Source organism: Polaromonas sp., assembly GCF_049790275.1.
GTDB lineage: Bacteria > Pseudomonadota > Gammaproteobacteria > Burkholderiales > Burkholderiaceae_C > Polaromonas.
This window is the reverse complement of record NZ_JBAQYR010000006.1, coordinates 1-57671: the sequence shown is the minus strand read 5'-3', so window position 1 is coordinate 57671 and position 57671 is coordinate 1. Positions and strand designations below refer to the sequence as shown.

Genomic DNA, 57671 nt, shown 5'->3' with positions numbered 1-57671 from the left:
GTGCACCTTCACCTCGTCGAGGTTGGCCTGCAGGTCGGCCATCTGCTCTTCGAGCTGCTTGCGGTGCTGCGCCAGCACCGCCAGGAATTTCTTGAGCTGAGGACCGGTGTCGCGCGGGCTGTCATAGGTGTCGATGATTTCCTTGGCTTCGGTCAGGCTCAGGCCCAGGCGCTTGGCGCGCAGCGTGAGCTTGAGCCGGGTCCGGTCACGCGCGCTGTACACGCGGTTGCGCCCGCCCGGGCCTTCACGCTGCGGCTGCAGCAGGCCCATGTCTTCGTAAAAACGGATGGCGCGTGTGGTCAGGTCGAACTCTTTGGCCAGATCGCTGATGGAGTGCGTGGTCGTGGTTGCCATGTGGTGAAACCCTGGTGACAGGGCCCTCGTGTAGCCGCTCGGTAATTCGGGTGTAATGCAGGAACCAGCTTACGTTAACGTAAACGTCAATCCAACCGGTGATCTTACAAGATGAATGCACAGGAAGCCCAGCTGCACTACCCCTTCGGCGACAGCCTGCCGCCGTCCGGCGGTGCGCTGGAGGTGGCACCCGGTGTCAAGTGGCTGCGCATGCGCCTGCCTTTTGCGCTGGACCACATCAACCTGTGGCTGTTGCGCGACGAGTTGCCGGGTCCGCAAGGCCTGGTGCAGGGCTGGACGGTGGTGGACTGCTGCATCAGCAGGGACGAATCCAAGGCGCAATGGGAGCAGATTTTTGCCGGAGAACTGGAGGGCCTGCCCATCCTGCGGGTGATCGTGACCCACATGCACCCGGACCATATCGGCCTGGCGCACTGGCTGTGCGAACGCTGGAACGCGCCGCTGTGGATCAGCTCCACCGACTACCACACGGCCCGCCTCAGCACCCAGAACAGCACCGGCTTCGGCGGTGAAAGCGCAGCCGCGTTCTTCGCCTCGCACGGGCTGACCGATCCGGAATCACTCGAAAAAATCAGGGCGCGCGCCAACTACTACCCCGGCCTGGTGCCGGCCGTGCCCGGCCGCTTCCACCGCCTGATGGACGGCCAGGTGATTGCCATTGACGGGCGTAGCTGGACCTGTATCAGCGGCTACGGCCATGCGCCCGAACACATGGCACTGCACTGCGCCGAGATCCACACCCTCATCAGCGGCGACATGATCCTGCCGCGCATCTCTACCAATGTGAGCGTCTACGACACAGAGCCGGAGTCCAACCCGTTGACGTTGTTTCTGCAGTCGATCGACAAATTCTTGCCTCTGCGCCAGGACACGCTGACCCTGCCCTCGCACGGCAAACCCTTCAAGGGCCTGCACACGCGGATAACACAGCTGCATGACCACCACCGCGACCGGCTGGCTGAAGTGATGGAAGCGTGCAGTGCCAGCCCCTGCAGCGGCGCAGACATCCTGCCGGTGATGTTCAAGCGCCCGCTGGACCTGCACCAGACCACCTTCGCCATGGGGGAGGCGGTGGCCCATCTGCATACGCTGTGGTTTGAAGGCCGGCTGCAGCGCCAGCTGGGCGCGGACGGCATTTACCGCTTCCATACAACTGCCTGAGGCCTGAGCGGGCGCATCAGGCCGGAAGGTTCTCCGGCCCAGGAAGGTCGGCGCCCTGCGGCAGGGACATGAAAAAACTGGCCCCGCCCTGGTCCGCCGAAACCGCCCAGGCCTGCCCGCCGTGGAGTTGTGCCACGCGCCTGACAATCGCCAGGCCGAGCCCGCTGCCGGAAAAGTCGGCGGAGGAATGCAGGCGCTGAAAAGCGGTAAACAGCTTGTCCGCATAGGCGGCGTCGAACCCAATGCCATTGTCCGAGACCTGCAACACGAGGTTGCCGCTCGCCGGATCGGCCTTCAAGCCCACCTGGACCCACCCCTGCTCCTTGCGGGAAGTGAACTTCCAGGCGTTGTCCAGCAGGCAAGCCAGCGCGATGACCAGCATTTTTCTGTCGCCGACCAGGGGCAGGGAAGGCTCCATCTCGAGCACCAGTTGCCGGCCCGGCTCGCGCCTGCGCAAGTCGTCCATCAGGCGCTGGCACACCGGGACCAGGTCCATCTGCTCCGGCGCCATCAGCATGTGCGGCAGATAAGTGAGGGTACGCACGTCATCCATCAGCCGGGCGAGCTGGTGGGTGCTCGCCTGGATGCGGGCCAGGTAGTGCCGGCCCTGCGCGTCGAACGTGGCGGCGTAGCGCTCCGCCAGGGTGCTGGCGAAACCATGGATGACATGCAAGGGGGATTTCAGGTCGTGCAGCATCGCGCTCGTGAAGGCATCGAGTTCGCTGCGGCTGCGCTGCAGTTCATCGGTGCATTGGCCGACACGCAACTCGAGTTCCTCGTTGATGCGCTGCAGGTGCGCATCGGCAAGATGGCGTGCACCAACGTCTGTGACACTGACCATCACCGCCGGCCGCAGCTGCCACTGCACGCTGCTGCAGGCCAGCTCCACCAGCATGGGCTGGCCCCCGGCTTTCTTCTGCGTGCAAAGCCGCATTTCCCCGTGGAAATCGCCCACCGGCAAGGAGGCCAGCACGGCAGCACCTTCGCCTTCGGGAAAAAGCTGAGCAGCAAAAAATTCTCCGAGTTCGTCCTGCGTCATGCCGTACAGGGCAGCGGCCGCCTTGTTGGCCGCCAGGACATGGCCGGAGCCCACGTCGAACAGCCACATCGCCTGCGGATGGACATCAAACAAGGCCTGGTTGCAGGACTCGCTCTCGCGCAGCTGGCGTGAAGCCCGGTGGGCCGCAGTGACGTCTTTCAGGGTCACCAGCAGGCCGTCGGCATGCTGGCGCAGGCAATATTCGACCCACTGGTCTTCAAACGGGTAGCGGGCAACAAACTGATGGCTTCCGCTTTCCCGCAGTGCCTGTTCGGCGGCGCTGCGGTGGCTTTCTGCAATGTCTTCCGGGATGGCGTCCCAGAAGTCAGCACCGCGCATGTCGGCCAGCGCGGCATGCGCCAGCGCATGGGCGCCACTGTTGAAAGCCACCACCCGGCCGCGGTCGTCGAGCAGGATGATGCCTTCGGACGTCAGTTCCAGGCCGGCTTGCAAGGCCTTTGCGGTGGCCGCCGCGTTTTCAGCCATGTCGCCCGATTCCGGGGCCTTCCCCTGCCGCTTTCCCACCAGCGACTTCAGCCAGACCTTGAATGCGGTGAGCGGAGCCAAGTCCAGGCTTGTTTCAGACGCTGGGAAGCGGCCGGTCTAGCGCCACTTGCGGTTGGCCACCAGCAATGCCGTGACGTAACCATGCAACCAGTCGAAATTGATCGGCTTTTCAAGGTAGTGCGAGTTCGGCGGCAGGCCGCCTCTTTCCGCAATGGCTTCGCTGGGCAAGCCGCTGATGACGAGGATCTGCATGGACAACAACTGCTGGTTGCGCTTGAGCGCGCGCAGCATTTCCATGCCGTCCACGCCGGGCATGTTCAGGTCGGTGATCAAGAGGTCGGGCCGCATGCTGGCAATGTCCATCAGGGCTTCCAGGGCGGACGGCATGAAGCTGCAATCCACGGCCATGTTCCATTCGTCGAACTGGGCCTTGTAGAGCTCGCAGGTGGCCTCATCGTCTTCCACCACCAGCACGCTCAGGCGATTGCGCGGATCGGCGTCCACCTGTGCCCGTTGCGGGCTGTTCTTGAGCAGGTAATTGTTGATGGCACGCAGCGACAGCCGGCGGTGTCCGCCCAGGGTTTTCCACGCGTCGATTTCCCCTTTCTCGACCAGCGACTGCACCGTGGCCACGGACAGCCCCAGCAGTTTGGCGGCATAGGTGGTGCCGCAATAGTCATCGCTGGAAAAATCGCTTGCAGTGATGGCCGCTTCAAAGGGTTGGGGTTCACGTGGCATATAAAAATTCATTCAAAGTTACACCCCGCAATTTAACCAATTTCAGGGATTTAATCAATTAAGTAAGTCATCTATCAATTCGACGATAGTCTTACAACGAGTCACCAATCTCAGGCCCATCTCCGGCATCAGCCAGCCGTGGCGACACCAGGCAGGGTGAAAAAGAAGGTAGCGCCCTTGCCGGGCTCAGCCTGGGCCCAGACCTGGCCGCCGTGGCGGCTGATCACCCGGCTCACGGTGGCCAGCCCTATGCCGGTGCCGGGAAATTCGGTCACGGCATGCAGCCGCTGGAAAGTGTTGAACAACTTGTCAGCATAAGCCATGTCAAAGCCCGCCCCGTTGTCCTGCACAAAAAGCACCGGCAGCCCGGCAGCGTCGGTGGTGCGTCCCACCCGGATATCCGCATGGGCTTGCCGGGAAGAAAATTTCCAGGCATTGCCCAGCAGGTTTTCCATCACCACCCGCACCAGCCGCCCGTCGCCCTGAACCTGCAGGCCCTCTTCAATATGAATGCTGGCCACGCGCTCGGGGTTGCGGCCCCGGCATTCGTCGGCTATTTCATGCGCAATGGCGCTGAGATCCACAGTTTCATGCCGCAACTGCATGCGCGTGACCTGTGCCAGGGACAGCAGGTCTTCAATCAGCCGCCCCATTTGCGCCACACCCGCCTGGATGCGCGCCAGGTAATGCTGGATTTTTTCATTCGGCTGGCCGGTATCAAGCTGCTTGGCCAGCAGGCGGCTGAAGCCGTCGATCGTGTTCAGCGGCGAGCGCAGGTCATGCGACACCGAGTAGGAAAAGGCTTCGAGTTCCTGGTTGGACAGGCGCAAGGCGGATTCAATGGCCTTGATCTCCGTCACATCGGCATCGATGCCGACCCAGAACAGGACCTCACCGCTTTTTTCATCCAGCACCGGGGAGCCGCGGTAAGCCATGGTATGGTACGTGCCGTCTGTGGCCAGCACGCGCCGCATGCCTTCGTACGGCTGCAGGCTCTGGCGCGACGCTTCCCAGCTGGCGGACAAGGCGGGCAGATCGTCGGGGTGGATGGCTGCCATCCATTTGGTCCCCATCCAGTCCGCCGGCGTGCCCCCCATCAGCTCGTACCACTTGCGGTTCACGTAAGTCATGTGGCCTTCGGCATCGGCATTCCAGACCACCTGCGGGGCCTGTTCGGCCAAGGCCCGGAACAGGGCCTCCTGCCGCGCCAGGGCCGCGGTCCGCTCGGCGACTTTTTCTTCCAGCCCCTGGTTGAGCTGCTGCACCTGCTCGAAAAGCTTGGCGTTTTCAATCGCAATGGACGCCAGTTGCGCAAGCTCGACAGTCACGTACTGGTCCTGCAGCGTGAAGTCGCCCTCGTACTTGTCGCTCAGTTGCAGCAGGCCGATGTTTTCCCCGTTGCGCCCCGTCAGCGGCACCGCCAGCCAGCCCCGCATGGGCGGTTCGGTGCCGGCGTCATTGCCAAAACCGGTCCAGCGTGGATGGGCCTCGAGTTCGGCCTGGGTCAGCCGCATCGGGTGGTTGGACTCGACGACTTCGCCGTAGAGGCCACAGCCATGCGAGAACCTCACGAAATCCCGGCAGTTGGCATATTTGTCGGAGTGCGAAACCGCGTTGACCGTGCGTGACTGCTCGGCGCCTGCAACGGTCAGGCTCACCACCGCCAGGTGCACGCTCACGACAGCCCGCGCCTGATCCACGGTTTCCTGCATCGTGGCTTCAACGGTGCGGTGGCGGGTGATGGCCTGCGTCGCATCGGCCGCATGCTCCAGCGTGAGCAGGTAGTCCTGCACGTCTTTTTCGGCCTTCATCTGGGCAGTCATGTCCAGCGCCACGACAAAACGCGCATCCTGGCCCTCGTACTGGATGGTGCGGGAAATCGTTTCCACGTGGAATTCGGTCCCGTCCTTGCTGCGGTGCAGCCGCCGGTTGACATCTTTCCGGACGCCTTTGCCAATTTCGGCCCTCAGGCGGCGGCCTTCCTCCTCGGAGCGGATGTCATAGATGTTCATGCCCATGAATTCGTCGTGCGTGTAGCCATAACGCCGGGTGCAGGCTTCATTGACCGCGACAAACATCTGGGTCTGCGCGTCGATGATCCACATCGGCACAGGCGCCGCCTTGAAGAGGACGGCGTAACGCCGCTCGCTGTTGACCAGGGCCTGCTCGGCGAGCTTGCGGTGCGTGACGTCGCGCTCCACCGACACCCAATGGGTGAACTGCCCCTTGCCGTCCGCAATCGGGACGATGTCGAGCTCTATCCAGAACTCCTTCCCGTCCTTGGTGTAGTTGATCAGTTCACCACGCGTGGGCTGCCAGCTCCGGAGCGCGGCGCCTATGCGCTCGAGTTCGGCACGCTGCGTGTTGGGGCCTTGCAGCAGCCGCGGGGACCGGCCCAGCACCTCTTCACGGCTGTAGCCGGTGCGGCGCTCAAACGCATCATTGACAAAAACAATACGCGGCCCCGACGCGTCGATCACGGCATCGGTGATCAGCACGATGTCGTTGAGCCGGGAAATCGCTGTTTCGAGCAGGCGCAGCTGTTCTTCCGACGCGTGTTTTTCGCTGATGTCCTGAAGCGCCCCCACAACGCGGATGATCTTGCCGTCCTCCCACAAGGCACGCCCCTGGGTCTTGACCCAGATGCGCCGGCCTTTTGCGGTCACCATGGGCAGTTCCAGGTCCCAGGGTATGCCGTGCTCCGCAGCAGCCCGCGCGGCAGCGCTTATCACGGCCTGCGCTTCGGGCGCGTAGAACATCAGCGTTGCATCGACGCTCACCGGAACACCCGGGTCCATCTCGTGGATGCGGTAAACCTGCTCGGACCAGACCACCCGCATGTCGGAAAGAATGACTTCCCAGCCGCCGATCTTTGCCATTTCGCCGGTGCGCCGCAGCAGCTCCGTGGTACGGGCGGCGGCCTGCTCCGCGAGTTTTCGCGCGGTGATGTCCTGCACCACACCGGCGCGCAGGATGGCCGCACCCGAGCTGTCGGTCTGGGTTTCGCCGTGCTGGTGTATCCACCGGAGTTTTCCATCGGGCAGCACGACACGGTATTCAGTATCCAGGGGCTTGCCCTCCCGTGTCGCTTCCTCGCGCAAACGCAGGTACCCGGAACGGTCATCCGGATGGATCATCCCGACCACGTTGTCCCCGTTGAGGTCGAAGTTTTCCTTGGCCAGCCCATACAGCTCGTACACCTCGTCCGACCACCAGCCCTGGCCGGTTCTGAGGTTCCGCTCCCAGTTGCCGATGTGTCCCAGGCGCTGCGCGTTGAGCAGTTTGCGCTGGGCCTCGCGCAGCTCCTCGTAGCCGCGCGTCTGCTCCAGCTGCAGCCGCTCGATCTCGGTGACATCGGAAAACACCATCAGCGCCCCGACAATGCCACCGGCTTCCTCCATGGGGCGATAGGTGCAGTTGATCAGCCGCCCTGCGGGCTCACGCTCGTTGCGCATCAGCACGGGCAACGGCCCGCCACTTTCACCCCGCAGCGCCTTGTAAAGGGGCAACTCGTCGAAGGCAAACAGCGTCTGCGTGCCCGGCACAAAAAGACCTTGCTGCTGCGGCCACTGCGGGGCCAGCACCAGCGACATGTCATCGATGGCAAAGAGCCGCGCCGCGGTTTCGTTGATCAGCAGCAAGCGCCCGGCGGCATCAACCGCCATCAGCCCTTCCTGCATGCTGTTGATCGTCAGTTCCAGCGTGGCGTAGGCCTGCCGGTTTCGCGTCAGTTCATTCTGCAGGACCCGTTCGCGATGTTCGAGGGAGTCTGCCATCAGGTTGAAGCCGGCCGCGATACCCGAAAATTCGCTTTGAACGTCCTTAGGGTCGACCGGTATACGCGCATCCAGATGCCCTTTCTCCAGCCGCCAGGTCGCGTGCAGCAGTTGCCGGGCCGGCGCCACAATGGCGCGGCCGGCAATCATCCATGCCACCCCGGCGCCAAGCAAGGCCACCAGTGCCAGCGCCGTCAGTTCAATCCACAGCTGGCGCTGGCCGGGCCCGACGACCAGGTCACGGTCCATGCTGACCGAAACGAACACCGCCGCTTCCGTGTGCGGGTTGCTGGGCATGAAGGCCCACAGGCGGTCCTGGCCCGCGCCATCGAGGCCTTCGCGCACGCCCGTGCTCATGTTCTTGACCGCTTCCCGCAACACCTGGCTGCGAACCTTTTCTCCCACCTTGACGGGAAGCACGGGTTTGCTGGCGAGCAAGGTGCCCTCACGGTCCTGGATTCCCAGCGCGGCGCCCGGAGGGAGCCGTATCGCGGCAATCGACTCGGCCATTTTGGCGAGTTCGAATGATGCAAAGACTACCCCCGTGACCTTGCCGTCTGTGCTTGTCACCGGCTGCGCGTAGGTCAGAACGGGCTTGCCAACCAGGCGTCCGACGGCATAGGTGCCAGCCACAAAACGGCGCTGGGCAAGGGCATCGCGGAAATAGGTGCGGTCACCCAGAAAAGCTTTTTTCTCGCTGCCCAGGGCGTGGCAGCGGGTGTGGCCGTCCAGCCCCAGAAGGCCCACGTTGGCGTATTCGGGAAGCTGCCGGGTCAGGCCTGAAAAATAGCGGTTGCAGTCGAAGTTGCCGCTGCTGTCCTGCAAGCCCGGCAGGGACGCAATCACCGACAGCACCTGCCGCGCGGAATCGGCCGCGCGCTCCTGGCTGGCAGCAGCCAGCGACGCGGCGAACTGCAGGTTGGCCTTGCTGCGCTCCAGCTCGGCGTCGGCGTTGTGCAACGCCTTGAAAATCGACATGCCGAACAGCGGAACAATGGCCACCACCACCAGCAGGACAATGCGCGCGCGCAAGCTGATCCGGAATTTCATGCGGCTTTCCACCGTTCGACCCGGAAACCGTGAATGGCTCCGATGGAACAGGCAGTCATGGGGCCGCCAGGCAAATATGGGTGTTGACGGGATCGTTGGCGGGCGGGCGCGCGCCGCAGTCCCAGGCCGGGCCTGGGGGGGGGAACCGGGCGCAGCAGGCGCTTGCCCGAATCCTCAAGGGGGTCAAGAAAGGACAGGTCTGTGTTCATGCGGGCCATGTTGCTGAAGCAGGCAGACAACTGCCGGTTTCAGTAGGACCACCCGACTGTAATTCATACGCCGCTATGAACCGCAAGCGTTTGTCCCCGAATGCGCGGGTTCCGGCCCGCTGCAGCGGCCGGCTTGCGGGCCGTCAAGCCGAGGCGATGGACTCGTTGACCCGCAACCAGTAATCCTGCAGGCGGCTGAGTTTTTCGGTGAAGTCACCGAAGTCGACGGGCTTGCGCACAAAGCCATTGGCGCCGCTCTGGTAGCAGGCAATGATGTCGGACTGCTCGCTCGAGGATGTCAGCATGACCACCGGAACCAGTGCGGTCAGCGGGTTGCTGCGCAGGCTGCGCAACACGTCCAGGCCCGACAGCTTGGGCAGCTTCATGTCGAGCAGCACAAAAGCGGGCTGCTTCTGCGTGTCGCGGCCTGCATGCACGCCCTGGCCGAACAGGTAATCCAGCGCCTCCGCACCATCGCGCGCCGTGACAATGGTTGTGTCGGCGCCGCCCTGCTCCTGGAGCGTCAACACAGTGAGTTCCAAGTGATCAGGGTTGTCTTCAACTACAAGAATGGGCTTGTCATTCATAAAAACCTTTGCTTTCAGCGTTTGAAGCTGTCACTTTCATCATATTTGTCATATTACAGAAATTTACATGATTGTCCAGCAACATGTGAAAGTTTCCCGACTTTTCTCACGAACGCCCGAATTTTCAGGCTTTTCCCCAGCTACCACCTGGGAACGGCTTCCTCTTTCAACTGGTTGCGCAATTCGGCATAGTCCGGAACCACCGTACGCACAGTGTCCCAAAAGCGCGGGCTGTGGTCCATCACGCGAAGATGGCTCAATTCGTGCACCACCACGTAGTCGATGACGGACTGCTTGAAATGAATCAGCCGCCAGTTCAGCCGGATGGCGCCATCGGCGCTGGCGCTGCCCCAGCGGGTGCCGGCACTGCTCAGACTGAGCTTGCGCCACTGCACGCCCAGATGTGGCGCGAAATGGTTGAGGCGCTCGGTAAAGAGACGTTTGGCCTGACGCATCAGCCAGGCCTGCACGGAGTCGCGTATCTGTTCGGCTGTTGCGTCATGCGCCAGGGCGATGTGCAGGGTCAGCTTCGCCACCCCCGGCAGGCTGTTGTTGGGCGCATCGGCCCCGGTGTGCAGCACGGCGCCTGGCATGCCGCTGTTTTTAAGCTCGCCACCCACACCGCCAAAGGCGTGCCGCGGGTCGATCACCACAATCACCGGCTCGCCCAGAAAAGGCAGGGTCGTGCCGTCTTTCCATTCAATGCGTGCCGACTCCAGCTTGTCGTGCCGGGCGCGGGTCTCCTGCAACTTCCTGACAATCCAGCCGGACTTTTCCTGGACGGCTTTGTCGATTTCATACAGCGGCACCCATTTGGGCGCGCTGACGACCAGCCCCTCGGCACCGACTGAAAACCCGATGGTGCGGCGTTTGCCGCGCCGGAACTGGTAGCCCACCACCGTGCCCTCCAGCAAGGCCTCGCGTGTGGCGGCGGGGTGGCGGTAAGTCGCAGGGGCCAGCAATTGATCCAGGCTCTGGGTGGGCAGCGAATTTTCCTGGATTGCTATATTTTCAATAGCTGTTGGCGCAGGTTCAGCAAGGGCTTGAGGCTGATTTTGACCAGACACCGCGCGTTTTCCAGGGCCAGGCACCGCAGGCGCGGCGGGCTCCAGGTCAAAGAGGTCGAGCGTGAACTGAAGAAGCCGTTGCATGCAAACAGTTTAGCGTTGTGCCGGCTGCGCAGGCCTCAGGCGGCCACACCGGCGGTTTCCGGGTAAGCCTCGGGGTCGAGCCGGCGCATTTCGGTTTCTATCCAGGCCTCGACTTCGCGCATCAGCTCGTCGGGCTTGCGGCCCACGCTGCTGATGGGTTTGCCGATGGAAATGTCCACGATGCCCGGCTTCTTGATGAAGGCCTTGCGCGGCCAGCACTTGGCAGAAGTGACGGCCACCGGAATCACCGGCGCACCGGTTTCGATGGCCAGCCGCGTACCGCCGCTCTTGTAGACGCCTTTTTGCCCGCGCGCTATGCGTGTGCCTTCGGGGAACATGATGACCCAGACACCCTGGCTCATCAGGCGGCGGCCTTGTTCCACCACCTTGTTGAAGGCCTGTGCGCGCTGGTTGCGGTCGATGTGGATCATGTCCATGCGCGCCATGGCCCAGCCGAAAAACGGAACGTAGAGCAGCTCACGCTTGAATACAAAAGCCAGCGGATGCGGCATCAGGGTCACCATGGAAAAAGTCTCCCAGGTGCTCTGGTGCTTGACCAGCAGCACGGCAGCACTGGTTTCGCCCGAGGGCAGGTTTTCCATGCCGGTCACACGATTCCTGATGCCGAGGATCACCGTGCCGCCAGTGACGGCCAGGCGCAGCCAGCCCGCGCACATCCAGTAGATCTGGGTGCTGCTGCCGAACAGCGAAAAAACCAGCACGGCCAAGGCCCACGGAATCACCGTGACGATCATCCACAGCAGGTGCAGGATGGAGCGGATCAGGGGCATGGCAGGTCTCTTCTGTCGTTTTTCATGATGTTTTATGGTTCCAGCCCTTTAAACACGGGCGCGAGCAGCTATTGTTTTCATAGCATCAGGCCGGAGCGCCGCGGCTCAGCAGGAATTCAACAAAGGCCGGCAGATCGGCATGAAGGCGTGTGCCGGGCGGCAGGCCTTCGGGCTGGCCACCGCCTTTGTACTGCGCGGATTTTCCGGTCAGCACGAGGTGCGGTTCACAGCCCGCGGCGGCGCCTGCCAGCAGGTCGCGCACAGAATCACCGGCGGTAGGCACGCCCTTGAGCGGTACGCCAAACCGCGCGCCTATCTGTTCGAACAGACCGGGCAACGGCTTGCGGCAGGTGCAGCTCTCCTCCGGGCTGTGCGGGCAATAAAACACCGCGTCAATGCGCCCGCCCTGCGCGGCCAGCATCTTGTGCATCTTGGCGTGCATGGCGTTGAGTGAAGCCACATCAAACAGGCCGCGACCCAACCCCGACTGATTGGAGGCAATCACCACATGCCAGCCGGCATGGTTCAGCCGCGCTATCGCCTCCAGCGAACCCGGCAGCGGCACCCACTCTTCCGGCGTCTTGACGAAGTCTTCGCTGTCGCTGTTGATGGTGCCGTCGCGGTCGAGGATGACGAGTTTCATGAGCTTCGCCTGCTTGGTCTGGCTCATGACGCGAGCCTGGAAAGATCGGCGACGCGGTTCATGGCGTCATGCAGGCTTTTGAGCAGGCCCTGCCGGTTCAGCCGCAAGTCCATCTCCTCGGCATTGACCATCACGCCATCGAAGAAGGCATCGACCGGTGCGCGCAGTGCCGCGAGCGATTGCAGCGAAGCGGTGTAGTCACCGGACTCGAACTGGGCATTCGCTTTGGGCACCACGTCCCGCAGTGCGGCGTACAGGGCCACTTCCGCGGGCTCCTTGAGCAGCATCTCGCTGACATGGGCGTCCACATCCTGCGCCTTCTTGAGGATGTTGGAGATGCGCTTGTTGGCCGCAGCCAGCGCGGGAGCTTCGGGCAGCGCGGCGAAGGCGCGCACGGCCGACAGGCGTTTGGCGACATCGCCAAGGCGCTGGGGTTGAAGCGCCAGCACGGCTTCAACTTCCTGCGCGCTGAAGCCCTGCTCGCGCAGGGAACCGGCGAGACGGTCGTAAATGAAGTCGATCAGTGCCGTGGAGGCGTCCCCGATCTTGTCGCCAAACACCGGCTGGGCGCCCTGGACCAGTTCGCGCAGACTCAGGGGCAGGTCTTTCTCGACCAGCATGCGAATCACACCCAAGGCATGGCGGCGCAGCGCGAACGGATCCTTGTCACCGGTCGGCAGGTTGCCGATGCCGAACATGCCAGCCAGGGTTTCGAGCTTGTCGGCCAGCGCCACAATCGCGCCTACATCATTGCGCGGCAACTCGTCGCCGGCAAAACGCGGTTTGTAATGGTCTTCAATTGCGTCGGCCACGTCCTGGCTCAGACCATCGTTGAGCGCGTAGTAACGGCCCATGATGCCCTGCAACTCTGGAAACTCGCCCACCATGTCAGTCACCAGATCGGTCTTGGCGAGTTCGGCGGCGCGCAGCACGTCGGCCACATGGGCATTTAGCCGGTTGGCGATCGCTTCGGCAATCGCCCGCACACGCTTGACGCGTTCCCCCTGCGAACCGAGCTTGTTGTGATAAACGACTCTATCCAGACCTTCGACGCGCGAAGCCAGCGTCTTCTTGCGGTCCTGGTCGAAGAAGAACTTGGCGTCGGCCAGGCGCGGGCGCACCACGCGCTCATTGCCCTGAATCACGGCACTGGCATCGGTCGGGCTGATGTTGCTGACCACCAGGAACTTGTTGCTCAGCTTGCCGGAAGCTTCCAGCAGCGGAAAGTATTTCTGATTGGCCTTCATGGTGAGGATCAGGCACTCTTGCGGCACGTCGAGGAACTCTTTTTCGAATTCACAGACCAGCACATTGGGGCGCTCGACCAGCGCAGTCACCTCGTCGAGCAGCGCGTCGTCTTCAATCGCCTTGACGCCACCGCCCACCTTGACAGCCGCCGCAGCGAGTTGTCTGGTGATCTCGGCTTTGCGCTCGGCAAAACTGGCGATCACCGCACCGTCTTTTTTCAGCGTGGCGGCATAACTGTCGGCGTCTTTCAACACCACCGGGTCAACCGATGCTTCAAAGCGGTGGCCATGTGTGCTGCTGCCGGCTTTCAGGCCCAGCGCCTCGATGGCCACCACATCGCCGCCATGCAATGCCACCAACCCATGCGCGGGACGCACAAACTTCACGTCGCTCCAGCCATCGGCCAACTGGTAAGTCATGACCTTGGGAATCGGCAGTTTGGCGATGGCTTCCAGCAAGGCTTTCTGCAGGCCTTCGACCAACGTGGCGCCTTTGACATTGCTGTCATAAAACAGCGCCTCGGCCTTGCCGTCGGGAGCACGCTTGAGGCCAGCCACAGCCGACGCGTCGGCGCCGAGCGCCTGAAGCTTTTTCAGCAGGGCCGGCGTGGCATTGCCCGAGGCGTCCAGGCCCACCGTCACCGGCATGAGCTTTTGCGAGACGGCTTTGTCGGCAGCCTGCGCTGCCACAGCGGTCACATGCGCAGCAAGACGCCGTGGTGAAGCAAAGGAAGTGAGCGCGGAGTTGGCAGCGGTCAGGCCTTGGGCCTTGAGTTGCTCGAACAGCACGCCGGCAAATGCTTCGCCGAGTTTTTTGAGCGCCTTGGGCGGCAGCTCTTCCACAAACAGTTCAACCAGAAGGTTCTTCGTTGTCATTTTTATGCGGCCTTCTTTGTCATCTGTTCCACCCACTCGCGCGGCGCCATGGGGAAGCCCAGCCGTTCACGGCTTTCGTAATAACTTTGCGCGACGGCACGCGCCAGGTTGCGGATGCGGCCGATGTAGGCGGCGCGTTCCGTCACGCTGATGGCACCGCGGGCGTCGAGCAGGTTGAAGCTGTGCGCTGCCTTGAGCACTTGCTCATAGGCCGGCAGCGCGAGCTGCACCTCGATCAGGTGTTTGGCCTGCTTCTCGTGCGCGGTGAAAGCCGTGAACAGAAAGTCGGCGTCGCTGTGCTCGAAGTTGTAGGTCGATTGTTCCACCTCGTTTTGCTTGTAGACGTCGCCGTAGCTGAGTTTGGAGCCGTCCGCGCCTTCGGTCCAGGTCAGGTTGTAGACGTTGTCCACGCCCTGCAGGTACATGGCCAGACGCTCCAGACCGTAGGTGATCTCACCCGTGATGGGCTTGCAGTCGATGCCGCCCACCTGCTGGAAGTAGGTGAACTGCGTGACTTCCATGCCGTTGAGCCAGACTTCCCAGCCCAGGCCCCAGGCGCCCAGCGTGGGGTTCTCCCAGTCGTCTTCCACGAAGCGGATGTCATTTTTCTTCAGGTCAAACCCCAGCGCCTCGAGCGAGCCGAGGTAGAGCTCCAGGATGTTGGCGGGTGCCGGCTTGAGCACGACCTGATACTGGTAGTAGTGCTGCAGGCGGTTCGGGTTCTCGCCGTAACGGCCGTCTTTCGGCCGGCGGCTCGGCTGCACATAGGCGGCCTTCCAGGGCTCCGGGCCCAACGCTCTCAAAAACGTAGCAGTGTGCGACGTACCGGCGCCGACTTCCATGTCATAGGGCTGCAAAAGCGCACAGCCTTGGGCGTCCCAGTAGGACTGCAACTTCAAGATGATTTGCTGAAAGGTCAACATAGATTGGGTGTGCCGCGACGCGTGGCCGCGGGTAAGCGCAGATAAACGCAGGTAAAGGACCGCACGGGCCTGAACCCGCGAAAACCCTTGATTTTACGGAGCTTTTTCCGGTTTACCCTCGGGCACAAGGAAAGTGTCATGACAACCCAACAACTGATCCTGAGCTTGGTGCTGGCCACGATGGTGTTTTCGGTCGCGCTGGAGCTGCGGCTGGACGACTTCAGGCGCGTCGCGCAAACACCCAAAGCCGTCATTTGCGGGCTGATCCCGCAGTTCATCCTGCTGCCCGTGGGCACCTGGCTGGCCACCCTGGCGCTGGACCTGCCGCCCAATGTCGAAGCCGCCATGATTCTGGTGGCCGCCTGCCCGGGCGGCAGCCTGAGCAATGTCATCACCCACCTCGGGCGGGGCAACACCGCGCTGTCGGTCAGTGTCTCGGCGGTGGCCAGCCTGATCGCGCTGGTGGCCACGCCCTTCAACTTCAGCTGGATGGTGGCCTCCAACCCGGCCACGGCAAGCTGGCTCAAAAAGCTGGACATCGACCCCTCGGGCATCTGGATCAGCCTGTTTGTGTTGCTGGCCCTGCCGATGGCGCTGGGTTTGCTGGTCTCGCACAAGCTGCCCGCATTGACGGCGCGCATCCAGAAGCCGCTGGGCAATTTCTCGCTGCTGGCCCTGCTGGCCTTCATCGTGCTGGGCCTCATCAAGGAACGCCAGCTGCTGACGCTGGGCCTGCTGCCCATGCTGGCCATCGTGATTGCGCACAACGCAAGCGGCCTGTTCTTCGGCTGGGCCACCAGCAAGGCCATGGGCGTGAGCGAACGCGACCGGCGTGCCGTGATGATTGAAGGGGGCATGCAGAACTCGGGCCTGGCGCTGGGCATCATTGCCGTACAGTTCAATTCGGACCTGGGCATGGTCATCATTGCCAGCTTGTGGGGCATCTGGCATATCGTGAGTGGCCTGTCGCTGGTCTGGTTCTGGAGGAGAAAAGATGCTCGATCTGCTCATTAAAGGCGGCACCGTCGTTGACGGCAGCGGCGGCACACCTTTCATGGCCGACGTCGGCGTGCAGGGCGGCCTCATCGTGGAAGTCGGCCACATCACAGCCTCAGCGCGCGAAACAGTGGACGCCAGAGGCGCCTGGGTCACGCCGGGCTTTGTGGACATTCACACGCATTACGACGGCCAGGCCACCTGGGACGAAACCTTCAGCCCCAGCATTCACCACGGCGTGACGACGCTGGTCATGGGCAACTGCGGCGTCGGCTTCGCGCCGTTGCGGCCGGGCAACGAAGACCGGCTGATCAAGCTGATGGAAGGCGTGGAAGACATTCCCGGCGTGGCGTTGACCGAAGGCGTGCGTTTCTCGTGGGAAAGTTTTGGTGACTACCTGAACGCGCTGGACGCCATGCCGCACAGCCTGAACTTCCTGGCCATGGTGCCGCACGACCCGCTGCGCATGCTGGTGATGGGTGAACGCGCCGAAGCCCGCGAGGCGGCAACAGCGCAAGACATTGCGGCCATGCGCGAGCACCTGCGTGCGGCGCTTGAAGCCGGTGCCGCAGGCTTTTCCACCGGCCGCTCGGACAACCACCGCACGGCCGAAGGGCACGACACACCGGCCTCGATTGCCAGCGCAGCCGAGCTGACCGGCATTGCGCAGGCCTTTGCCGGCCTGAAACACGGCGTGGTGCAGGTGGTCAGCGACTTTGACCTGATGCAGGGGCCGCAGAACTTCGATGCCGAATTTGACCTGGTGGAGCAGCTCGCAACAGCCAGCGGACGGCCGCTCTCGATGAGCTGGCTGCAGCGCGACCCGGGCGGCGAGCAGTACCTGGCCATGCAGGCCCGCGTGGAAGCGGCCGTGGCGCGCGGCCTGCCACTGTACCTGCAGGCGGCGGCACGCGGCATAGGCGTCATCAACGGGCTGGATGCGAGTTTTCACCCCTTCATGGGGTTTCCGGGCTACAAGGAAATTGCTACGTTTTCAGTAGCTGACCGCGCAGCTGCCATGCGGGAACCTGCCCGAAAAGCCCGCATCCTGGGCGAGAAGTCGGAACGCCTGGCGGGCGACGGCACGCCGATCCCGCCGCTGGTGGACATGCTGCTGGCGCGTATTGAGATGATCGCCGGTCGCATGTTCCCGCTGGATGCCACGCTGAACTACGAACCCAATGTGATGCAGAGTTTCCTGGTGCGCGCCAAACAGCGCGGCACCACGGCGCTGGAGGCGCTGTACGACCACTTCAGCGAAGGCGACGGCAGCAACCTGGTGTACTTCCCGATCTTCAACTACAACCAGGGTTCGCTGGATGCCGTGCGCCAGATGCTGGGCCACCCGCGCGCCCTGTTCGGGCTGGGCGATGCCGGCGCGCATGTGGGCACGGTGTGCGACGCCAGTTTTTCCACCTTCATGCTCACACACTGGGTGCAGCACCGCGCACAGGACCGCCTGCTGCTGGAGCAGGCTGTGGAGATGATGACATCGCGCAATGCGCGCTACCTGGGCCTGGCCGACCGCGGGCTGCTGGCGCCCGGCCTGCGTGCCGACATCAACGTCATCGACCCGGCCCGCCTGAGCGTGGGTGTGCCCAAACTCGTGCGCGACCTGCCCGGAGGCGGCAAACGCTTTCTGCAGAAGGCACAGGGCTACATCGGCACCTGGGTCGCGGGCCAGTGTGTGGCGCGCGAGGGTGAAGTCACGGCGGCGCGGCCGGGACGGCTGGTGCGCGCCGGATAAAAAAAGGCCGAAGTCACAAGCAAAATGTGATTCCAGCCCTTGTGCCACCTGCGCCAGCAGCTATTGTTTAAATAGCAAGCTCTGCGCCCGATGCGGGATCAATACTCCCAGAACACCCGCTGCAGCTGCTTGCTGTCGAGGTTTTTGGTCAGTGCCACGGCCGCCAGGATGCGCGCCTTCTGCGGGTTCAGGTCGTGCGCCACCACCCAGTCGTACTTGTCGTCGGGTTGCTCGGCGTTGCGCAGCACAAAACCTTCGGGCACGCGGGATGAGCGAATCACCTGCACGCCTTTGGCGCGCACTTCCTGCAGCGCCGGAACCACGCGGTTGGCCACCGAGCCATTGCCCGTGCCGCCGTGGATCAGGGCTTTCACGCCCGATTTGCCCACGGTGTCCACCAGGGTGCGCGGCACGTTGCCGTAGCTGTACACGATGTCCACCGGCGCCAGCGCGTCGAACTCGTCGATGTTGAATTCGGACTGCGCGGTGTGGCGCTTCACCGGTGCGCGGAACCAGTAGTTCTTGCCTTCCACCACCATGCCCAGCGGGCCCCACTGGCTCTTGAATGCCTCGGTCTTGATGTTGATGGTCTTGCTGACGTCGCGTCCGCTCTGGATCTCGTCGTTCATGGTGACCAGCACGCCCTTGCCTGCGGCGTCCTTGCTTCCGGCCACGCTGACGGCGTTGAACAGGTTCAGCGCGCCGTCGGCCGACAGTGCCGTGCCCGGGCGCATGGAACCGATCACCACGATGGGTTTGCTGGTGCGGATCACCAGGCTCAGGAAGTAAGCGGTTTCTTCCAGCGTGTCGGTGCCGTGGGTGATGACGATACCGTCCACGTCGGCTTGCTTCACGAGTGCCGAGACACGTTTGCCCAGTTTCATCAGGGTTTCGTTGTCGAAACTTTCCGAGGCAATCTGCGCCACCTGCTCGCCGCGCACATTGGCGACGTTGGCCAGCTCCGGCAGGCCTGCCAGCAGCTTGTCGACCGGCACCTTGGCGGCGGCATAGGTGGCGCTGTTCAGTGCCGACGCACCAGCGCCGGCAATGGTGCCGCCGGTGGCCAGGATCACCACATTGGGTTTGGTTTGTGCGGCGACCGGAGCGGACATCGTGCCCAGCGCCACAAATGAGGCCAGACCGAAGCCGGCGGCCAGTTGTCCAAGTTTCAGTTTGATTTGCATGTCATGTCTTCCAGGGATGAATAGTTCTAGTTCACACGCAAAGAACAGGCCATTGAGGACGCCCTGTTTCATTGCCTCACAGTTTTGGGTACCCGGGGCTGCTTGCTCAAAAAGCTGTCTGCCGCCGGCTCGTGGCCGGCACCTTGCAGCCAGAGGGCTCCCGGGTGGCTCATGGTAGGCAGGCCTGAAGCGAGTGGCGATGCATAATGCGCCGCAGGGTGTGACTAAAACTCACACCCTCGCAAACATCTGCTCCCACGCCGTTTTCCCCCGAACAGCACGCCCCGCACAACTCCGGCGACATGAATCTCAGGCAACTTGAAGTTTTCCAGGCCGTGATGCAGACCGGCAACATGAGTGCGGCGGCGCGCCTGATCTGCATCACCCCCTCGGCCGTCAGCAAAACCATCTCGCACACCGAACTGCAGCTGGGCTACAAGCTGTTCACGCGGGGCAAGGGTGCGCTGGCGCCCACGCCAGAGGCGCGCGTCCTGTTTGAAGAGTCCACGCTGATTCACCGCAAGCTGGACGAGCTCAAGCGCATCGCGGTCAACCTGCGCCAGGCCGACGGAGGCCAGGTCAGGCTGGCTGCCATTCCGTCCATCAGCCATGAATTTCTGCCGCTGGTGCTGGAAAAACACCTGGCGCGCCATCCCCGCGTCAGTGTGGAAGTGCGCACCCTGCACCAGGACCAGATGGTGCAGGCCTTGCTGACAAGAAGCGTGGACTTCGCGCTGGGGTTTTACGAACACCCACACCCGTTGCTGACCAGCACCATGCAGGTGAGCGGCCCGCTTTACCTGTGCGTCACGCGCGATATCTGGCAACGCGCCGTGCGGGCGCGGCGGCAGAACCCGATGACCTTTCTTTCCAGCATGCCGCTGGTTCGCCTGGTGGGCGAAGACCCGATGTGCCAGTCGATTGACGAGCTGGCCCGCAACCTGGGCCTGACGGCGCCCGCCAACCTGCAGGTGCACACCTCGCGGCTGGCGCTGGAGCTGGTCAAGCGCGGCATGGGCTGGACCGTGGTGGACTTCCTGACGGCCAGCAACCTGGACACCTCCATGCTCACGGCGGTGCCGCTGCATGACTTTGCGCCGATTGCCCTGTACCTTTACTTTGCAAGCAGCACACCGCCCGGCCAGGACGCGCTTCGCATGCTGGACATGCTGCCCGGGCTGTTGCACCAGGTGATGGGGGCGGGCCTGAAAGCGGACTAAGCCGCAGCAGAAGGATTTTTAACGGCGGCGCAGCGCAGCGGCCAGCAACACCAGCGCAAGGCCCAGGGCCCACAGCGGCCACAGGCCATAACGCGACACCCACCAGGCATAAGGCGTGATGCCGTTGCGCCCCTCGACCTCGCCCACCAGCGCGCCGCGCGTATGCCGCGGCAGTTCGTGGGTGACCTTGCCGCGGTGGTCGATGATGACCGTGGCGCCGGTGTTGGTGGCGCGCAGCATGGGGCGCTCGAACTCCAGCGCGCGCATGCGCGAGATGGCCAGATGCTGGTCAATGGCAACCGTGTTGCCGAACCAGGCAATGTTGCTGACGTTGACCAGCACGGTCGGCGCGGTGGAAACATCGCGGAAGCTGGCGCCCAGCTCTTCGCCGAACAGGTCTTCGTAGCAGATGTTGGGCGCCAGCCGCTGGCCCTGCCACTCGAGCGAAGGCTGGCCGAGCGCGCCGCGCGAGAAGTCGCCCAGCGGGATCTTCAGGAGATCGATGAACCAGCGGAAACCCGGCGGCACAAATTCGCCGAAAGGCACCAGGTGATGCTTGTCAAAACGGAAGGCCTGCGCCTGGCCGGGTTTCAGGCCCACCACCGAATTGGCATACCCCGCGCTGTAACTGCCCAGCGGAACGCCGATCAGCGCCGCCTGCTGGCCCGAGGCAAACCGCGCCTGCAGGGCGCTCCAGTAACCTGGGGGCAATTGCTGCGGCAGCAGCGGAAGCGAGGTCTCGGGAGCAACCACCAGAGGGGTTTTGGCACCCTGCAGTTGTTCGCCGTACCAGCGCAGTGCCGTTGCCAGGCCCGTGCCCGGCTGGAATTTCTCGTCCTGCGGAATGTTGCCCTGCAACAGGGTGACCTGCAGGCTGCCCGCCGTGGTGGAAGCCGGCTTCCCCGCCAACAGCGGCCCGGCCGCGATGGCCAATACGAAAAGAGGAAACAGCACCAGCTGGCGCCGCGAGCGACTCACGCCGGCCAGGCCGGCAGCAAGGAAGGCCGCCACAAACGTGATGCCATGAACACCCACCCACGGCGCGTAGTCGTCCAGCCAGCCACTCAGATGGGCATAGCCGGCTTCGCCCCAGGGGAAACCGGTGAAAAACTCCACCCGCGCCAGCTCAGCCAGCAGCCAGAGCGCTGCAAAAACAATGGCACGCGATGTCCCTCCAGCGGGCGCCACTGCTACATAAGCTGCACAAGCCAGGGCGTAGTAGGTGGCCAGAAGAATCGCCAGCCCGCCAACCGCCAGCACCGTCAGCGGCGCGGCCAGGCCACCGTACACATGCAGCGAAATGAACAGCCACCAGAAGATCCCGCCCAGCCAGGCGCTGGCGAACAGCCATCCCAGCAGCAAGCCCTGCTTGAAGCGGGCGCAACGGTCGAGTTGCCAGGCCAGCACAGCCAGGGCCAGCAGTTGCAGCCACCAGACCGGCTGGCCCTGCGCCAACCCGAATGAAAAAGGCCATGCAATGCTCAGGGCATGGGCGCCGCCAGCTATCAAAACAAGAGCGTAATCGAGGAAGGAGAGCCCTTTGCGCTGCTTGGGGTGCCCGATATGCTCCAGCAATGCCGGCATGGTGGGCAACGAAGACATCATGCTGTGGATCGAATGTTTGCCCATTGCTGCGTTTTCCCGGGGGTGCCTCAGGCGCTCGCCGTCACCGGCGCCACCTTGAACCAGCGCACCGCCCCGCCCTTGGTGTGCAGCACAGTGAACTGCAGCCCGGCCAGCGCATACAGTTCGCCGCGCTTGGGCACATGGCCCATCTCGTGGGCGACCAGGCCGCCTATGGTTTCGAAATCGGTCTCGGGCAGTTCGACGCCAAAGGCCTCGTTGACGCGCTCGATCGAGGTGTCGCCGCTGACGCGGTAGGTGTGGTCGGTCAGGCCAAAGATGTCGCCGTCGTCCTCGGCGATGTCGAATTCGTCCTCGATCTCGCCGACGATCTGCTCAAGCACGTCTTCAATCGTGATGAGCCCGGCAACGCGGCCGAACTCGTCGATGGCGATGGCCAGGTGGTTGCGGTTGCCGCGAAACTCGCGCAGCAGGTCGTTCAGCCCCTTGCTCTCCGGCACAAACACCGCCGGACGCAGCAGCGCGCGGATGTTGAGCTCGGGCGCGCGCTGCAGCTTGAGCAGGTCCTTGGCCATCAGGATGCCAATGATGTTTTCTTTTTCGTTTTCGTAAACCGGGAAGCGCGAGTGGGCGGTGTCTATCACCAGGTGCAGCAGCTCGTCGAAGGGTGCATCGATATTGATGGCGTCCATGCGCGGCGCGGCCACCATCACGTCCCCGGCCGTCATGTCGGCCATGCGGATCACGCCCTCGAGCATCTCGCGGCTTTGCGCGCCTATGACCTCGTTGTCCTGCGCCTCCACCAGGGTTTCAATCAGCTCGGCTTTGGAGTCGGGCCCGGGGTGAAGCATCTCGGCAAGCTTCTGGAGAAAGCCGCGTTTGTCTTCGGGCTTGGGCGGTCTACTGGGGGGGGAGTCGGACACGGAGGTGTTCGGTAGTTGGCAAGCTGACAAGGATAACGTAATTCATGGCGCTCCCTGTCATCCACCGGAGGCACAAACAAAGGCATTACATCGGCAGCCACGCGTGCCGGGCCGGCCATGTCCGGGGTACCGTGCGCCTGCCCGCTCCCCGGACCGGTTCAGCGCTGCGGCATGTCCTTGACCGAATAACCGAGGCTCACGGTGGCATCGGCCGGAATCGGCGGCATGCTGTCGTTCCACTGTTCCCATGCCTGGCGCATGGCCGCCAGGCGTTCGGGTTCGCGGCCGGCCAGGTTGGCCCGCTCACGCTCGTCGGCCGGGATGTTGAAGAGGTAGTCATTGCCGTCCACCCGCAGGTACTTCCAGTCGCCGTCGCGCAGCGCCCGCTGGCCCCGGTGGTTCATGCGCCAGTACAGCGGCCGGTGAAAGTGCTGGCCGGGCTGCTGCAGCACCGGCAGCAGCGACATGCCGTCCAGCGGGTAGCCGGGGTCGGCCGGCACGCCGGCCGCATCCAGCAGGGTGGCCGACCAGTCCATGCTCATGCAGTGCTGCGCGCTGACCTGGTCCGCCGCGATCTGCGCCGGCCAGTGCGCAATCCACGGCACGCGGATGCCGCCCTCCGTGAGGTCCATCTTGCCGCCCACCAGCGGCCAGTTGTCGGAAAAACGTTCGCCGCCGTTGTCACTGGTAAATACCACCAGCGTGTTGTCAGCCAGTCCGTGCCGGTGCAGGGCGTCCATCACTTGGCCGATGCCTTCGTCCATGTGGTGGATCATGCGGCGGTAGCTGTGAATGTTGCCGCCGTGCAGGTGAAACAGGTTGCCCTTGAGGTCCTGTGCCAGCGCCTCGTCGTCACGGGTCTCCCAGGGCCAGTGCGGTGCGGTGTAGTGCATGCTCAAAAAGAAGGGCGTGCCGGATTTGGCCCCGTCGGCCATGCGGTTGACATAGTCCACCGAGCGCTGCGAGATCAGATCGGTCAGGTAGCCGTCTTCCTTTTTTTCCTCCTCGCCGAACCACAGGTCGTGGCTGCCGCCCGAGCTGCAATGCGTGAAGTAGTCCACCCCGCCGGACATCGGGCCGAAAAACTCTTCATAACCCGAGCGCAGGGGGCCGAAAGACGGCGGGTAGCCCAAGTGCCATTTGCCGATCAGGGCCGTGCGGTAACCGCCCGCCTTGAGCAGCGAGGGCAAGGTCGGGTGTTCGGGCGGCAGGCCCAGCGTGGTGCTGCCGCGGCTTTTGCTGTTGATGGGTTCTTCGGCGGCGCCGCGCAGGCGGTACTGATAACGCGCCGTCATCAGGGCAAAGCGGGTGGGCGAGCACACCGGGGAGTTGGAGTACCCCTGGGTGAACTTCATGCCCCCGGCGGCCAGGCTGTCGAGCACGGGCGAGACGGGCGCCCGGCCGCCGTAGCAGCCCAGGTCGGCGTAGCCGAGGTCGTCTGCAACGATGAAGATGATGTTGGGGCGTGGCGAGGCGGTCAAAGCTCACCCGCTCAGGATTCGGGCTTGAAGCCCGAACGCCGGATCACCGGTGTCCACTGTGTGTTGAAGGCCTTGAACGACGCTTCCGTCTGTGCCTGGGTCATGGCCACGGGCACCATTTTGGCGGCCGTGAATTTGGCGCGTGTTTCCGGCTCCGACATGATCTGGAACACCGTCTTGCTCAGCAGTTCCACCGTAGCCCTGGGTGTGGTGGACGGCGCGAAAAAGGTGTTCCAGCCCATGGCGCTCAGCGGCAGCCCCTGCTCCTTGAAGGTGGGCACCGTGGGCGAGAACGGCGAACGCTTGACGCCCGAGGTGGCAAGAATACGCAGCTTGCCGCCTTCGTGATGCGGCAGCAAGGAATCCAGTGTGTCAAAAGCCAGCGGAATCTGCCCGCCAATCAGGTCGGTGATCAGCGGCGCCGAACCCCGGTAACCCACGACCTCGATATTCACCTGCGCCATGTAGCTGAGCATCAATGAGAAGAAATGCGGCAGGCTGCCGGTGCCGGGCACGCCGGCATTGGCCTTGTTCGGGTTGGCGCGAATCCACGCCAGCATGTGCGACACCTCCTTGACCGGCAAGGCGGCGCCCACCGCCACACCAAAGTCGTAATCAGTGACAGCTGCTACCGGCACGAAGTCTTTTTGCGCGTCATATTTGAGGTCTTTGTAGATGACAGGCGCCACGCTCATCACGGCCGGGTTGCCGAGCAGCAACACCGTCTGGTCCGGCGGTGTATTGACCAATTGCTGCGCAGCCAGCCGTCCACCCGCGCCGACACGGTTTTCCACGATCACCGTCCGCTTGAGCAATTGCTGCAGGCGGTCGGCCACCAGCCGGGCCGCGCGGTCGGTACCGCCGCCCGGCGGATACCCCACCACAATGCGCATCGGTGCGCCTTGCGCGTGTGCCCAGCGCGGCAAGGCGACGCTGGCGGCCAGTGCCCCTGCAGCGGCGGTGTGAACCAGAATTTTGCGGCGGTTGAAAGCAAGCGGTGCTGGCACGAGGGGCTGTGGCATGATCATTCTCCGGTTTTTGAGCCACGATTGTCCCGACACACCCATTGATTGCGGAAATCAATCATTCCCGGTAATAACCCTGATGCCCAGCCCCTTTCCAGCCGTGCCGCGCCTGGCGCAGCCAGAAATTCTCGACGACCTCCTGCTGTACCGGCTGAGTCGCCTGCAGGCGGCCGCCGGTGGTGTTGTGGTGCGTTACTGCGAAGGCCAGTTCGGTATCACCCGGCGCGAATGGCGCGTCCTGGCCGTGCTGGCCGCACGCGGGCCCATGGGTTCGTCCGCACTGGCGGAGCAGGCGCATCTGGATCGCCCGCGCACCTCCAGGGCCGTGATGGCGCTGGCCGGCAAAAAGCTGGTCAGCCGCAGCAGCCGCGCCGGGGATGCGCGGCACATCCAGCTGGCACTCACGCCTGCCGGCATTGCCTTGCACAGCAAGTTGTTCCCGCTGGTCAGCCAGATCAACCGTGACGTACTTTCAGCCTTGACGCTCGAGGAAACGGCTCTGCTTGGGGAGATGCTGGAGCGCCTGCAGCAGCGCGCCAACATCATGGCCGGCCAGAATGACCTGCCGCTTGCCGACCGGCGGCATGGCAGTAGCGGGCGGCGCTACAAGCCCGCTGCAGATTGACTTTTCGGCCCTGCTGGGGGCCATCTCCTCTCCATTCCAGCAGGGGCCGCGGATCTGGCTTTGCCAGTCCGCACGCGCAGCGGCCCCTCGGGGGGGGGGGCAGCGACCCACACGAAGTGGGGGAGCGTGGGGGCTTTATAGAGGCATGCGGTCGCGGCTGTCACGCACGCCTTGCCGCACTTCCTGCACCATCGCAAGAAGGTTCCAGAACTGCTTGGCCTGGACTTTGAGGCGGTAGTCGGTCTGGGCGATCTGCTCTTCGACGATTTCGCTCACGCGCGAGTCCAGATCGGCCGGCGGCAGCTTGAGGTAAGCCTCGCTTTCGGAGCCGTCGCGCTCGATCACCGCGCCGGCCTTGCGGGCGATATTGAGCATGGCGGTGTTTTCGCTGAGCGCGTGGATGAACATCATGCTCACACCCTCGTTCCGTGCATGCATCACGGCGCGCTCGAACAGGCGCGCGCCGTAGCCGCGCCCGCGTGCATGCTGGAGCACCGACACGCCAAATTCGGCGCAGCTTTTGAGTTCGGGATCGATGGACAGTGCCAGATGCGCCATGGCAATGAGTTCCAGCTTGCGGTTGTAGATGCCAAAGATCTCGTCGCGCTCGAAGTTCAGTCCTGCGGCGTAGCGGTGGATCTGCTCATCGCTGGCAGCGTAGCCAAACCGCAGGTAACGGTCATGGGCGTCGAGCGCCAGCAGGTGTTTTTCAATGCGCTCGCCGTGGCCGGGGCCGATGGAACGGATGGGCACCATCACGGGAGGCGCCCTGCGCTGCGTGCGCGCCGCAACCTCCACGGGCGGGCGAAAGAACTCCTTGCCTGCGGAGAGGGATGCCTTGAAGAAGGTGGCAGGGGTAACCATCGGCTCAATATAAGGGTTTTCCCTAGAATGTCCAGTCTTGAAGGTCATTCGGGCCCGCGAATGAAGGAGTTTGCTTCAATTACAAGGAAGAAGGCCTTTAGCCCTTTATTCACGGGCGTCAGCAGCTATTAAAAAGATAGCCGTTTATCCTGCTTGTCGCTGCGTGTGTTGGTAATAATCGACACTGAAAGGGAGGCTGGCCCCTAAATCAGCCTCCGGATCAAGGATTAAGCGCCGGCCATGCCACACAGGCAAGCGGGTCAACGCCTAAACCGGCACCGCGGTGGTGGTCTTGACCCGATCCAGCACAAAGCTGGTCTTGCAGTCCTGCACGCTGGGGTGCTTGAGCAGGGTGTCCATGATGAAACGGCTGTAATGGCCCATGTCGGCGACCACCACACGCAGCAGGTAGTCCATCTCACCGGTCAGTGCGGCGCACTCCACCACCTCGGGCCAGGTCTGCACGCTGGCCCGGAACAGGTCCATCGGGTTGCGTTTGTGGGATTCGGTATGTTTTTCGAGCCGCACATTGATATAGGCGGTTAGCCCCAGCCCCACCGACTCGGGCTTGACCAATGCCACATAACGGTCGATCACGCCGCTTTCCTCCAGCCGCTTCACCCGGCGCAACACAGCACTGGGCGACAGGTTGACCTGCTCAGCGATCTGTTCGTAAGTGGCCCGGCCATCGGCTTGAAGGCTGCGCAATATGAGCTTGTCCAGCTTGTCCAGTGCTTCCATGTCACATATTTTGCAGCTTTACTGCGCGTTTATCAATAATGACGCCTTGATTTGCACAAAAATTGATCGACCGCGCGCTTAAAGTGGATGTGCCTGTATTTTCTGAACCGCCTGGAGACACACATGAACGCAGCCATCAGCCCCGCCATCCTTTCTTCACCGTCGCCGCAAGCCGCAGCTGCCACTTGGGACAACCCCATGGGCACCGACGGCTTCGAGTTCATTGAATACGCCGCCCCCGACCCGGCCGCCATGGGCGCCTTGTTCGAGCGCATGGGCTTCAAGCCGATTGCCAAACACCGCCACAAAAACGTGACCTTGTATCGCCAGGGCGGCATCAACTTCATCATCAACGCCGAACCGGACTCCTTTGCCCAGCGTTTTGCGCGCCAGCACGGCCCCAGCGTCTGCGCCATCGCCTTTCGCGTGCAGGATGCGAAAGCTGCGTATGAGCGCGCCATTGCATTGGGCGCCTGGGGTTACGCCCACACCGCCGGCCCCGGCGAGCTGAACATCCCCGCCATCAAGGGCATTGGCGACTCCATCATCTATTTCATCGACCGGTGGCGCGGCAAGAACGGCGCGAAAGACGGTGACATCGGCAACATCGGCTTCTTCGATGTGGACTTCGAACCGCTGCCCGGTGCGGAACTCAACCCCGTGGGCCATGGCCTGACCTACATCGACCACCTGACGCACAACGTGCATCGCGGCCGCATGGCCGAGTGGTCGGGCTTTTACGAGCGCCTGTTCAATTTCCGCGAAGTGCGTTACTTCGACATCGAAGGCCAGGCCACCGGCGTCAAGAGCAAGGCCATGACCAGCCCCTGCGGCAAGATCCGCATTCCCATCAATGAGGAGGGCAACGAGAAAGCCGGCCAGATCCAGGAGTACCTGGACCGCTACCAGGGCGAAGGCATCCAGCACATTGCGATGGGCTCCGACGACCTGTACGCCACGGTGGACGCGCTGCAGCTGAGCGGCATCAAGCTGCTCAACACCAGCGACACCTACTACGAGCTGCTCGACAAACGCATTCCGGGCCACGGCGAAAACGTGGCCGAGCTGCAGTCGCGGAACATCCTGGTGGACGGCAAGCCCGGTGAATTGCTGCTGCAGATCTTCAGCGAAAACCAGCTCGGCCCGATCTTCTTCGAGTTCATCCAGCGCAAGGGCAACCAGGGCTTTGGCGAAGGCAACTTCAAGGCGCTGTTTGAAACCATGGAGCTTGATCAGATGCGCCGCGGTGTGCTTCAGACAGCATGACAACCACCACGCAACACGCAATGGAGAGCGTGGGGGCTGCTCCACCGGTTGTCTATGGCACCAGCGACCGCCCGCCACGCGGCGACTACTCGCGCGCCGGCGCAGATTACACCTGCCCACAGAACTATGCGGCTTACACGGTAGCCGATCACGACACCTACCGACGTCTGTATGAGCGCCAGGCCGCATTGCTGCCCGGCTTGGCCTGCGACGAGTTCATTGCCGCCCTGCCCTCGCTAGGCGCCAGCGACCACATACCGCGCTTTGAAGATGTCAACAAGCGTCTTCATAAAGCGACCGGCTGGGAAATCGTCACCGTGCCCGGGCTGATTCCCGAAGTGCCTTTTTTCACGTTGCTGGCCAACCGCAAGTTTCCGGTGACCGACTGGATACGCAAGCCGGAAGAATTCGACTACATCGTGGAGCCCGACGTTTTTCACGACCTGTTCGGCCACGTGCCGCTGCTGTTCAATCCCATCTTTGCCGACCACATGCAGGAGTACGGCAAGGGTGGGCTCAAGGCGCATGGGCTGGGCGCCTGCGAGCAATTAAGCCGGCTCTACTGGTACACCGTCGAGTTCGGCCTGATCCAGCAGAAAGACGGCCTGCGCGCTTACGGCGCCGGCATCCTGAGTTCATCGGGCGAGCTGCGGCATTCGGTGCGGAGCCCCGAGCCTCAGCGCCTGCCGCTGGACATCGAACGCGTCATGCGTACCCGCTACAAGATCGACAGCTACCAGCAGACCTACTTTGTCATCGAGAGTTTCCAGGAGCTGTTCGACAAAACCGCGCCGGATTTCACGCCGATTTATGAGCACCTTCGGGACCTGCCTGAAATTGCAGCGGATGCAAAGCTCGCAGAAAAAGAGGCCCTTCAATACTGAGGTCGAGTGGTGGAATAGTTCCACCGCAAGCCGCAGCCCTTCGTAAAACCTTACAAGGGTTTAGCAAGCGCCATCTGACCGCGCAGGTATACCCAGGCAAAAGGAATCAGCGCAGAAAGACAGGCGTAAGCAGCAAAAACAAGCGGCACTTGCGCCTGAATAGCAAGTCCGTGCAGCAGCGGCCCAGCCGCAGCACCGAGGAATACGGCACCGGTCAGCCATGGGCCTGCGGTTGCGGGATTGTCCTGCACCACCGCCGCCTGGAGCCTCGCGGAAAGCACATTGAGCCCCAGTTCCCATAACAGCAAGCCCAACAGGAAGCTGACGGCACCGTTGGCAGTGGCCATACCAAGCACACCCATCGCTACGACCAGCCCAGGAAAGAACAGCCCATCTCTTGTCTTGTTCGAGGGGCGCATGACACTGACCAGAAGGACAAATCCCGCTGCGGACTTGCAAAAAGCAATGGCATACGCCAGGTGCTCGAGCACCACGCCCCGCTGCTGAACGTTTTGCACAGCGTAGGCCCAAAATCCGGGCTGCCCGACGAAAAGAAGAAAAATGACGGCAAGACCCAGCAACCGGTTCGGGCGAGCTGCCTGCCTAGCTGTAGGGGCCAATGCCGGGGGCACGGCTGGGGCGCGGTAGAGCACAAGGCCAGCACCGGTGATTGTCAGAAAGACAATGCCCAACTGCACCATAAGGAACGCATAACCTCCAAAGCCACCTGTCAGTTGCACGGCCACAATGGCAAAGCCGCTGATGATCAGCGTCACGGCCAGCCGCAACGCAAAGGCCGATTGCCGGTTGGCCGCAGCAGCGGCCGTGGTGGCCCCCAGAAATTGCAATGCACCACAAGCGGCGCCCACAACAAACCAGCAGGCAAGCATGGCCTGCGAAGACAAACGCGCGGATACCAGCACGCTCGCCAACAGAATACCCACCGCGGCCATCGCATGTGAGCGTTTCAATCGCGCGAACTTCAGCGCAGGCAGCCCCAAAGTGGCCACCATTTGCCCCACCATATAGGCGCTGGCAATCAATCCAGCCTGCGCAAACGGAAGGCGCGACTCGGCAACCAGCGCCACCACCAGTAGCGGCATGAGGTGCAGGGGCAAGGAGGCCGCCGCTGACAGGAGGCTTGCGCCGAAAACAGGAAACACCACCGGCTACTCTTCGTGCTTGGTACGTTTGCGTGCTGCAGCTGTGTACTGCCCGGACTCCGGCGCTTCATTAGGAACATCCACTCGAATCGTCTTGCGGTAACCTACCCAATTTTCAGCAGTCATTGCCGGCTCGCCGTTGGGCATTAGTCCCAAGCCGTCCCGCTCGGCGAACTTGTGCGCCCGCTCACCATAGGTAACACGAACCAAGGGCTGCACCTGGAACAGCGGCGCAACCTTGGAAATATTGATCGGTACATCAGTAGCGAGCAACTGAATGTTGATGAACAAGGGAAAGGGTTGGAATCGGTCAGACTCCAGCAGCCCCTCGAAACAGGAAAACTGATGGCTAGGGCGAATATTGGCGAGAGGTCGAATCAGCACACTCCAGTCCGGCCGTGTGGCGCATAGGAGACCCGACCAGATCTGCACAAAGCCACGCATCGGCAATATCGAAAGGTAGGGTGGCGCCAACCCCTTGATGTCTTCCGGCGCGTGCTCGTCCCAGTAGTCAGAAAAACCGGGCAAATAGGCTTGGGAAAGAGGTGTCCATTCTTGCGTCTCAAGATCAAGGTAGGAAACATCGGCGCCATTCCACTTGAGCGAAATGTCTTCGGGAGGGAAAACGTACCAACCGAATGACGAGGCTGTTCGCATGGGCTCGCAATGGCGAAAGGCCATAGTGGGCATGGTGCCCAGCGCCGCTTTGTCCGCCCGCATGGGCGCAATGGCAGCCGGATAAACATTGTGAAATGTGACGGTAGGCCCGTCCTCGGAATTGTTGTTATCCGGCTGCATCTGCTTTATTTCCTCCCTCAACTATCCAGGGTTTTTATGCGTGTTGTTTAGCAAGGTGTGCTGCAAGCGCGGGCATGATGGTGCCAGCGCCCATCAGGACTACCGGCTTCCTGGCCACATGAGCCTTGACGGTAGGAGAGATCATTCCGCTACCCGACACCACCCGTTTCTGGGCGTGCGCCTTGATGCTGGGGCTGATGGCGCCAGAGCCCATTTGCACAACCTTTTTTTGCAAGTGTGCTTTCACCGCAGGGCTTATCCAACCGGTGCCCATCTGAACGGTCTTCTTCTGCAAGTGAGTTTTCACTGTAGGAGAAATAATGCCCGAGCCCGCCACCACGCGCTTCTGGACATGCGTTTTGACAGCAGAACTAATGAAGCCGGCACCCATTTGCACCAATTTCTTTTGGACATGCACCTTGACCTCAGGAGAAATAATTCCGGCACCGGAAACCACCCTCTTCTGGACATGCGCTTTGACGGCCGGGGAAATAAGGCCCGAACCAAACTGCACTTTTTTCATCTGACGCTCCTGATTAAAGAATAAAAGCCACCCGGACGAGTGGCCGAATGCAATCTAACATGTGCTCTTTTTTCCGGACACCATATTGCTCGCAGCGCGGCCAAACAGTCGTCAACCAACAACAGAGCAACTATTGTCTGTCGAGCACGTACACTTTCGCCCTCTCTCAATTAAGTCTGACTGCCACTTGGCCAACACCCCTCAAACGTGCCGGTGCGACCAGACGAACCTGCACACCTCCGCATTCCGATCGAAGTGAAGTCCACCATGAAAGTAATAATTCAGCACTAAAGCAACGGCACGCGCGCCCCTGCGTCACATCTCGGTAGTTGTTTCATCAGGACGGCCTCTCCTACAAACAGAGGAGGTAAAATTTTGTTACACCGTCTACGATGAGGCTCCCATTGATCGAACTCCCTGCTTCCATGGCAAGAAACACGAAAGTGTTATTGGTCATGGACGTCGTCGAATCGGTCAGGATCATGGAGCAGGACCAGGATGGCTTTGTACGGCGGTGGCAACAACTTGTGGAAGAAGCGGAACAAAACGTGCTGCCGCTGCATGGCGGACGCATCGTCAAAAGCCTGGGTGACGGGCTGATGCTGGAGTTTGCCAGCGCCCAGGGCTGCGTCAAAGCAGCTTTTGCCCTGCACCAGTTTGCCCGGCAAGCCAATGTCGGCGTGACACCTGAACACCAGATGCACCTGCGCATGGGCGGGCACCTTGCCAGTTTTGTGACTGACCAGCATGACATCTATGGTACCGACGTCAACTTGACTTCGCGCGTTAGTACCCTGGCCGGGCCGGGGGAAATGGTGGTCTCCTCCGAGCTACGCGACGAGCTCGCGGCAGGGTTGGATGCCGACGTCGAAGATTTGGGTGACTGTCATCTCAAGCATGTTGAAAAGCCGGTGCGCGCTTATCGAGTCGGCCCCGTTGGCCACGCCCCCGTTATTCCCGCACCCCACACGTTGCCGCCCGACTTCCGGCCGACCATCGCGGTCATCCCATTTGAAGCACGTAGCAACGAACCAGAACATTTCGTTATCGGAGAGCTTATTGCCGATGGAGTTATCGCGCAACTCTCTCGCAGCCCTGATATACGTGTCATCTCGCGTCTGTCTACCACTGCGTTCAGGGGACGAACCAGCGTCATGCCGGACGTGGAATCGCGCTTGGGCGCTTCGTTTGTTCTGTCAGGTAGCTACATCGCTAGCGGCGGCAAGATTTTGATCATTGCCGAGTTAGCAGACGCACGGACCACTCAAATCGTCTGGGCGGAACGCGTGTCGGGCGTTACAGACGACTTGCTACAAGCCCAAAGTGAATTACTCAACAGCTTGGCAGCGGCAACAGCTCGCGCACTGATCGATGCTGAAGTCCAGCAGTCTTTGGTGCAGCCCATGCCGCGGCTGGATAGCAGCTCGTTGCTGCTCGGTGGAATTTCGATGATGCACCGATCTTCTGTCCGTGACTTCGACCGCAGCCGGCAGGCCCTTGATGCCCTGATAGAGAGGCATGGTCGAATAGCTACTCCGCGCGCATGGCTGGCCAAGTGGTACATCATGCGCATCATCCGGGGACTGAGTCAGACCCCGGAAGAAGACGCGCGCATGGCACTTGAGCAAACAAAGCGAGCACTCGACATTGAACCAGCCAACGCGCTCACACTAGCTGTCGAAGGACATGCATACTGCCAATTGCTCGGTAACTTTGATCTGGCGGCACTAAGGCTTGCTCAATCAATTGAGGCAAATCCAAATGAGCCGATGGCTTGGCTTTTCAAAAGTGTCGCGTCAACAATGTGGGGAGCGCCGAGCGACGCAGTTTCGGAGGTGGAATACGCTAATGCGCTGTCCCCCATAGACCCTCTTAAATACTATTTCGACATGCTTTCGGCAGCGGCTTTGCTCACTGTCAACGATCATAGCCGCGCAATTCAGTATGCGCGACAGTCCCTAAAAGCAAACCGACATCACGCACCAACAATGCGCGTGCTTTTGACTGCGCAGGTCGAAGCGAGCATGGTCGAAGATGCCAAATCGACATTAGCCATGCTCTTGGCAGAAACTCCCGGCATGTCGGTTTCAAGTTATCTCGCCATCGGAAGCGCTAGCAGCGTCACCCGGCAACGTTGTGCAGTTGCGTTGCGAGCACTGGGCCTCACTGAACATTAACCTCAACAATATTAACTGGAGCGAAATATGAGCGGTGGATATAGCGGTGGATATAGCGGTGGATATAGCGGTGGGTATAGCGGTGGGTATAGCGGCGGGTATAGCGGTGGGTATAGCGTGGACCCAGCCATTTCATCGTTTGCACTGACAACGAACCGAGCTGCTCTTGTGGGGCCATTTCAGGGAGCAACGCTGCCTTTCACCCTGCCGACCCCGCTGGACAAGCCCGATCGGCTCGCTGAATGGGCTGCCGGCCCTCGCATGGCGGTTTGCGAACTTGAGCTGCTGGCAGGTCTGCATTTCAATGTCAACCAAAACAAAACATCGATGACTCTCGGTTTTGTGGACTTGGACAAAAAGCCTCTGAAAGATCTGGCACTTGCGCGTCTGGTTCGCCCGACCGAGAAAATTTTCAAGCAGCAGCTCGATCTGGTAAATAACTATTCGGAGCTTCGCGAGGACCGTGGCGCCGAAATCCTGGCACAGGTCAACGGAGGCGGCGCCTTCTTTTCCTCCATCATTGGCTTGACCGCGCATCGACACAAATACACCCTCGAACTGCTTGACTTGGCCATGTCTCTGGCAACTCATGTTGAAATGCGATTCAAACATGCCTTCGCGTGCCAGCGTCCGGTGGAGTTGTCGCCACAAATTCAACCCATGATCCCCACGCCCGGCCATGCTAGCTGGCCAAGCGGGCATGCGACAGAAGCCTACTTGACCTGCGCGCTGCTTCACTCTCTTCTGCCGCACGGTGCCAAATACCGCGAACAGCTGGAACGGCTGGCGGCACGTATTGCGGTGAATCGAACGGTTGCCGGTTTGCACTATCCGGTGGACAGTGCGGTCGGACGCCTGCTGGGTACGGCTCTAAGCGACTTCATGGTGGCACGCTGCACCGGGGCCAAGCTGCATGAGCGGGGATTCGATGGTCGCAAGTTCCACGGCGCCCAAGGGACGGTGATCGATTTCGATCCACGGGTTTCGATGGTCGACAATCAAAGTGGCTACTACGAGTTGTTCTCAGGTTCGGCTACTGTCACAGCCTCGCCGCTGCTCCACTTCATGTGGACCAAAGCCGTTGCCGAATGGAAACCTATCCAATAGGTCGACCATGTATTGGACTCCACTACCCAAAGGCAGTTTCACGGGAATTGACTGGGCGAAGCCGGGTGCAACATCCGGCTTTGACCCCTACCTGATCTGGGCTGAGGCAGACAACTTCGCTGGCTATGGTCTTAGCAAGCCTCCCAAGTGGCTGCCGCTGCTGATCGAGCTCAAGCCAGGCGTCAGCGTGGCGCAATTGAAAGCAGCCTCATCACCCAAGTGGCTCCATGTGCCGCCTGTGTATACCTCGCCTGCCGCGCCCACAGGCCTGCGCTACTGCACCGCGCGGGTCAGGCCAGCATTCTTCAGACACATCCGGGTTGGCGGCAGCTTGCACGCTCTGGTGCAAAGGTTTGAGCTTGGCTTACCCGCAGGCCACCACGCGGACGACCCAAACGCGCCAGTTGTGCCCGGCCCCTCGGCACCCCACCCCCTGCTTCAGGGCAAGGTAGTGGGCTTGATTGACGGCGGCCTGGCTTTTGCCAATACCAATTTCTTACGCAACGGCAAAGCTCGAACCCGGTATTTCTGGCGCCAGGACAAACAAGGCGCAGGGCCAGCGCCTGCCGACCTGGGTTACGGCCATGAGTTGACAGCGTCCAACATCAACCAAGCCATGCGGCAAAACACCTACGGGGGGTTGGTCGATGAAACTGCGGTGTACGACCACTTCAAGATGGGAATGGAGTTGAATAAGCAAGTAAGCCATGGCACCCATGTGCTGGACATCGCCTGCGGCCCGCGCACCGTCTTGGCCCAAATCGCTGGTGTACCGCCTTCTCCCAATGCACCGCCCAGCTGGAAGCTAGCTGATGATGATGCAAGCCGGTGCGACATTGTGGCAGTGCAACTGGATTGGGACACGGTAGTAGACACTTCGGGCGGTTCGATGAACGTGCACATCATGGATGGCCTGATGTACATTCTTGCGCGATGTGCACCTGCGACCAAAGTGGCCGTCAATCTCAGCTGGGGCACGCTTGCTGGGCCGCACGACGGTAGCTCAGTGCTTGAAGCGGCTATGGATCAGCTCATTGCCCTGAAAACCGGGCGCCTGCAAATCATCCTGCCCGTCAGCAACAACTACCAGAGCCGCACTCACGCCAACGCAACGCTATCAAAAGGAGAGCAAGTTACGCTGCATTGGCGGGGACAACCGGGTGATTTGACACAAAACTTTCTGGAGCTCTGGATTCCATTTGGTGCGCATGGCATTGAAGTGCAACTTACCCCGCCAGGTCAACCAAGCCTGCCTCCTTTCGCATGGGGCAAGTCAGGCACGTGGAACGCCAGCAATAGCAAGCCCCTTTGTGCGCTGATTTATCCTAAATCTGTGGCGATTGGCGTGAATGGAACATGCGCCTTAATCGCAGTTTCCTCCACGTTCTCCTTTGACAAATCAACTTCCACGGCGCCAAGTGGGGTCTGGGAAGTAAAGATCACCAACACCAGGGCAGGCAGTGTCACGGTGGACGCCTACGTAGAACGGGATGATCAGATCATCGGCGTTCAGACAGGCGCGAGACAGTCCCACTTCGAAGACAAGTGGTACGACACCAGCGGCAATCCCGGCTCATTTGTCGATCACCCGGACAATCCTTCACCTATTCGCCGCAGTGGCAACTTCAACAGCATTGCGACCGGCGCAAAAACAGTATCGGTGGGCGGGGTTCGTGTGGCGGGTCCGATGTGGGCAACGTACTCGCCGCGCAAACCCGATCCGGACGCCGGCCGTCCGGAGCGTCCGGACGTTGTGAAAGTGCCAGCAACCCACGCATACAGCGACGAGAATCCCGTGCTACTTGGGCTCAAGGCAGCCGGCACCCGGAGCGGTGGCGTGGTGCGATTGGTTGGAACCAGTGACGCAGCGCCACAGGTAACACGGCGGATCCTGAACGCCTCATAGCTTTTATCCACCGGCACGCCGGCGCCCGCTCATCTCGTCACACCCCTGTCGTGCGGTGATTGCCATTGGTGCCGGTACAACATGCCGTACCTCTGCGCTTCCCAATACGGGGACAAAACCTTATTCACAAGGCTTGCCCTCTTTTCAAACAAAAAACTTGAGCCTAAACTCGCAGGGCTTTAACAGTACGTTGCAATTTTTACCAAGACGCTGCAATTTCCATTAACCGCAACAGCAGGAGAAGATTTATGGGCTGGTTTATGAAAGAACATGACATCCACGTTGGAAGTCTGCTTGATCAACTAAATGTGCGCTTCGCGCCGACACCTGACAAAAAAACGCACTTTGGCGGCATTGATGAAATGGTCGCGCTGCAGAAAGAGTTCAAGATTTTCAAGAAAGGCCGCTCGTTCAAAACCAGCGTGGCTGTCTTGAACATTGGCGCCTCCAATGCCGAAGCAAAAAATCGCCTGCACGACTACTTCACCAACCTTGCCAAGCATGACTCCAACGTGACCAATCAAAACGGTGACGTTGCTATTGTTAATGCGATGGTGCGCAATCTTGCGTCGAAGACTCCTTTGCCTGTGTATTTCACCTTTCACGACATGCGAGCCGAAAAAGGAAATACCCGGGTGCTGATCACCGAGAAAGACCGGCCGGTCCCCTATTTCGATCGCGACTACCTGACCATTTCCTTTCCCACACTCCCACTGAAGTCAGCCAAGCCTGTGGCAAAAGCTGCAAAGACAGTAAAAAAAGCAGCAAAGAAGTAGCTGTGTGATGGAAACAAGGGGGAGTTCTGACGGCTTGGCGGCGCCCTCCCTTGATTCGAGCATTGACGGTGTTCATGCGGACATCGAGCGCTACTACACACAAAAGGTGCTTACCCATGGTGCAACTGCGCATGGAGTGGACTGGACTTGCCAGCCAACCCAAGAGCTACGTTTTGTACAACTGCTCAAGCTGTGCAACTTTCGCCAGGCATTCACACTGAACGATATCGGCTGTGGGTATGGCGCGTTATTGGCTTTTCTGGCCAAGCGACATCGGCACGCGAATGTGGATTACCTTGGTACCGATCTCTCGCGGGCCATGATTGACCGGGTCAAGCCGCCCCGGCGCTCAATGGGCCGTTCGCAATTCATTGTCACGAGTGACATTCCGCGCGTAGCAGACTACTCAGTCGCCAGCGGCATCTTTAACGTCAAGCTTATGCAGCCCGCTGACCAATGGGACCTCTTCATCAAGAGCACCATGGCCAAAATGAATGCAGCAAGCCGTCTTGGCTTTGCTGTCAACTTTCTGGTTCCGCCTGAACCTGACATGCAGGCAATTCCCGAGCTGTACCACAGCTCACCGGAGACATGGGTACGCTATTGTGAAAACCAGTTCGGTACAAAAGTCGAATTACTGGAACAGTACGGGATGCGCGAATTCACACTGCTTGTTCGAAAACCCTGACTGAGAGCCCGGTTCACTGTCTTGAAACAGCCAGGGACCCGGTCCTGGCGCGAGCCAGCGTATCGTCGAAGATTCTGGCGCCTGTCAATCTGATTAGTTGTTCGGCTGGTTCGAACATTATTTCTGCAGCACCCACACCATCAGGTTCGTTGCCTGCGACCAATGCCCCCCCCCATACGATGAGCGCCCGGCATTCTGCCAACCGGTTACTCCGTTGCCGTGAAACCAGCACAGCCTCCCTCGCGAAGGCCAATGCCTGCTTGAAGTTGCCAAGATGCTGATCACACTCGCCAAGACCAACCAGCATCTCGGCCTCAAAATCGACAGCCACGTTGGTACTCTTTATCACTTGGAGTGCCTCGGAAAACATTTGCTTGGCGTTATCGAAGTTCCGTGCAGTCAGTTGCGAAAGCCCATCGCAGGATAGCGCAAACACTCTCGAATATGGGTTCTGATGTTTTTCGGCAATGCTGGCCACCGCGGCCGCATGCTTCCTGGCCAGCGCAGCGTCATTTTTGCACCACGCGAGATCAACGTACACATGGTGCGCTATCTGGCGCATGACGGGATCATCCGACAACTCTGCCTCAGCCGACATTTGCTGCAGATACGATTGCGCCTCATCAAACCGCCCCATGCGGTTGAGCAGGCGAACACGAATGTTGAATACCCATTGCTCGATGCTGAAGCCGAGGAACTCCCTGTCAAATTTGTCTATGTCGTTCAACCCTTCCAATGCTAGGTCGTTGGCAGCCAAGGCCTGCTCCAGCAGGCCCGCCCACGCATAGGCATGGCTTAAGGCGGCATTGAGGGTGGCGGCACGTCCGCTGTCGGCCTCAGGCCCCATCAATGACAAAGCCTTTTGAATACGTTCGACATAACCGTCGGCCGGCCCGCCACTTGCCTGGAGCATTCGCCCTTCGACCATCAACAACAATTGAATCAAGCGACGGTCCACCTCACCAGCAAGTTCAGTGGCTTCGTCGATAAAAGGCTGAACCTCCTGCAAGGTCAGGCCTTCGCGCCACCCCAGCACCGCAATCTGTCCGCCAGCCTGCACGCGTAGCCCATCGGCTCTGGCAGACCGGGGTTGCTCCTGCAGGAGCGCCCGCACCTTGTGCCAGTGCTTGATCGCCAGCGCCGAGTTGGTGGAACCCACCCATTGAGCGGCACGTGCGGCATGGTGTGCGGCATCAACAAGCTGCCCAGCCGCCTCATAGTGATAGGCAATCAGACCCGCATACTCGTCGAGTTGATCCCGATAGTAGACCTCCATCGCCAAGGCAACAGCACAATGGAGTGGCTCGCGGCGTACTTTGAGCTGAGTACTGTAGGCAACCTCCTGAATCAGCGGGTGACGAAACGTGAAGCGGCGTCCGCCTACTGCCGGTTGCGGCAAGATAAGTTCGGCGTGGCACAAACCGTCCAAGCCCTTTTCGATCACCTTCGCCAGCGGACTGGCCATGTGCTCCAGCACCGCGAGCGGTATGTCCTTGCCGATGATCGCGCACATTTGCAACAAAGTTTTTTCAGGCTCTCCAAGGCGATCAAGGCGGGCACCAATGACTGCTTGCACAGTCGCAGGCAAGGCGCGTTCTATCGCTTCCAGCCCACTACTGCGAAGATCTGAATTCTCCTGAAAATAGCCGCTTTCAACCAGTGAGCGCACCAGTTCTTCTGCAAAGAAGGGGTTACCGCCGCTTCGCTTCGCAACAAGTCCACAGATGTCGTCGAGACCAGGACGGAACCCCATCAGTTCCTTGACGAGATGCTCTGTCTCCCCAGCGCTCAGTTGCCCCAGGTCGACTTTCTCAAAGTTGTCAAATTGGGCCCAGGGGAGACGGTAAGAAGAACGGTAATTGAGAACCAACATGGTCTGCGTGCCAGCCGCCGCCTCAACCAGCGTTGCTACGAACTCCTCGCTGGCTTCATCCAGCCAGTGAAGGTCTTCGATGAGGAGCACCGACGTTGTAGCCGCATCGTGCTTGACGAGTTCGCGCACCACATTGAGCAATCGGACATGGCGCGCCTTGGGGTTAAGTGCCGACGGAGGGCTGCCGGCCTGGGCCACCCCGAGAAACTCGTACAGCAGCGCTAGATCGGTTTCCGCCGGAGGACCTAGTTCAGCCATGCGTTCGACAATCCTGCCTCTGGCTGCAGCGGCGTCGTCCAGGGGCGAAATACGAAAGAAAAAAGTGCGCAGAAGACTCAACCCCGGCTGCAGGGGCGTCGCGTGGCCATATGGCTGGGCGCGCACTTCAAAAACGGGGACTTGTCGTGCGCGGCACCACTGGACGAATTCGTGGCACAGCCGGCTCTTGCCGGCACCCGGTTCACCCGAAATCCCCACCACGCGAGCCTGCCCCAGCTCGGTGACGCGCAGCGCCTCTTTAAGGAGATTGATTTCCCGGTCCCGGCCCAAGAACGGAGTCAGGCTGGACTGGTGAAAATGCTGTGCCGCCGAGGCCGTCTTCAGCCCGATCAGGGCATAGATGCCGGATTGGCCCGAAATACCTTTCAGGACATGCTTCCCCATGGGTTGCACTTCACACAAAGACCGAACCAGCGCATGGCAGCTTTCAGTCAAGCAAATGCCGCCGGGGTCGGCCAGACCCACGACCCGGCTCGCGAGATGAATGGTAAGCCCATGAGCCCCTCCACCCTTACCGTCGGCATGCCGGGGGTCTGACGCCACCTGGCCGGAATGCAGGCCGACCCGGATGCGCAAGCCCTGACCATCGGTTGCGAACGCCCGCTGCATGTCCAGAGCCGCTTCACATGCCAGCAGGGCGTGCCCCTCCAGCGCTTTAGGCGCTCCGAAAATGGCCATGACACCGTCGCCCAGCGTTCGCACGACCGTGCCGTCAAACTTTTCGACGGACTCGCACATGCGCGCAAGCGCCGGGCCCAGGCGCTCCATGGCCTGCTCGGCATCGAGATCGGCAATCTGCTCTGTGGAACTCACGATGTCGGCAAAAAGGACTGTGGCCTGCTTGAGCTCCCCCCACACACTGGCGGCAGGAACGACTGCCGCAGCCGGGGCGGCAGCGCTTTGCGGTGTGCCGCATGCCCCGCAGAACCGTGCGGAAGGGCCACACTCTTGCCCACAGTGGCGGCACACCAGCGACAAGCCAGCCCCACAGTCCTCGCAGAACCGGTTTCCGTCAGGGTTATCAGCCAGGCACGAAACGCAACGCAACGACATCTTTCGGGGAGTTCTTAGCAACAGGACAAGGGGACGGCACGAATCGTTACACGGCCCCCCCAACAAAGCAAGGCATAACTGCCCAGGCTCAAGGCAACACTTTCACCGCTTGCCAGGCGGCCATGACAGCCTTGTATTCTTTTGACTTACTACCAAAGCGTAACCCAGCCACCTGACTGGTTGCCTGCGCAGCGTCAAGGAAGCTGGCTTTGGAGCTGAGTTTTGCAAAGGCTTCGTACCAGATCGGGCCGGCTTTCTCCCATGAGAAGCCGCCTATTTTTTTGGCAGCCAGGTAAAAAGCGTGGTTGGGAATACCGGAACTGTCATGGACATCCGAGCCATCGACGTACTGGCCCATGCTTTTGAACTGATCATCCTCATACCAAGTCAGTTTGCAATTGCCGGGGTCTCTCAGGGAACGGATAGCACGCCCATGCTGCGGCGCGAGCATGTGTTCACCAAGCAACCAGCTGGCTTGCGCAACATCCTGCCCGGCATGCCACTGCTTGACCATGCTGCCGACAACATCGGAAAAGGACTCGTTAAGAGCCCCACTTTGCCCCTGAAGCGCGTGTGTCTGCTCCTTGAACTCGCGCTCCTTCAGCGGAACCCGAACGACCCCCAGTCCACCCGGAATCATGTGTTGCGTGACACCATGCGTCAGTTCATGGGCGATGATGTCCAACGCCGCAGTGAATCCGCCCACATTGCTGTCGCCATCGCCGTAAATCATCTGCTCACCGGTCCACATGGCATTGCCGAAGTTTTCGCCAAAATGCACCGCTGATTCGACACGCATGTTGTGGCCGTCTATGGAGTTGCGGCCAAAGATCTCGCGATAGAAATCCAGGGTGATGCCCGTATTGTCATATGCCTGGTTGGCAGCGCGGTCCTTGACGGGCTTGTCGTCCTCGTCTCGTACAGCTTTGCCGGGCAGTTCCATGCCACCGCCCGCGTCGAAAATGCTGCGCCGGTATTTAGGGGCAGTTTGAAGTGCGTGGATCGGCGAGGCTGCAACCGTCTTCGCAGCCCGGGTGCTCCGCAGGGTACGAATACGCGCGGCACTTTCGATGTGACCGTGGAGAACATGGCGATCCGCCTCTTCGGCTTTGTCGGCCAGCTTCCTGAGCAGCTTGGAAGGTACTGCAAAACATGCACAGCGATAGATTGATTTCACCGGCAACGTCCAGAAAAAAGAGTTGGGATTGGCCGGCGTCCATTTCCCTGTGCGCAACGGCTCAGCGCCATACGGAACAACAGCCGCGGCCGGGCTCGCTTACCAGCGGCTGGGCAGCTTCTTGAGCAGAGTGATGCGCCGGATGCCCAGCTCGATGTAGCCGCCTTTTTCAAGGTCTTTAAGCAAGCGGCTGACCATCTCACGCGAGGCCCCGACGCGGTTGGCGATGTCCTGGTGGGTGATGGATTCGAGCGTGGTACTGCCGCCGCCCGCCTCACCCGTTTCCTCGCGGCGCTCTTCCAGCAGGGCCACCAGCCGCCCGTATACATCAAGCAGTGCCATGTTTCGCGCTGTTTCCGTCGCGGCGCGGGCCCGGCGGATCACCTGAACGACCAGGTTGATGGCAAATTCGGGCTCTTCGACGAGATGCTCGCTGACATCTGTGCGACTCAGGACCGCGCAGGTACAGGGCTCCAGCGTCATCACGGAAGCAGACCGCGGCCCGCCGTCCAGAGACATTTCACCGAAATAGTCGCCAGCGTCCACCGTTCCGTAGGTGATTTCGCGTCCGCTTTCGTCCATGGCGAAAACCTTGACGCTGCCCTTGAGCAGCACAAACAGGCTGTCCCCGGATTCGCCTTCATTGATCAGCACCGCATTTTTTCGGTAGGTACGCAGCACGCCGCGGCGGGCCAACGAGCGCAATTCCGGAACCAGGGGGGTGTAAAGGTCTTCGTTGGAAGGTATTGACGTGCTCATGATGAGCCGTAATCTAGCACGCGGCGGGCCGCCAGTGTGCGCTGCGTCAGGGGGCAGTGGATTTTTTCAATGAATCTGGGCCAGATGCACAGGGGCCACCGGAGGCAGGACAGCAACCCGGTTGACCAGCTCGCGCACCCCGCTGGAGCCGGTTTTTGCACAAAGGCTGCGCACATGGCTACGCACGGTAGAAACCGCCACCTTCATCTGGACCGCTATTTCCGGCGTGCTCAAGCCCCGGCACAAGATCGCCAGCACCTGCTCTTCCGTCTGGGTCAGCCCATAACTGCGTGCAAAAAATCCGAACATGCCCGATTCACCGACCTCGGCGCGGGCAAAAAGCAGTGCGATCCGGGTTTCCCAGGCATCTGCATCAAGCTTGAGGGGAACAACAGCCAGGGTCAGATTCAGGCCACCGGCAGACACATTGATCAGGCTCCGTTTGCCGCCGCCCGCCTTGCCAAGCGCGTCCTGCAGCGTCCGGCTGTCTGCCGGCGTGATGGCATGAACTTCGCAGCCGACCTTGGCGAGTACCCGGCGGCGGTTAAGTTCGGTGCGCGCCACACGATTGGCATGAATGATCTGGCCACGCTCATTGACCACAATGACACCGTGGCCCAGCACGTCGATCAAAAGTGACAGGGCATCCGGCCCCAGCGCCAGGCGACCTGCATCCTGGGACAGGGAAGAGTCCACGAATCCGGCGTCCAACAGGGTGTTCATCTTCAAGGCTTAGGTGTTACAGGTTGTTAAGCGTATGAAGCCTGCTCAAATCTGGGTAGTAAATATGCTCTCTCATTGATGTGAAAAAAGTCACGCCGATCAAATTTCACTTTTGCCTTTAATCCGGCCATTGTTGAAAAGTGTGGGCCCACTTATATCAAGAGATCAGCTCTGGAAGATGGTCCGTCCAGCCTCCAAAAAAACTGGGCATACCCTTTGATCCAGGTCTGATCAGGCCCAGGAATCAAGAATTTCACTGGTTTTGGCCCAGTAAGCCCGAAGCCTTTCCAGTTGCTGGGGCGCATCGGCAGGAACAACACCCGTTTTGGCTACCAGCTCAAGTTCGCTGCAAACGACATGCATGGCGACGGCCCCGACGTTGCTGGTTGCGCCCACCAGGGCATGGCTTGCCCACGCCAGGGCAACGGCGTCATTGGCACGAATGCTCTCATCGATGGCTTTCAGGCGCTGGGAGGCATCGGCAACAAACAGGGCAATCACCTCCCGGGTCATGCTCAATTGATCGTCATCGAATTCCTTGAACTGGGCCAGCCGCTCAAGGTCCATCAACAAAGGCTCGGCTGCGGACCGTGATTTGCTGCTTAAAGCTGGCGTCGTCACCCGCGAATCAGAGTCCGAAGCCTTGCCAGACCCCTGCGGCGAGGCCGCAAACCCGCCAGCGCCTTGCGCTGCCGCGTTCATGAGGGGCAACCAGCGTTCCAGGACTTCCGCCAGCGCCGCAACATGAAGCGGTTTAGTCAGGTAGTCATCCATGCCGGCTGCGGCACAGCGTGCGCGGTCGTCTGGCGAGGCCGCCGCGGTTAAGGCAATGATGGGGGGCGCTTTCTTGCCCATCATGGTCTGGATTTGCTGCGTGGCCTGGAAACCGTTCATGCGCGGCATATTGATGTCCATCAGCACCGCGCCAAATCTCTCGCCAGCGCCATGGGCCCGGGCCACGGCCTGAACGGCCTCCCTGCCGTCAATCGCGGTTGCAGTGCGGTACCCCAGTTTGGCAAGCATGGCACAAGCAACTTTGAGGTTAACGGCATTGTCATCCACCACGAGCAATGTCAAGTTCTTTGCGGTGCTGGCGTCTTCAGCGAACGCCGGAGCTTCCTGCGGCAACTTGTGGCTGCCTGGCGCCGACAGGCAGCGCGCCAGCGCATCGAAGAGCTGCCTCTGCCGGGCAGGCTTGAGCAATCGCGCCTCAAAGAGCTGGGCTGCTTCATGGCCTGGCGGCATGAAACCGGACGTCAGCAGCGCCAGTGGCAGCTTGGCCATGGCTGGCTTGGCCTTGATCGCCCGCGCCAACGCCACGCCGTCCATTCCGGGCATGTGCATGTCCGTGATGACAATATCCGGCAGGGCCCCGCCGCTCTGCGCCAGGGCCAGCGCCTGCAGCGCCTGGGTCCCCGACTCTGCCTTGCTGACCTGCATACCCCACATCTGAAGCTGTCGGCTCAGGACGCGGATATTGGTCAGGTGGTCATCCACCACGAGAGCGCGCTTGCCGTGTAATGCAGCCGCATCGACGGCGGTAGCAACCGGAGGCAACTCAGCGAGTGGCGCCTGCAGGGTGAACCAGAAGCTCGAGCCCTGGCCCGGCACACTGTCCACCCCGATATCACCCCCCATGAGTTCAACCAGCCGCTTGCAGATGGCCAGGCCCAGGCCGGTGCCGCCATATTTGCGGGTGGTGGATGCGTCGACCTGGGTAAAGGCCTGGAACAGTGCACTGACACGGTCAGCTGGTATGCCAATACCCGAGTCAGTCACGCGGAACTCCACACGCACACGCGAGGGATCCAGGCTGGACATTGGCCGGACGCTCACCGTGACTTCACCCTCCTCGGTGAACTTAACGGCGTTGTTGATCAGGTTGATGAGTATCTGGCGGATGCGGGTTACATCGCCAGATATGGCTGCCGGCAGCACCAGCGAATCATTGCCCGCAGCTTCCGGCATGTCGACAATCAGCTCGAGGTTTTTCTCCCGGGCGCGCGGGGCAGCGATGTCGCAAGCCTCCTCGATGGTGCTGCGCAGGCTCAGCGGCTCGGCTTCCAGGTCCAGCTTGCCGGATTCTATTTTGGAAAAATCCAGAATGTCGTTGATCACCGCCAACAGCTGGTCGCTCGAAAGCCGGATGGTTTGCAGGTAGTCGCTCTGCTCGTCATCCAGTGCGGTCTCGGCCAGCAATGTGCTCATGCCCACCACGCCGTTGAGCGGCGTGCGGATCTCATGGCTCATGGTCGCCAGGAATGCGGCCTTCGCCCGCGCCGCCTGCAGGGCTTCCTCACGCGAGGCGAGCAATTCGACGGTGCGCTGAGCTACCCGATCCTCCAGCAGCTCGTTCGCCTCTTCGATCGTCCGTGTCTTGGCCTGCACTTCTGCGCGGTAACTCTTGAGCTGCTCAGCGCTGTCGTGCATGACCCTCGAAAGCTCCATCACCTCGCGTAAATGGGTACCACTGTCTATGCGTGGAACCTCTCCCCGGCCAAGCTTCTGTGCCGCCACACTCAAGCGCCTGAGTCTGCGGCCGATGCGATTGGCCACGTAAAACGCGGCTCCGGCCCCGAGCAGAACCAGCGCGCCGATCAGCATCAAGGACACTTCCCAGGCCCGGGTGATCTCTGCTGTAAAGTCGCTCTCGGGGGCTGCGACGACCAGCGTCCAGTGCAAGCCCAAAGACTCGCCGAAGGGACGCTGTACCGTCATCAGGGTGCCGCCGCCCGGCATCGGCAGCCGCCGCAAAGTGGTGTTGCTGGCCACCGAATCCTCGCGTTTGATGGCCTGCTCAAGCTGCAGCGCCAGAAAGCTGGCCCGGATGACCGGGTTGGCGCTGGTCTGAGGGCTTCGGCGCGCAGGCTGGCCCTGAACATCCTCGAACAGGGTGTCCCCGGCCGACCCGGCGACCAGCCACCCCGCCTCGTCCACGATAAAAGCCGCGCCGCGCGCGCTGAGTCGCTGGGTCTGCAGCAGGTCGGCCAGACGCTGCAGGTACAGATCCACCCCGAATACGCCCGCGGCGCCTCCGTCGCTGTCGTAAACAGGCTGGGAGAGCGTGACAAACAACTGCGGCTTGCCCGGCACCGCCTGGATCGGCGAGAAGATGCGCCCTTTGGCAGCCAGGGCACCTTGGTACCAAGCCTGGGTGCGCGGCTCAAAATGGGCCTGCGCGACAGCCAGTGCCCGACTGCGGTCGCCAGGTCGGCGCGCCATGAAAGCCTGCAGGCCCGTCTCGGCCGGACCGCGCAGCAGGACAGTTGTGCCCCCGCTGACACTTTCTACCGAGAAATATTCGCCGCGGTTGTTGCCGAAGTACAGGCTGGGCACATGAGGCGACTGGCGGCTCAGGGCAAAAGCCATGGGCTCGAAAAGGGCGCTCTGGCGCAGCCATTCGCGGGCCTGCTCGGTTTGGGCGGAACTCAAATTCTCGGGGAAAAGACCGTTGAGCGCGGTATGGGCCTGGCCTAAGTGAGCTTCCGTGCCGGCCTGGATCCGCGCAGCAACATTGAAGAGAATTCCACCCGCCAGGTCCTGGACGGCCTGGTCGCTGCTTCGCGCCATCAGCCAGGCGACCAGGCTTGCCGGCACAAGCGCAAAAACCAGCAGGCTCGCCACCAGAACACGACGAAGGGAAACCGTCTTTTTTCTGGTCATGAGGCTCGCGTCAGAGACTCCTGTCGTCAAGCCAACGCGAGGCCCAGCAACTCGGCAGCATCAAGCGCAGCCGTGCGGCCTGGCAGGGAAACCAGCGCCCGCCCACCGATGTTCACCGCGCCCGTGACGCCGCGCAGCATGGCAACACTGGCGGCAATCCGCCATCCTGCCTTGTGAGCCTGCTTCTGTAGCAGCAAGGTGGCGCTCACCGTATCGCCTACCGGCAGGATCTGCACAGCACCATGCAAAGGATCCTCGAGTTTGGCCAGCGCCACCGGGCCACTGTTCAAGGCCACACTGACATCGAAACGCGGCAGCCTGTGCCCGGGGAAATGAGCGTTCAGGAACTGCTGCACGCGTTTTGCAGAATCGATCAGGCCAAGGGCAGCACGCGCGGCACGCAGGCCATGGTTGACGGAGGTGGTATCTGTCGTGTCCACAAAAACAACCAGCAGACCTTCACCGACAAACTGCATGTGGCGCGCGCCGAACAGATGCACGGTATCCCCTGCATTGCTGTAAAACTGCCGGACAACATCACTGAGTTCAGCGTTGGAGAGCTTCTCGGCCAGTCCCGCATAGTTGAGCACATCAACAAACAGAACCGTGGCATTCGAATACTTTTCATCCTGGTCCGTCGCATTTGCGGCAGGCCATTTTTCACTGAGTTCAGCAGCCAGTTTTTTCTCGTACAAGCGGGTCAGTTGCTGTTTCTGGTCTTCCAGGGCGGCCTGAACCGCTGCTTCCACAGCCATGACCTGGACTGCTGCCTGCATGTGCCGCTTGTTGAGCTGAGCCGCGGCTGCCTCGCGCAACTCACCCGGCCGGAAAGGTTTTGTGATGTAGTCATCAGCTCCACTGGTCATGCCGATGCGCATGTGGGCTCGTTCCTGGAGCGAAGTCAGCAGAACCACGGGAATGGCCAGAATGGCCGGATCGGCACGCAAGGCTTGCAGCATCGAAAATCCGTCCATCACGGGCATCTGCACGTCGCTGATCACCAGGTCCGGCTTGTTTTGACGTACCAGCTCAAGGCCGGACAAACCGTTGTCAGCCGACAGGACGTCATACCCGTCTTTTCTGAGTACCGAAGCCACCAGCGTGCGCGTGGCCGCGTCGTCTTCCATGACCACTATCAGAGGCATTTTTATCCCAGCGTCCAAGCCAAACGAGAACAGCCTCTAGCTTACACAACTTGTTACCCAAGATAAAACCTTGTTACTAGTTTTGGGCATTTTTCCACAGTTCACCGCCCGTCATTGCCAGCGTGGCACGCATTACCTGCGGCAAAAATGCCAGCTGCACATGAGCCGCACCGCGCGCCAGCCGATTGTCGGCGCCAGGCAACGTTGCTGTAGAGCTTGGAAACACAATATTGTCGCAATTCGAATACCAGCAAGTGAACAGGGAATGCCGATGCGGAGGCATGTTCTGGTCCAGCTCCCGGTGCCATTGTCCAGACAACTGCATCTGCCGGCCGTTGGCCAGCCGGCTAAAACGAGCCAGCCACGTTCCCCGGTGCGGCGTTCCCAGTGTCACGACATGATGGATGCGATTTTCTCCTGCCATGGCCTTGAGCCAGGCCCGCGCGGCCAGTCCGCCCATGCTGTGGCACACCAGCAGCGGCGGCAGTCCGCTGGCGGCCGTCACCTGCTGGATCGCAGCTTCGATCTGCGGAACATAAGCATCGATGGAGGAGAAAGGCGGCTCAAGGTTGACGGCTGCATAGGCATGCCCCGTACCCTGAAGCTGCTTTAACCAGGGCGCCCAGAAACCACGGTTGCAGAAAAACCCATGAATGAACACAACGCCGCGACGGCCCTGGACCGCCAATGGCGGTGAGAGCTGGTCAGGAACCGCCCGTGAGCGAAACGGCTGGCGCCAGCAAAACACCCGCGGCGCCGTCAAGGTTTCGCCCAGCCAGGCCGCCATCAACTCTTGCCATGAAGGCTGCGGCACCGGATCGCTCCGGTTGACAAATTTCAAAGCCACAAACTCGATAGCGAGAAAGCCGGAATATCCGAGGACAAGAACGACAAAACCGGTGAAAGCCAATACTGTCGAATTGCTCCAGAAGAACGCCAGCCATAAGCAGGCAGCGGCCAATAGCGAGAGGGTGATGAATTGCTGAAGGCGTGCCAGCATGGACAGTGTTGGGTCGGTGCCTGGCGCTCAAGCCAGCACCACGTCGCGGCCGGTCAGCCGCCTGGCCAGACCCTGCGCCAGACGATTGACGGTGCCATAGATGGACAGCTGGGGATTGGCGCCAATGCTGGTAGGGAAAATCGACCCATCATGAATGGACAGATTTTCGAGCTGCCAGTGCACGCCGTCGGGCCGGATTACACCCAGCTTTTCCTGGCCACCCATGCCACAGCCACCCATCACATGGGCACTCACCACTTTGGTCAACATCGGCTTCATGGGCAGGGCATTCACGGCGTCACGGGCCTGCGCCCAGCTTGTGTACGGCTGGGCCATTTCATGCAAAGGCAACACCTGGCGCGCGCCGGCGGCAAACTGGATTTCCATCATCGACAGCAGGGCCCTGCGCGCTCCGTCCATCACATAGCCGGTCAGCGGATAGTCGAGCACGGCAGAACCGTCGCCACGCAGCTTGACTTTTCCGCCGGGTGACTCACTGTGAAACCCGTCGCGCAACAGCGCCAGCAAGGTGTGGTTGTGCGGGAAGGTTTTAAGCAGCTCCTGTTGGGTTTGTCCCATGCCTGGAACTGTGGACGCAAAAATAACCGGATGCAACGGCGGTGCCTCCAACTTGTAGCCAATGGGTCCATCAATGGCCTGCGTGTCCAGAAAGTGATCACTGTAGATGGTTTGCGGTGCACCGTTCCAGGCTTCCACTTTCTGCGTAAATACGGCTGAGCTCATCACTACCGGGTGCAAAAAAGTCCGGGCGCCCAGCAAGCCGTGGGGGTCAGGCGCACCGGAGCGCAACAGGACCCCGGGGGAGTTGATGGAACCGCCCGCCAGCACATAGTGATTTGCTATTATTTTGGTAGCTGATCGCGCATGACCAGAAAGGGCTGGAGCACCATTTGGCATCACAGATTGGCAGTAGAGCGCGGTCACCTTGCCGTTGGCCAGCTCGAAGCTTTCCACGCGCATTTCGGTGAGCAACTGTGCGCCCAAGTCCAGCGCTGCCGGGATGGTGGTCACCAGCATCGATTGCTTGGCATTGGTCGGACAACCGAGACCGCAGGAACCGATGTTCCAGCACCCTTTGACGTTGCGTGAAATGGCCGCGGCCTGAATGCCCAGCTTGGCCGCGCCACGGCGCAGCAGGTCATTGTTCTCGTTGGGTGGCGTAAGCCATGGGAGAATGTTCAGCCGCTTTTCGGCCTGCGCGAAGTAAGGCGCAAGCGCTTCCGCGCTGTAGTCCGCCAGTCCGAAGTTTTCCTGCCAGAACCGCAGTGTCGGCCCGGGTGTCCTGAACGAGCTGGTCCAGTTGACTGTGGTGGAACCCCCAACACAGCGGCCCTGCAGGATGTTGATCGCTTTGTCCTCCGTCTTCCGTGCCGCGCTTTCCTGGTAGAGCTGGGGGTAGGCTTCCGACTCCTTCTGATGAAAGTCAGTGCTGCTCTTGAGCGGCCCCTCTTCAATCATCACCACCTTCAAGCCCGCTTTGGCAAGCAGTTCGGCGGTGACACCGGCGCCGGCACCACTGCCGACGATGGCAACATCGCAGACTATCTTTTCCGGTACGGGGCCCAAAGCACCACCCGTAACTTTCCAGCCGCGCGTCAAGCCTTCGCGGATCGGGTCTCGGACTTGGCTCATTCTTTTTTTCTTTCAGATCCGGACAGGGCCGGGGTAGCCAAGTTGCGACCAGGTCGATGCGTCTGAGAAGTAGGCCGCAGCGGTGATGTCATGCAACGCGGCATACGCCTGCTGGCGCATCGCCAGACCAGACAGCCGCATTCCCTGGAGGGCCTGCCGGATTTGGCCTTCTGTCGCCAGCGGCCATGTTTCATTCAACCCGGCCAGAAGATGGCGACCCGGCGTACTCGCCAGCACAGACAACAGTTGCGAAAGCTCCGCCTGCGCATGAGGAGGCAGGGCCACGGTCAGCTCATCCACGCGATCCAGCAGGCTGTTCAAGGCCGTCTGTCGGAGGTTCCCGTCGCGGGGCAGGCTGTGGTCAAGCACAGCGCGGCCAATGGCCTTGAAGACATCCCGACCCGCCGGACCCAGCCTGCCTTCATGCAAACCCACCGACATCAACGCTGCGGCGCCGCCGGCCACCGCCAGCACGGCCGCCGACACTGTGCCGAGTTTCAGTAAGGTCCTTCTTTGCATCGGTCAAGTTTCTCATGCAGTCCGGTAGTTTCAATAGGGCGCTGCATCTAGATAAACTCGGTGTTTATATGGACCCTGCCGCCAATCGAATTCGCGAAGCCATGCAATCGGTTTCGCTGCTGCGACAAAGCCGCATGGCCAATCCCACGCTCCATACCGCCTGCCTGGAAATCAAACGCTTCCAGGCGCAACGTTTTAAGGCGACTTATGCCGACCTTCTCGCCAGCCGGCGTTATCAAGGGGCGGCGCATTTTTTCCTGAACGAGTTGTACGGCGACAAGGACTACGCGCAGCGGGACCAGCAGTTTGCACGTATAGCGAACACCATCGCCCGGCTTTTCCCCGCGGCAGTCGTTGAAACAGCGGCGGCCCTGGCGGAGGTGCATGCGCTCACCGAACAGCTCGATGACAGGATGGCTCAGCAATGGCAGCTTACCTCTGCAAGCAGCATGGCGGCTCGCTACATCCAGTGCTGGCGCGCGGTCGGCGATATGCCGGCGCGCAGCCGGCAATTGCAGGTGGTCTTGCATCTGGGGCAGGAGCTTGATCACCTGACACGCATGCTCGGTTTGCGCAGCCTGCTGAGAATGATGCGGGCGCCGGCAGCAGCTGCAGGGCTCAGTGCCTTGCAGAATTTTCTGGAATCCGGCTTTGACGCCTTTGCCGACATGAAAGGAGCCAATGAGTTTTTGACGCTGGTGGAAAACCGCGAGTCAGCCTGGATGGCATCCCTGTTCGACGATGATGCTGTCGCCTGCGAGACCCGTTTGCATCAACTTCTTGCCGGGACGCAGCCGCATTAGGACAAGCCCGATACGCTTGCAGCACCAGTGCTTTCACAATGGCGTACAAGGAGTTTTTAATGGACAAGTTTTGGCTCAAAAGCTACCCCGAAGGGGTACCGCACGACATCGACCCCGAGCAATTCCGCTCACTGAACCAGTTGCTTGAAGATTCCTTCAGGAAAAATGCGTCACGGCCTTTCTCGGTCTGCATGGATCGCTGGATGTCCTACGGGCAACTCGAAGAGTACTCCTCGGCGCTGGGCGGCTGGTTGCAGCATCTGGGACTGGAGCCCGGCGCACGCATAGCCATCATGCTGCCCAATGTGCCGCAGTTTGCAGTCACCATGGCCGGCATTCTCCGCGCCGGCTATACCTGCGTGAATGTCAACCCGCTGTACACCGCTCGTGAGCTCGAGCACCAGCTCAAGGACTCTGGTGCCACGACCATCGTGATCCTGGAGAATTTTGCGGGCACGCTCGAGGAGGTCATCGACAGAACGCCTGTCAAGCATGTCGTCGTCGCATCGATGGGGGATTTACTGGGCTTCTGGTATGGCCAATGGATCACCTTTGCGGTTCGGCACCTCGCGAAAATGGTGCCCGCATACAAGTTGCCACTCGGTGGTGGTCGCACCGTCACAACCTTCAAACGCGTCATGGCCGATGGCGCCCACATGCCCCTCAAACCCGCGCAGAGCACGCTGGATTCAGTCGCCTTTCTGCAATACACCGGTGGCACCACCGGCCTGTCTAAAGGTGCCGTGCTCACCCACCGTAATATTGTTGCGGCCATCCTGCAAGCCGAAGCCTGGTTCACACCGGCCTTGCGCCGCCTCGGAGATGTCAGCAAGACCAATGGCATCGCGGCATTGCCGCTTTATCATATCTTCGCATTGACCCTGTGCTTGCTGGCGATCCGCTGGGGCTCCCATTTGACGCTGATCCCGAACCCTCGCGACTTCAGGAGCTTCATTGAGGTGCTCAAGAAACGTCCTTTTCACATGCTGCCTGCTGTCAATACGCTGTTCAATGCATTGCTGCAGCATCCGCAAATCAAGACCGTTGACTTCTCCAGCCTGTGCGTTTCACAGGCCGGCGGAATGGCAGCCTCGGAGGGAACGGCAAAGCGCTGGCTGGAAGTCACCGGGTGTCCCATGATCGAGGGCTGGGGGATGAGCGAGACCTGCGCGATCGGCACCAACAATCCGGTGCTCAGCACCCAGTTCAGCGGCACGATCGGCCTGCCTTTGCCGAGCATAGATATTGCCATCAAGGACGATGAAGGTCGTTCGCTGGCCGTCGGAGAGTCGGGCGAAATCTGCGTCAAAGGTCCTCAGGTGATGACCGGCTACTACCAGCAACCCGCCGAGAACGAGAAAGCCTTTACGGCTGACGGATTCATGCGAACTGGTGACATCGGTATCATGGATTCGCACGGTTACACCAAAATTGTTGACCGCAAGAAAGACATGATCATCGTGTCCGGGTTCAACGTCTTCCCCAACGAGCTCGAAAATGTTGTCTCTCTGTGCCCGGGGGTTGTTGAATGTGCAGCCATTGGCATCGCGGATGACAAGCAGGGCGAAGCCATCAAGATTTTCATTGTCAAAAACGATCCCACGCTCACCGAAGAACAGATAGCCGAGTACTGCAATCAGAATCTCACCGGCTACAAACGTCCCAAATATATTGAGTTTCGCGACGACCTGCCAAAAACCAACGTCGGGAAAATTCTCAGACGCGAACTAAGAGCCGCGGCATGAGGGGTGGTCGCCAAGATGGCTGAGGTAACCTTGCCTGCGGGAGTTCAGGTTTTCGAACGCGGCTGGCTGTCATCAAACAATGTTTTGTTTATTGGTCAAGACAGTTGCGCACTCGTCGACAGCGGCTACTGCACGCATTCCGGGCAGACACTCGAGTTGGTGGATGCCGCGCTGGAACAGCGGCCGCTGGATTTGCTACTAAACACGCATCTGCATAGCGATCACTGTGGCGGCAATGCTGCCCTTCAGCACTTCTATCCCCGAATTCGAACGCACATTCCCCCCGGGCAAGCGCCGCTTGTTTCGGTGTGGGACGCTGACGCCCTGACATATGTGCCGACTGGGCAACTTTGCCCGCGCTTCAAATACGATGCACTGCTTGTACCGGGAACCGAGATCCGACTCGCCGACCGCCCTTGGCAGATCCTTGCGGCCCCCGGTCACGATCCCCACTCGATCATCCTTTTCGAAGCTCAATCCCGAACCCTGATTTCTGCCGATGCCTTATGGCAAAACGGTTTTGGGGTGGTATTTCCGGAAATCGAAGGCGAACATGCATTCGACGAAGTTGCCGCTACGCTCGACCTGATTCAGAAACTGGAACCGCGTTGGGTCATCCCTGGCCATGGCCCGGTGTTTCAGTACAGCGCCGAGGTGCTGAGCCGATCGCGGGAGCGGCTCAGCGCCTTTGTCCAAGATCCAGCCCGGCACGCGCATCACGCCGCCAAGGTTTTGCTTAAATTCAAGCTATTGGAACAGCAACAACTGCCTTACTCTGATTTCGTGGACTGGGCGAAGAGCCTCAGATATTTTCAGCTTATCCGCGAAAGGTTTTTTTTGACCACTCCGATGGAAGACTGGATCGCGCTGTTGACGGGAGAGCTTGTGCGTTCCAAGGTTGCCAACAGAAGTGATGCCCTGATTTTCAATGCATAGGACGGCAGGCGTATCCGTTCGGCCCTTCCATATTGACAGGCATCACGTAGTCCATCATTTGCGGAGCCGACCTCGTCGGTGATGCGTCCGTGGTGGCAGGTCCGGTCGACAGTCTTACGCAGGCATCTCAGTAGAGTGGGCGTGAATTTCCGCGCGCTTACTAATGCGTCAATTGTTCTGGATTGGCAATTTCAGTCGCACAAAAGAAAACGCCCAGTCGGCGTGAAGCTGACTGGGCGGATCTTGCTGTAAGAGCCTGACGATGTCCTACTTTCACACGGGAATCCGCACTATCATCGGCGCTAAGTCGTTTCACTGTCCTGTTCGGGATGGGAAGGAGTGGTACCAACTTGCTATGGTCATCAGGCATAACTTTTTGACAAATTGTTCATTGAACAATCCATCGGATTCATAGAGCAAATCAGCTTTTATTTAATGTCTTGTGCTCTTGCGAGCACAGTTTTTGAATGCGTCACTTGGGCATAACAACTTTGAAATCAATCAAAGTTATAGGGTCAAGTCGCACGAGCAATTAGTATCAGTTAGCTTAACGCATTACTGCGCTTCCACACCTGACCTATCAACGTCCTGGTCTTGAACGACTCTTTAGGGGGCTCAAGGCCCCGGCAGATCTAATCTTGAAACGAGTTTCCCGCTTAGATGCTTTCAGCGGTTATCTCTTCCGAACTTAGCTACCCGGCAATGCCACTGGCGTGACAACCGGTACACCAGAGGTTCGTCCACTCCGGTCCTCTCGTACTAGGAGCAGGCTTCCTCAAATCTGCAGCGCCCACGGAAGATAGGGACCAAACTGTCTCACGACGTTTTAAACCCAGCTCACGTACCTCTTTAAATGGCGAACAGCCATACCCTTGGGACCGGCTACAGCCCCAGGATGAGATGAGCCGACATCGAGGTGCCAAACACCGCCGTCGATATGAACTCTTGGGCGGTATCAGCCTGTTATCCCCAGAGTACCTTTTATCCGTTGAGCGATGGCCCTTCCATACAGAACCACCGGATCACTATGTCCTGCTTTCGCATCTGCTCGACTTGTCAGTCTCGCAGTTAAGCACGCTTATGCCATTGCACTATTATCACGATGTCCGACCGTAACTAGCGTACCTTCGAACTCCTCCGTTACACTTTGGGAGGAGACCGCCCCAGTCAAACTGCCTACCATGCACTGTCCCCGATCCAGATAATGGACCTAGGTTAGAACCTCAAACACACCAGGGTGGTATTTCAACGTTGGCTCCACCCGATCTAGCGACCGGGCTTCAAAGCCTCCCACCTATCCTACACAGATCTGTTCAAAGTCCAATACAAAGCTACAGTAAAGGTTCATGGGGTCTTTCCGTCTTTCCGCGGGGAGATTGCATCATCACAAACATTTCAACTTCGCTGAGTCTCAGGAGGAGACAGTGTGGCCATCGTTACGCCATTCGTGCAGGTCGGAACTTACCCGACAAGGAATTTCGCTACCTTAGGACCGTTATAGTTACGGCCGCCGTTTACTGGGACTTCAATCAAGAGCTTGCACCCCATCATTTAATCTTCCAGCACCGGGCAGGCGTCACACCCTATACGTC

44 protein-coding genes and 2 rRNA genes (1 of these 46 running past the window's edge) are annotated in these 57671 nt (G+C 60.6%); 15 read left to right on the top strand and 31 right to left on the bottom strand.

Going from position 1 to position 57671, the window contains the following annotated elements; all coding sequences use genetic code 11:
* Positions 1-354 carry the 5' portion of a MerR family DNA-binding transcriptional regulator gene (locus WA904_RS00865; protein WP_348070558.1) on the bottom strand. Its footprint begins 51 nt before the window's first position, so only the first 354 of its 405 coding nucleotides appear in the window; the start codon lies at positions 352-354; its stop codon lies off the left edge, out of view.
* 111 nt (positions 355-465) lie between these two features.
* Here WA904_RS00865 and WA904_RS00860 point away from each other — a divergent pair, with 111 nt between their 5' ends.
* The gene (locus WA904_RS00860; RefSeq protein ID WP_425195241.1) at positions 466-1536 is read left to right on the top strand and encodes an MBL fold metallo-hydrolase; all 1071 of its coding nucleotides are present in this window, start codon (positions 466-468) and stop codon (positions 1534-1536) included.
* 16 nt (positions 1537-1552) lie between these two features.
* Here the strand turns inward: WA904_RS00860 and WA904_RS00855 are convergent, their stop codons facing one another.
* The 9 genes from WA904_RS00855 to glyQ form a co-directional block, all read right to left on the bottom strand.
* On the bottom strand, positions 1553-3142 hold the full coding sequence (locus WA904_RS00855) for a sensor histidine kinase (protein WP_425195240.1): 1590 nt from the start codon (positions 3140-3142) through the stop codon (positions 1553-1555).
* Between the two features lie 36 nt (positions 3143-3178).
* Positions 3179-3820, bottom strand: coding sequence for a response regulator (locus tag WA904_RS00850; protein ID WP_425195239.1), 642 nt, complete (start codon positions 3818-3820; stop codon positions 3179-3181).
* A 128-nt stretch (positions 3821-3948) separates the two neighbouring features.
* Positions 3949-8646, bottom strand: a complete 4698-nt coding sequence (locus tag WA904_RS00845; RefSeq protein WP_425195238.1) for a PAS domain S-box protein — start codon at positions 8644-8646, stop codon at positions 3949-3951.
* Between the two features lie 352 nt (positions 8647-8998).
* Entirely contained in the window at positions 8999-9442 is a 444-nt protein-coding gene (locus WA904_RS00840) for a response regulator (protein ID WP_348070548.1), read from the bottom strand.
* 140 nt (positions 9443-9582) lie between these two features.
* The gene (locus WA904_RS00835) at positions 9583-10593 is read right to left on the bottom strand and encodes a M48 family metallopeptidase (protein WP_425195237.1); all 1011 of its coding nucleotides are present in this window, start codon (positions 10591-10593) and stop codon (positions 9583-9585) included.
* Positions 10594-10628: 35 nt separating this feature from the next.
* Positions 10629-11384, bottom strand: a complete 756-nt coding sequence (locus WA904_RS00830; RefSeq protein WP_425195236.1) for a lysophospholipid acyltransferase family protein — start codon at positions 11382-11384, stop codon at positions 10629-10631.
* Between the two features lie 85 nt (positions 11385-11469).
* Positions 11470-12027, bottom strand: a complete 558-nt coding sequence (gene gmhB / locus WA904_RS00825) for a D-glycero-beta-D-manno-heptose 1,7-bisphosphate 7-phosphatase (protein ID WP_425195272.1) — start codon at positions 12025-12027, stop codon at positions 11470-11472.
* A gap of 23 nt (positions 12028-12050) precedes the next feature.
* A complete protein-coding gene (gene glyS / locus WA904_RS00820) occupies positions 12051-14150 on the bottom strand; it encodes a glycine--tRNA ligase subunit beta (RefSeq protein WP_425195235.1) in 2100 nt (699 codons plus the stop codon).
* Positions 14151-14152: 2 nt separating this feature from the next.
* A complete protein-coding gene (gene glyQ, locus WA904_RS00815) occupies positions 14153-15073 on the bottom strand; it encodes a glycine--tRNA ligase subunit alpha (RefSeq protein WP_425195234.1) in 921 nt (306 codons plus the stop codon).
* Between the two features lie 87 nt (positions 15074-15160).
* Between glyQ and WA904_RS00810 the strand changes: the two genes are divergently transcribed.
* Positions 15161-16087 carry a bile acid:sodium symporter family protein gene (locus tag WA904_RS00810; RefSeq protein WP_425195233.1) on the top strand — a complete coding sequence of 309 codons (927 nt, stop codon included), beginning with the start codon at positions 15161-15163 and terminating at the stop codon, positions 16085-16087.
* Positions 16068-17816: an N-acyl-D-amino-acid deacylase family protein gene (locus WA904_RS00805; protein WP_425195232.1), complete on the top strand. Its 1749-nt coding sequence runs from the start codon at positions 16068-16070 to the stop codon at positions 17814-17816. The genes WA904_RS00810 and WA904_RS00805 overlap by 20 nt, the downstream gene beginning before the upstream one ends.
* A gap of 98 nt (positions 17817-17914) precedes the next feature.
* Here the strand turns inward: WA904_RS00805 and WA904_RS00800 are convergent, their stop codons facing one another.
* On the bottom strand, positions 17915-18928 hold the full coding sequence (locus WA904_RS00800; RefSeq protein WP_425195271.1) for an asparaginase: 1014 nt from the start codon (positions 18926-18928) through the stop codon (positions 17915-17917).
* A 374-nt stretch (positions 18929-19302) separates the two neighbouring features.
* Between WA904_RS00800 and WA904_RS00795 the strand changes: the two genes are divergently transcribed.
* Positions 19303-20220 carry a LysR family transcriptional regulator gene (locus WA904_RS00795; RefSeq protein ID WP_425195231.1) on the top strand — a complete coding sequence of 306 codons (918 nt, stop codon included), beginning with the start codon at positions 19303-19305 and terminating at the stop codon, positions 20218-20220.
* An 18-nt stretch (positions 20221-20238) separates the two neighbouring features.
* On the opposite strand, the gene lnt is transcribed toward WA904_RS00795, so the two are convergent.
* From lnt to WA904_RS00775, 4 genes are all read right to left on the bottom strand, one after another.
* Complete coding sequence (gene lnt, locus WA904_RS00790) at positions 20239-21849, bottom strand: apolipoprotein N-acyltransferase (RefSeq protein WP_425195230.1); 1611 nt, start codon at positions 21847-21849, stop codon at positions 20239-20241.
* A 23-nt stretch (positions 21850-21872) separates the two neighbouring features.
* Positions 21873-22727, bottom strand: a complete 855-nt coding sequence (locus WA904_RS00785; RefSeq protein ID WP_425195229.1) for an HlyC/CorC family transporter — start codon at positions 22725-22727, stop codon at positions 21873-21875.
* Positions 22728-22885: 158 nt separating this feature from the next.
* Positions 22886-24208: a sulfatase family protein gene (locus WA904_RS00780; protein WP_425195228.1), complete on the bottom strand. Its 1323-nt coding sequence runs from the start codon at positions 24206-24208 to the stop codon at positions 22886-22888.
* 11 nt (positions 24209-24219) lie between these two features.
* Positions 24220-25236, bottom strand: coding sequence for a tripartite tricarboxylate transporter substrate-binding protein (locus WA904_RS00775; RefSeq protein WP_425195227.1), 1017 nt, complete (start codon positions 25234-25236; stop codon positions 24220-24222).
* A 76-nt stretch (positions 25237-25312) separates the two neighbouring features.
* Between WA904_RS00775 and WA904_RS00770 the strand changes: the two genes are divergently transcribed.
* The gene (locus WA904_RS00770) at positions 25313-25858 is read left to right on the top strand and encodes a MarR family winged helix-turn-helix transcriptional regulator (RefSeq protein ID WP_425195226.1); all 546 of its coding nucleotides are present in this window, start codon (positions 25313-25315) and stop codon (positions 25856-25858) included.
* A gap of 135 nt (positions 25859-25993) precedes the next feature.
* On the opposite strand, the gene WA904_RS00765 is transcribed toward WA904_RS00770, so the two are convergent.
* Together WA904_RS00765 and WA904_RS00760 are read right to left on the bottom strand one after the other, a co-directional pair.
* A complete protein-coding gene (locus WA904_RS00765; protein ID WP_425195225.1) occupies positions 25994-26722 on the bottom strand; it encodes a GNAT family N-acetyltransferase in 729 nt (242 codons plus the stop codon).
* Positions 26723-26989: 267 nt separating this feature from the next.
* The gene (locus WA904_RS00760) at positions 26990-27463 is read right to left on the bottom strand and encodes an Lrp/AsnC family transcriptional regulator (protein WP_425195224.1); all 474 of its coding nucleotides are present in this window, start codon (positions 27461-27463) and stop codon (positions 26990-26992) included.
* A gap of 123 nt (positions 27464-27586) precedes the next feature.
* On the opposite strand from WA904_RS00760, the gene hppD reads away from it, so the two are divergent.
* The gene (gene hppD / locus WA904_RS00755) at positions 27587-28729 is read left to right on the top strand and encodes a 4-hydroxyphenylpyruvate dioxygenase (protein WP_425195223.1); all 1143 of its coding nucleotides are present in this window, start codon (positions 27587-27589) and stop codon (positions 28727-28729) included.
* The gene (gene phhA, locus WA904_RS00750; protein WP_425195222.1) at positions 28726-29613 is read left to right on the top strand and encodes a phenylalanine 4-monooxygenase; all 888 of its coding nucleotides are present in this window, start codon (positions 28726-28728) and stop codon (positions 29611-29613) included. Before hppD ends, phhA begins: the two co-directional genes overlap by 4 nt.
* Positions 29614-29663: 50 nt before the next feature.
* On the opposite strand, the gene WA904_RS00745 is transcribed toward phhA, so the two are convergent.
* The 3 genes from WA904_RS00745 to WA904_RS00735 all read right to left on the bottom strand — a co-directional run bounded on the left by WA904_RS00745 (position 29664) and on the right by WA904_RS00735 (position 32097).
* Positions 29664-30716, bottom strand: coding sequence for a hypothetical protein (locus tag WA904_RS00745; protein ID WP_425195221.1), 1053 nt, complete (start codon positions 30714-30716; stop codon positions 29664-29666).
* Between the two features lie 66 nt (positions 30717-30782).
* A complete protein-coding gene (locus tag WA904_RS00740) occupies positions 30783-31574 on the bottom strand; it encodes a hypothetical protein (RefSeq protein ID WP_425195220.1) in 792 nt (263 codons plus the stop codon).
* Between the two features lie 34 nt (positions 31575-31608).
* Positions 31609-32097 (bottom strand): hypothetical protein, encoded by a 489-nt coding sequence (locus tag WA904_RS00735; RefSeq protein ID WP_425195219.1) that lies wholly within the window; start codon positions 32095-32097, stop codon positions 31609-31611.
* Between the two features lie 425 nt (positions 32098-32522).
* Here WA904_RS00735 and WA904_RS00730 point away from each other — a divergent pair, with 425 nt between their 5' ends.
* From WA904_RS00730 to WA904_RS00710, 5 genes are all read left to right on the top strand, one after another.
* Entirely contained in the window at positions 32523-34274 is a 1752-nt protein-coding gene (locus WA904_RS00730; protein ID WP_425195218.1) for an adenylate/guanylate cyclase domain-containing protein, read from the top strand.
* Between the two features lie 117 nt (positions 34275-34391).
* The gene (locus WA904_RS00725) at positions 34392-35381 is read left to right on the top strand and encodes a phosphatase PAP2 family protein (RefSeq protein WP_425195217.1); all 990 of its coding nucleotides are present in this window, start codon (positions 34392-34394) and stop codon (positions 35379-35381) included.
* Positions 35382-35388: 7 nt separating this feature from the next.
* Positions 35389-37287: a hypothetical protein gene (locus WA904_RS00720; protein ID WP_425195216.1), complete on the top strand. Its 1899-nt coding sequence runs from the start codon at positions 35389-35391 to the stop codon at positions 37285-37287.
* 248 nt (positions 37288-37535) lie between these two features.
* Positions 37536-38063 carry a hypothetical protein gene (locus WA904_RS00715; protein ID WP_425195215.1) on the top strand — a complete coding sequence of 176 codons (528 nt, stop codon included), beginning with the start codon at positions 37536-37538 and terminating at the stop codon, positions 38061-38063.
* 4 nt (positions 38064-38067) lie between these two features.
* Positions 38068-38751, top strand: a complete 684-nt coding sequence (locus tag WA904_RS00710; RefSeq protein WP_425195214.1) for a class I SAM-dependent methyltransferase — start codon at positions 38068-38070, stop codon at positions 38749-38751.
* 13 nt (positions 38752-38764) lie between these two features.
* On the opposite strand, the gene WA904_RS00705 is transcribed toward WA904_RS00710, so the two are convergent.
* The 9 genes from WA904_RS00705 to WA904_RS00665 all read right to left on the bottom strand — a co-directional run bounded on the left by WA904_RS00705 (position 38765) and on the right by WA904_RS00665 (position 52595).
* Positions 38765-41956 (bottom strand): AAA family ATPase, encoded by a 3192-nt coding sequence (locus WA904_RS00705; protein WP_425195213.1) that lies wholly within the window; start codon positions 41954-41956, stop codon positions 38765-38767.
* A gap of 88 nt (positions 41957-42044) precedes the next feature.
* Positions 42045-43133, bottom strand: a complete 1089-nt coding sequence (locus tag WA904_RS00700) for a M4 family metallopeptidase (protein ID WP_425195212.1) — start codon at positions 43131-43133, stop codon at positions 42045-42047.
* Positions 43134-43232: 99 nt separating this feature from the next.
* Positions 43233-43892, bottom strand: a complete 660-nt coding sequence (locus WA904_RS00695) for a Crp/Fnr family transcriptional regulator (RefSeq protein WP_425195211.1) — start codon at positions 43890-43892, stop codon at positions 43233-43235.
* A gap of 66 nt (positions 43893-43958) precedes the next feature.
* Positions 43959-44615: a helix-turn-helix transcriptional regulator gene (locus WA904_RS00690; protein WP_425195210.1), complete on the bottom strand. Its 657-nt coding sequence runs from the start codon at positions 44613-44615 to the stop codon at positions 43959-43961.
* Between the two features lie 231 nt (positions 44616-44846).
* On the bottom strand, positions 44847-48278 hold the full coding sequence (locus WA904_RS00685; protein WP_425195209.1) for a response regulator: 3432 nt from the start codon (positions 48276-48278) through the stop codon (positions 44847-44849).
* A gap of 26 nt (positions 48279-48304) precedes the next feature.
* Complete coding sequence (locus WA904_RS00680) at positions 48305-49423, bottom strand: response regulator (protein ID WP_425195208.1); 1119 nt, start codon at positions 49421-49423, stop codon at positions 48305-48307.
* Between the two features lie 76 nt (positions 49424-49499).
* The gene (locus tag WA904_RS00675; protein WP_425195207.1) at positions 49500-50423 is read right to left on the bottom strand and encodes an esterase/lipase family protein; all 924 of its coding nucleotides are present in this window, start codon (positions 50421-50423) and stop codon (positions 49500-49502) included.
* A 27-nt stretch (positions 50424-50450) separates the two neighbouring features.
* Positions 50451-52076 (bottom strand): GMC family oxidoreductase N-terminal domain-containing protein, encoded by a 1626-nt coding sequence (locus WA904_RS00670; protein ID WP_425195206.1) that lies wholly within the window; start codon positions 52074-52076, stop codon positions 50451-50453.
* A 12-nt stretch (positions 52077-52088) separates the two neighbouring features.
* Positions 52089-52595 carry a hypothetical protein gene (locus WA904_RS00665; protein ID WP_425195205.1) on the bottom strand — a complete coding sequence of 169 codons (507 nt, stop codon included), beginning with the start codon at positions 52593-52595 and terminating at the stop codon, positions 52089-52091.
* Positions 52596-52609: 14 nt separating this feature from the next.
* On the opposite strand from WA904_RS00665, the gene WA904_RS00660 reads away from it, so the two are divergent.
* The 3 genes from WA904_RS00660 to WA904_RS00650 are packed head-to-tail and all read left to right on the top strand — an operon-like array spanning position 52610 to position 56079.
* Positions 52610-53398 (top strand): FFLEELY motif protein, encoded by a 789-nt coding sequence (locus WA904_RS00660; protein WP_425195204.1) that lies wholly within the window; start codon positions 52610-52612, stop codon positions 53396-53398.
* A gap of 59 nt (positions 53399-53457) precedes the next feature.
* Complete coding sequence (locus WA904_RS00655) at positions 53458-55143, top strand: AMP-binding protein (protein ID WP_425195203.1); 1686 nt, start codon at positions 53458-53460, stop codon at positions 55141-55143.
* Positions 55144-55158: 15 nt separating this feature from the next.
* Complete coding sequence (locus tag WA904_RS00650) at positions 55159-56079, top strand: MBL fold metallo-hydrolase (RefSeq protein ID WP_425195202.1); 921 nt, start codon at positions 55159-55161, stop codon at positions 56077-56079.
* Between the two features lie 254 nt (positions 56080-56333).
* On the opposite strand, the gene rrf is transcribed toward WA904_RS00650, so the two are convergent.
* A 5S ribosomal RNA gene (gene rrf / locus WA904_RS00645) occupies positions 56334-56446 on the bottom strand.
* A 144-nt stretch (positions 56447-56590) separates the two neighbouring features.
* Positions 56591-57671, bottom strand: a 23S ribosomal RNA gene (locus WA904_RS00640); the annotation flags it as partial.

Coding starts and splice junctions, on each gene's coding strand:
- phhA (WP_425195222.1), top strand. CDS start 28,726: ATGACAACCACCACGCAACACGCAATGGAGAGCGTGGGGGCTGCTCCA.
- WA904_RS00715 (WP_425195215.1), top strand. CDS start 37,536: ATGGGCTGGTTTATGAAAGAACATGACATCCACGTTGGAAGTCTGCTT.
- glyQ (WP_425195234.1), bottom strand. CDS start 15,073: ATGTTGACCTTTCAGCAAATCATCTTGAAGTTGCAGTCCTACTGGGAC.
- WA904_RS00795 (WP_425195231.1), top strand. CDS start 19,303: ATGAATCTCAGGCAACTTGAAGTTTTCCAGGCCGTGATGCAGACCGGC.
- WA904_RS00705 (WP_425195213.1), bottom strand. CDS start 41,956: ATGTCGTTGCGTTGCGTTTCGTGCCTGGCTGATAACCCTGACGGAAAC.
- WA904_RS00695 (WP_425195211.1), bottom strand. CDS start 43,892: ATGAGCACGTCAATACCTTCCAACGAAGACCTTTACACCCCCCTGGTT.
- WA904_RS00770 (WP_425195226.1), top strand. CDS start 25,313: ATGCCCAGCCCCTTTCCAGCCGTGCCGCGCCTGGCGCAGCCAGAAATT.
- WA904_RS00805 (WP_425195232.1), top strand. CDS start 16,068: ATGCTCGATCTGCTCATTAAAGGCGGCACCGTCGTTGACGGCAGCGGC.
- WA904_RS00685 (WP_425195209.1), bottom strand. CDS start 48,278: ATGACCAGAAAAAAGACGGTTTCCCTTCGTCGTGTTCTGGTGGCGAGC.
- WA904_RS00760 (WP_425195224.1), bottom strand. CDS start 27,463: ATGGAAGCACTGGACAAGCTGGACAAGCTCATATTGCGCAGCCTTCAA.
- lnt (WP_425195230.1), bottom strand. CDS start 21,849: ATGGGCAAACATTCGATCCACAGCATGATGTCTTCGTTGCCCACCATG.
- WA904_RS00655 (WP_425195203.1), top strand. CDS start 53,458: ATGGACAAGTTTTGGCTCAAAAGCTACCCCGAAGGGGTACCGCACGAC.
- WA904_RS00830 (WP_425195236.1), bottom strand. CDS start 11,384: ATGCCCCTGATCCGCTCCATCCTGCACCTGCTGTGGATGATCGTCACG.
- WA904_RS00850 (WP_425195239.1), bottom strand. CDS start 3,820: ATGCCACGTGAACCCCAACCCTTTGAAGCGGCCATCACTGCAAGCGAT.
- WA904_RS00740 (WP_425195220.1), bottom strand. CDS start 31,574: ATGCAGCCGGATAACAACAATTCCGAGGACGGGCCTACCGTCACATTT.
- WA904_RS00775 (WP_425195227.1), bottom strand. CDS start 25,236: ATGATCATGCCACAGCCCCTCGTGCCAGCACCGCTTGCTTTCAACCGC.
- WA904_RS00835 (WP_425195237.1), bottom strand. CDS start 10,593: ATGCAACGGCTTCTTCAGTTCACGCTCGACCTCTTTGACCTGGAGCCC.
- WA904_RS00680 (WP_425195208.1), bottom strand. CDS start 49,423: ATGCCTCTGATAGTGGTCATGGAAGACGACGCGGCCACGCGCACGCTG.
- WA904_RS00720 (WP_425195216.1), top strand. CDS start 35,389: ATGTATTGGACTCCACTACCCAAAGGCAGTTTCACGGGAATTGACTGG.
- hppD (WP_425195223.1), top strand. CDS start 27,587: ATGAACGCAGCCATCAGCCCCGCCATCCTTTCTTCACCGTCGCCGCAA.
- WA904_RS00650 (WP_425195202.1), top strand. CDS start 55,159: ATGGCTGAGGTAACCTTGCCTGCGGGAGTTCAGGTTTTCGAACGCGGC.
- glyS (WP_425195235.1), bottom strand. CDS start 14,150: ATGACAACGAAGAACCTTCTGGTTGAACTGTTTGTGGAAGAGCTGCCG.
- WA904_RS00670 (WP_425195206.1), bottom strand. CDS start 52,076: ATGAGCCAAGTCCGAGACCCGATCCGCGAAGGCTTGACGCGCGGCTGG.
- gmhB (WP_425195272.1), bottom strand. CDS start 12,027: ATGAAACTCGTCATCCTCGACCGCGACGGCACCATCAACAGCGACAGC.
- WA904_RS00675 (WP_425195207.1), bottom strand. CDS start 50,423: ATGCTGGCACGCCTTCAGCAATTCATCACCCTCTCGCTATTGGCCGCT.
- WA904_RS00840 (WP_348070548.1), bottom strand. CDS start 9,442: ATGAATGACAAGCCCATTCTTGTAGTTGAAGACAACCCTGATCACTTG.
- WA904_RS00860 (WP_425195241.1), top strand. CDS start 466: ATGAATGCACAGGAAGCCCAGCTGCACTACCCCTTCGGCGACAGCCTG.
- WA904_RS00660 (WP_425195204.1), top strand. CDS start 52,610: ATGCAGTCCGGTAGTTTCAATAGGGCGCTGCATCTAGATAAACTCGGT.
- WA904_RS00665 (WP_425195205.1), bottom strand. CDS start 52,595: ATGCAAAGAAGGACCTTACTGAAACTCGGCACAGTGTCGGCGGCCGTG.
- WA904_RS00735 (WP_425195219.1), bottom strand. CDS start 32,097: ATGAAAAAAGTGCAGTTTGGTTCGGGCCTTATTTCCCCGGCCGTCAAA.
- WA904_RS00690 (WP_425195210.1), bottom strand. CDS start 44,615: ATGAACACCCTGTTGGACGCCGGATTCGTGGACTCTTCCCTGTCCCAG.
- WA904_RS00845 (WP_425195238.1), bottom strand. CDS start 8,646: ATGAAATTCCGGATCAGCTTGCGCGCGCGCATTGTCCTGCTGGTGGTG.
- WA904_RS00765 (WP_425195225.1), bottom strand. CDS start 26,722: ATGGTTACCCCTGCCACCTTCTTCAAGGCATCCCTCTCCGCAGGCAAG.
- WA904_RS00800 (WP_425195271.1), bottom strand. CDS start 18,928: ATGTCCGCTCCGGTCGCCGCACAAACCAAACCCAATGTGGTGATCCTG.
- WA904_RS00745 (WP_425195221.1), bottom strand. CDS start 30,716: ATGCCGCTACTGGTGGTGGCGCTGGTTGCCGAGTCGCGCCTTCCGTTT.
- WA904_RS00730 (WP_425195218.1), top strand. CDS start 32,523: ATGGCAAGAAACACGAAAGTGTTATTGGTCATGGACGTCGTCGAATCG.